Here is a 57,671-nt window from a genome sequence, read left to right as displayed (position 1 = left end):
CGCCAGGGGCGTCCTCGTTCGGCGCGGTGCTCGTCTCCATGGTGCCCACCAACCCCATCAAGGCCGCGGCGGATGGAGACTTCATTGGCCTCATCGTCTTCTCGCTCATCTTCGGCATGGGCGTGGCGCTCACGCCGAGCGAGCCTGTCCAGCGCCTGCGCGAGTCCATCCAGGGCCTCTATGACGTGATGATGAAGCTCATCGACGGTGTGCTGAGCCTGGCGCCCTTCGGTGTGGCCGCGCTGCTGTTCGCCATGACGGCGCGGCTGGGCTTCGGCATCTTCGTGCAGCTCGCCTCCTACATGGGCACGGTGTTGCTGGCGCTGGGCCTGCACATGTTCGTCGTCTACTCGCTGTCGGTGCGCTTCCTGGGCGGGCGCAGCCCCATCGAGTTCTTCCGCAGCAGCCGGCTGGCCATCGTCACCGCCTTCTCCACGTCGTCGTCCAGCGCTACGCTGCCCACCGCGCTCAAGGTGGCGGAGGAGCACCTCAAGCTGCCGCGCAGCGTGTCGCGCTTCGTGCTCACCGCCGGCTCGGCCATGAACCAGAACGGCACCGCGCTCTTCGAAGGCGTCACGGTGCTCTTCCTCGCCCAGGTCTACGGCGTGCCGCTCAGCCTGTCCGACCAGGCGCTCATCATGTTCATCTGCATCCTGGCGGGCATCGGCACCGCGGGCGTGCCGGCGGGCTCCATTCCCGTCATCGCGATGATTCTGGGCATGTTCAAGATTCCGGTGGAGGGCCTGGGGCTCATCCTGGGCGTGGATCGCTTCCTGGACATGTGCCGCACCACGCTCAACGTCACCGGCGACCTGGCCGCCGCCGTCTACGTGGCGCGCGGAGAGTCGGCCGACAGCCCGGCCGAAGAGGGGGCCGTGGACCCCTCTGCTTCCTGACGCCGGGCATTTCCCGCCGCACCTTCCTCACAGCAAACGCAGTCCCACCGCAGTCATCGGCAAGGAGCCCCGCATGAGGGTCGCCAAGGATTCCGTCGTCTCGCTCGAATACCGGCTGCACCTGGGAGACGGCCAGGTCATCGACCAGAGCGCGCCCGAGCAGCCGCTCTCCTACCTGCACGGGCACCGGCAGATCGTTCCGGGGCTCGAAGGGGCCCTGGAGGGCATGAGCTTCGGGGAGAGCAAGCAGGTGGTGGTGGCGCCCGGCCAGGGCTACGGCGAGCACGACCCAGCGGGCGTGCGCACCGTGCCTCGCAGCATGCTGCCGCCCGGCTTCTCGCCGCAGGCCGGCCAGTCGCTGATGGCGCAGACGGACCAGGGCGACATCCCGCTGCGCATCCAGGAAGTGCGCGATGACGGCGTCGTGGTGGACCTCAACCACCCGCTGGCCGGCAAGACGCTGCACTTCGACGTCACCGTGAAGGGCGTGCGTGCCGCCACGCAGGAAGAACTCTCCCACGGCCACGTCCACGGGCCGGGCGGGCATGCGCACGGCTGACGTAGGCTCCTGACGCGGCGCGGCCAGCCTTCCAGGTTGGCCCGCCCCGTCAAACGCGGTGCTCGCCGGGGGGCGTGGGGGTGAACTATCTTCGCCGCCCCCATGAGCCAGTCCCCCTCCCAGACGCCCAGTCCCAGCGGCCTCCGCATCCAACCGTCCGACTCACCGGGTGACGCGGGCGCCTCCGCGGCGCAGGATCCGGAACGTTACTGGCTGGAGCACGTCTATCAGGGTGGGGTGCGTCAGCTCACGGTGCGCGCCGTCATCGCCGGCATGGTGATTGGCGCGGTGATGTGCCTGTCCAACCTGTACGTCATCCTCAAGACGGGCTGGAGCCTGGGCGTCACCATCACCGCCTGCATCCTGGCCTTCGCGGTGTTCGGCACGCTGCGCTCGATTCGGGTGCTGAAGACGGAGTTCACCGACCTGGAGAACAACGCCATGGGCTCGGTGGCGTCGGCCGCCGGCTACATGACGGGCGGTGGCAACATGGCCGCGGTGCCCGCGCTGCTGATGCTGACGGGCACGCTGCCGTCCTCGGGCTGGCTGATGGTGTGGTTCGCCGTCATCTCCGCGCTGGGCGTCTTCGCGGCCATCCCCATCAAGCGCCAGCTCATCAACGTGGAGGCGCTGCCGTTCCCCACGGGCACGGCGACCGCGGAGACCATCCGCGCGCTGCACGGCCATGGCGAGGTGGCCCGCCGCAAGTCGCGGCTCCTGGGCATCGCGGGCGGCATCGGCGCGCTCGTGGTGGCGCTGCGGGACGCGCGCTTCACGTGGCTGGCCAACATCCCGGAGAAGGTGAGCCTGCCCTTCACGATGTTGGGCAAAAAGGCGTCGGCGTGGTCGCTGTCCTTCGAGTTCAGCCTGCTGCTGGTGGGCGCGGGCGCGCTGGTGAGCTTCCGCACGGGCTGGTCCATGCTGCTGGGCGCCGTGCTCACCTACGGCTTCCTCGCGCCGGCCATGGTGAGCCAGGGCGCCATCGGCGAGGTGACCTACCGCGCCATCAACAGCTGGATGGTGTGGACGGGCTCGGCGGTGCTGGTGTCCTCGGGCCTGCTCTCCTTCGCCTTCCAGTGGCGCAGCGTGGCGCGCTCCTTCAAGTCGCTGTCCGGCCTGTTCAAGGGGAAGAACGCGAAGGAGGAGGATGCCGACCCGCTGGCCGGCATCGAGTGCCCGCCCGCGTGGTTCCCCCTGGGCTTCGCGATTCTCGGCCCGGTGGCCGTGTTCCTCATGGCCTACCTGTTCCAGATTCCGTGGTGGGCGGGCGTGCTGGCCATGCCGCTGGCCGTCGTCATGGGCGTCATCGCCAGCCGGGTGACGGGTGAGACGGACACCACGCCCACCAAGGCGCTGGGCCCCGTCACGCAGCTCATCTTCGGCGGCCTGGCGCCGGGCAACATCCCCGCCAACGTCATGAGCGCCAACGCGACGGGCGGCGTGGGGCTCCACTCGGCGGACCTGCTGACGGACCTCAAGTCCGGGTGGCTGCTGGGCGCCAATCCGCGCCAGCAGTTCGTCGCGCAGCTCTTCGGCGTGGTGGCCGGCGCGGCCGTGGTGGTGCCCGTGTTCAAGATTCTGGTGCCAGACGCCAGCATGCTGGGCACGGAGGAGTTCCCCGCGCCCGCCTCCATGGTGTGGGCCGGCGTGTCGAAGCTGCTCGCCACGGGCGTGGCCGCGCTGCCGGGCTCGGCGCGCATGGGCGCGCTGTGCGGCGCGGCGCTGGGCATCTTCCTGGTGCTGCTGGAGCGCTGGGCCCCGGCGAAGGCCAAGGCCTACGTGCCGTCCCCCGCGGGCTTCGGGCTGGCCATCGTGATTCCGGGCTCCAGCTCCATCGCCTTCTTCCTGGGCTCGGCCATCGCCGAGCTGCTGCGCCGCACGAAGCCGAAGCTGGCGGAGGACATGGTGCTGCCGGTGTCCTCCGGCTTCATCGCCGGGGAGAGCCTGCTGGGCATCGGCATCGCGATGGCGAAGGCCTTCGGCGTGATGCCCAAGTAGGCCGCCGCGGGGCGGGGCGTCTCAGTCCACCCGGAAGGTGGAGAACGAGGCGCCCGCCACGAAGCGGAAGGTGGGCGTGTCCATGCCGGCGCCCACGCCCGGCCCGCCCAGGACGTAGAGGTCCAGCCAGGACAGCGCGTGCTTGCGGATGGCCAGCAGCAACTCGCCGCCCGGACGGCCACCTTGCAGCGGCAGCCCCGCCACCAAGCTCACCTCGCCGCGCGTGCTCTCCCCGGCCCGCGACGTCACCGTGGCGCCCAGCCGCAGCTCGCTGCCGATGACGTCCTGGGAGAAGCCGGACACGCTGGAGAGCTCGTGTTTCTTGCGCACCAGCACGCCGGCCTCGCCGCCCACCTGCCACGTCTCCGCCAGGAAGCCGACCTGCAGGCGGGGGTGCACCGCGTAGTCGTCCCGGGCCAGCAGCGCCGTGCTGCCCACCGGGAGCGCGGCCGACACGTCCGCCGCCATCTGGAAGCCAAAGTCCTGACGCTTCAGCGCCGCGCGCAGGCCCAGCCACGGCGTTCCCATTCCCGAGCCTTCCGGAGCGTTGAAGTCCCGGAAGCGCGTGCCCCCCTGGGTGACGATGAAGGGCACCTCCGCGGCGACCTGGAGCCACGGCAGCACGCCGTAGGCGGCCGTCAGGTCCATGGTGAAGCGGTCCTCCACCAGGCCACGGCCGCTGCCCGGCTCCCATCGACGTTGGAAGGTGAAGGGGAGCTGCTCGTAGTGCCCCTGGACGGACATCCGCAGCGCGCCCTGGGGCAGCGTGCGGCCCGTGCCCACCATCAGCGAGCCCAGCGCCGCCGGGTCCAATTCCAGGCGCTGGAGGTTGAAGGAGGGGAGCGACCGGCCCTGGGCCCGCGCTTCAGCGGGGCCAACGAACAGGGCCAATGAAGACAACACAGAGACAAGCGCAAGCGCAGGCCGGGACGGCAAGACGGCGCCTCCAATGAAACACGACGTGAATGCGACGGCCCGAAGTCCCGCACGAGTCGCACGACACGCCAGTCCCATGCAAGGGCGGCACGCCTACCCTTGCGGCCTGCAAGTATTGGGGTTCCGAACAACTTGCCGACTTGACGGGCCAGCAGTCCGGATTCTCCCCGTGTTTCCGTGAAGTCTCATTCCCAGACATGGCTGGGAATGGACAGATGCGCGCGGCGCCTACGCGCTGGCGGCGGCCAGGTCCTGCAGCTCCTGCCAGCGCGTGTACAGCCGGTCCACCTCGGCGACGGCGGCGTCCAGCTCCTTCTGCACCTCCGCCACCTTGGGGCCGTTGCTGTACACGGCGGGGTCGGCGAGCTGGGCCTCCAGGCCGGCCTTGCGCGACTCGGCGGCCTCGATGGTGGCTTCCATGCCGTCCAGCTCGCGCTGGTCCTTGTAGGAGAGCTTCCCGGGCTTGCGCGCGGCCTTGGCGGGCGCGGGCGCGGGCTCATCCTGCTTGGGGCCCGGCTTCGGGGCGGCGGGGGCCGCGGCCTTCGCGTCCGCCTGCTCCTTCAGCCGCCGGTACATGGCGTAGTTGCCTTCGTAGCGGGTGACGCGGCCTTCGCCTTCGAAGGTGAGGATGCTGGTGGCCACCTTGTCCAGGAAGTACCGGTCGTGCGTGACGAGCAGGGTGCTGCCCCCGAAGTCCAGGAGCAGCCGCTCCAGGATGTTGAGGGTGACGATGTCCAGGTCGTTGGTGGGCTCGTCCAGCACCAGCACGTTGGCGCCCTCCAGGAACAGGCGCGCCAGCAGCAGCCGGTTGCGCTCGCCGCCCGACAGCGCCTTCACCTTCATGCGCTGCATGGGCACGGGGAAGAGCAGGTCGTCCAGGTAGTCGCGTAGGGCAATCTTCTGGTCGCCCAGCTCCACCCAGTCCTCGCCCTGCGAGGCCGCTTCGTACACGGTGGCCTCCAGGTCGAGCTGCGCCCGGCTCTGGTCGTAGTACGCCACCTTCGTGTTCTTCCCGATGACGAGCTTGCCGCCGTCGGGCTCCACCTCGCCCAACAGCACGCGCAGGAAGGTCGTCTTGCCCACGCCGTTGGGGCCCACCAGGCCCACGCGCTCGCCGCGCTGGAGGCGGAAGTCCACACCGTCCAGCACCTTGCGGTCGCCAAAGGCCTTGTTCACGCCCTCGGCCTCGATGACGGTGTGGCCCAGCCGGGGCGCCGCCGCCACGCGCAGGTCCGCCACCTTGGGGCGCTCGAAGCCCTTCTCCGCCATCAGCTTCTGCGCGCGCTCGATGCGGGCCTTGCTCTTGGTGCGGCGGGCTTCCGGGCCCTTGCGCAGCCAGGCCACTTCCTGGGCAATCCAGCGCTCGCGCTTGTGCTGCGCCAGCGCGGCGTTCTCCTGCGCCACCAGCTTCTGCTCCACGTAGGCCTGGTAGTTGCCGGGGTAGGACGTGACGCCCGCGCCGGGCTGGATTTCGACGATGCGGTCCACCAGCCCGTCCAGGAAGTACCGGTCGTGCGTGACGAGCAGCAGCGCCCCAGGCAGCTTGTCCAGCTCCTCCTCCAGCCAGTCCACCGTGTCCGCGTCCAGGTGGTTGGTGGGCTCGTCCAGCAACAGCAGGTCCGGCCGCGTCAGCAGGGCCCGGGCGATGGCCACGCGCTTGCGCAGGCCGCCGGACAGCTGCGCCACGGGACGGTCCCAGTCCTTCACGCCCAGCCTGTCCAGCAGCGTCTTCGCGTGGTGCTCGGTGTCCCAGCCGCCCATCTGCTCGATGCGGTCGCTGAGCGCGGAGAACTGCGCCATCAGCTTCTCCTGCTCTTCCGCCGGGGCCGACTCCATCCGCTTCGCCAGCTCCGCGTGGGCGGCCAGTGCCTCCTTCAGCGGCCCCTGGGACACGGACAGCTCGGAGGCCACCGTGGCGCCTTCGGGGAACTCCGGCTCCTGGGGCAGGTAGGTGACGCGGGCGCCACGGCGCAGTTGGAGCTCGCCCGTGTCGGCGCGGGCGGCCCCGGCCAATATCTTCATCAGCGACGACTTGCCGGAGCCGTTGACGCCCACCAGGCCCACCCGTTCCCCCTCCTCGATGGTGAAGGTGAGGTCCTGGAAGACGGTGCGGCTTCCGAAGCTGAGCTGGACGTTGGCGGCGCGGAGCAGCGTCACGGGATTGGACTCCTGAAAAGGCGAAAGGCGCCCCTCATTGAAGAGGGACGCCTTCCTTACCGCCAGAGTGCGGCGGATGCGCGGACTACTTGCGCGCGGCCTGCTCGGCGGCCAGCTTCTCCTTGTACGCCGCCATCAGGGCCTCGGACTCGTTCCGGGGCACCGGCGTGTAGCGGGAGAACTCCATCGTGTACTCGCCCTTGCCCTGGGTGGCGGAGCGCAGGTCCGTGGAGTAGCCGAACATGGTGTTCAGCGGCACCTCGGCCACCGCCGTGACGTAGCCCTCGGCCGTCTCGGTGGAGAGGATGGTGCCACGGCGCTGGTTCAGCTGACCCACGACGGAGCCCTGGAAGTCCTCGGGAGCCTGGACCTCCACCTTCATCATCGGCTCGAGGATGATGGGCTTGGCGGCGGCGTAGCCCTCACGGAAGCCCATGATGGCGGCCGTCTTGAACGCCATTTCGGACGAGTCCACCGCGTGGAAGGCGCCGTCGTTGATGACCACGCGCACACCCACCACGGGGAAGCCGATGAGGCTGCCCTTCTTCACGGCCTCGGTGAAGCCCTTGTCGCAGGCCGGGATGAACTCGCGGGGGATGGAACCGCCCACGATGTCGTCCACGAACTCGTACTGCTGCACCGCGTCCGAGGGCAGCGGTTCGATGTAGCCGCACACGCGGGCGAACTGGCCGGAGCCACCCGTCTGCTTCTTGTGCGTGTACGCGAACTCGCCCTTCTGGCTGATGGTCTCCCGGTACGCCACCTGCGGCTTGCCGGCCTGGACCTCGCAGTTGTACTCGCGCTTCATGCGCTCGATGTAGATCTCCAGGTGGAGCTCACCCATGCCGCGGATGATGGTCTGCCCGGACTCCTCATCGCGGTGCACGCGGAAGGTGGGGTCCTCCTTGGTGAAGCGGTTGAGCGCCTTGGAGAAGTTGGTCAGGTTGGAGCGGTCCTTGGGGGCCACGGCGAGCGAAATCACGGCGTCCGGGACGTGCATGGACGTCATCGTGTAGTTCACCACGCCATCGGTGAACGTGTCGCCGGACGCGCACTCGATGCCGAACAGCGCAACGATGTCACCCGCGGTGGCCTCGTTGATGTCGTTCATCTGGCTGGAGTGCATGCGGACGATGCGCGGAACCTTGACCTTCTTCTGGTTCGACTGGTTGATGATGAAGTCGCCCTTCGTCACCCGGCCCTGGTAGATGCGCATGTACGTCAGCTGCCCGTAGCGGCCGTCCTCGAGCTTGAACGCGAGGCCAACGAAGGGCTTCTCCGGGTCCGAGTCGAGGATGACCTTCGCCTCGTTGTTCTTCTGGTCCAGCGCCTCGTTCGTCGCCTCTTTGGGGTTGGGCAGGAACGCGCAGACGGCGTTCAGGAGCAGCTGCACGCCCTTGTTCTTGTACGCGGAGCCGCACATGACCGGCGTCATCTTCAGGCCGATGGTGGCCCGGCGGACGGCGGCGATCAGCGCCTCGTTGGAGATGGGCTGGTCGGCCAGGAACAGCTCGCCGAGCTGGTCGTCGACCTCGGCCACGCCTTCGATCATCTGCTGGCGGCGCGTCTTGGCCTCCTCGAGCAGCTCCGCCGGGATCTCCTCTTCACGGATGTCCTCGCCGCTCTCGCCATCGAAGTAGTACGCCTTCATTTCGATGAGGTTGATCAGACCCTTGAGGCGGTCCTCGGCGCCGATGGGCATCTGCATCTGCACCGGGTGGTGGTTCAGCTTCTCCTTCAGCTGGGCGGCCACGCGGTCATAGTTCGCGCCGGAGCGGTCCATCTTGTTGACGAACGCGATGCGCGGGACGCGGTAGCGCTTCATCTGGCGGTCCACGGTGATGGACTGAGACTGCACGCCAGCGACCGAGCAGAGGACCAGGATGGCGCCGTCGAGCACGCGGAGCGAGCGCTCCACCTCGATGGTGAAGTCCACGTGTCCCGGGGTGTCGATGAGGTTGATGTTGTACTCGCCCCACATCGCGAACGTGGCGGCGGACTGGATCGTGATGCCCTTCTCACGCTCCAGGTCCATGTTGTCCATGATCGCGCCCACGCCGTCCTTGCCGCGGACCTCGTGGATCTCGTGAATCCGACCCGTGTAGAACAGGATGCGCTCAGAGAGCGTCGTCTTGCCCGAGTCGATGTGAGCGGAGATACCGATATTTCGAATCTTCTCGATGGGTGCGTTGGCGGCCACGATCCGGTCCTTCTTCTCTTGAAAGTGCCTGACGGAACAGAGCAGGCGGGGCCTCTACTTCCCACAGGACGTAGTTTCCAGCCAAATCCGCATGGAAATTGACCCACCCGGGCCTACCTCCACCTACTCAATGCCGTTTTCAGTTGGGGTTTTTTAACGATGAGCGCGACAAAAAACTTCTCCCTCGCCCGAGCCTGGCTGGACGCTTTCAACGCCTATGACGTGGACGCGCTGGTGGCGCTCTATGCCGAGGACGCCACCCACACGTCCCCCAAAATCCGGGTGCTGCACCCGGAGACAGGCGGGCGGCTGGTGGGGCGGCAGGCCCTTTCCGCATGGTGGAAGGCGGCCAACGCCCGGCTGCCGGGGCTGCGGTACGAGCTGGTGGCCCTCACCGCGGACGAGGACCGGGTGTTCATGGAGTACCTGCGCCATGCGCCGGGGGAGGCCCCCATGCCGGTGGCGGAGGTCTTTGAGGTGCGCGACGGCCGGATTGTCGCCTCGCGGGTGTACCACGGCTGAAGTCCCCCCACCGTCCGTGAAGTGGGCTAGCGTGGCCGCCAATGGCGAAGAACTCGAACCCCAGCGCATTCGACAGGGACTTCGGTTACCTGATGCCGTTCCTGGACCGCGTGGCGGCGGCCGCCTCTGACCTGGAGGATGCGTCCGCGCGCGCGGAGCTCACCCGGCTGATGGTGGAGGAGAAGGCGCGCTGGCAGCGCATCCAGGAGCTGCTCGGAGGGGCGGGGGGCCGCGGCGCAGCCGCGCCCACGCCGGCCCGGGAAGCGCCCGCCGAGGCACCCCGGCTGGCGCGGGGCTCGGCGGACGAGCTGCACGAAGCGGCCCCTTTCGCCACGGGCCTCACGGTGGGCAGCCTCAGGGGCAGCCGCTGAGCTGATCCAACGCGTCGAAGGTGGCCGCCTTGTAGGCCTCCGACAGCGTCGGGTAGTTGAAGCACGTCTCCACGAAGAGCCGGGCCGTGGAGCCGGTGAGCAGGGCGGTGAGGCCCACGTGCACCAGCTCGGAGGCCTGGGGCCCCATGACGTGCACGCCCAGCAGCTTGAGGCTCTCCCGGTGGAAGAGCAGCTTCAGCAGGCCGTGCGTGTCTCCCAGAATCTGACCGCGCGGGTTGGTGGCGAAGGCGGCGCGGCCGGCCACGTAGGGCACGTTCAGCGTGCGCAGGGCCTCCTCTGTCTCGCCGGCCATCGACACTTCGGGGATGGTGTAGATGCCGTAGGGCAGCACCGGCGCCATGGTGCGCACGCCGCCCAGGTCGAACGCGTGCTCCACGGCGATGCGCGCCTGGTCCATGGACGTGGAGGCCAGCGCCGGGAAGCCGATGACGTCCCCCACGGCATAGATGTGGGGCAGGGCCGTCTGGTAGGTGGGGCCCACCTCCACCTGGCCGCGCGGGCCCACCTGCACGCCCAGGGCCTCCAGCCCCAGGCCCGCCGTGTTGGCGGTGCGGCCGGAGGCGACCAGGACCTGGTCCGTCTCAAGCACGGCGCCGGAGGAGAGCATCATCCGGATGGGAGTGTCCGCGTCCCGCGGCACGTCTACCTGCTCCACCACCTGCCCGAAGCGCAGTTGGATGCCGAGCGCCTCCATGCGCTGGCCCAGCAGCGCGGAGAACTCGTCGTCCAGGAAGGGCAGCAGCTCCGCGCGCGCCTCCACCAGCGTCACCGGGATGTCCATGGCGGCGAACATGCAGGCGTACTCACAGCCGATGACGCCGGCGCCCACCACCACCAGCGAGCGCGGCAGCCTTTCGAGCTCCAGCACCTCGTCCGAGTCGTGGATGCGCGGGTCCTCGAAGGGGTACAGCGGCGGCCGGTACGGCGACGAGCCGGTGGCCACCAGGATGGTGCCGCCGGTGAGGCGCCGCTCCGGGGCGTCCTGGCGCCGCACGACGACGGTGTTCGCGTCCACGAGCGCGCCGGTGCCCTGGATGATTTCCACCTTGTGGCGCTGGAGGTTGCGGGCGATTCGCTCGCGCTCGATGTCCTTCACCCGCCGTTCGCGGAAGAGGAAGTCGGACACCGTGGCCTCGTGCCGCAGCGTCGTCTCCACGCTGTACAGCCCGCGCGCCCGGAAGCCGGACAGGTGCAGCGCCGTCTCGCGCAGCGTCTTGGAGGGAAGGGTGCCTGTGTTCGCCGCGGTACCACCCAGCACGGGCTCCCGCTCCACCACCGCTACGCGCTTGCCCGCCAGCGCCGCTTGTACCGCGCCCCACTCACCCGCCGGGCCGGAGCCAATCACCACCAGGTCGAAGTCCGCCATGGGCGCGAAGGTACGCGACCCCGCCGGTCGTTTGAAGGCAATCCCCCGTGCCGCCGGGGCGGATGCCGCGCCGCCGTTCCGTGCCGTGTTGCGTCCGGCGCGACGCAGCCCACGTTCCTGGAGGACGCAGCCTGAAACATGTCACGCGTGTGTCCGCATGGGATTCCTGCGGGATGTGCTTCGGTACGTCCCTGGCCCTGATGTTGCTAGGCCCCCCCGTGATTCGCCAGGCCGCTTCGGCGGACCTGGCCCCGGTCGTCGTCGGTCTCACGGCTCGGAGTCACGTTTTGAATCATGGCGACTGAGACGCCACGTCGGACGTGGGCGCGACGATGCGGGCTTTGCCAGGCGGCAGTCTCCTGACTGCTGCCTCATTCTTGGAAGGAACGATGGGAGACGCGCTCTTTGGTTACGACATGGTCCTGCAGGTCACCCAGAATGAAATCAACTCGCAGTTCTCCAGGTTGATGCAACAGGGGTACATCCGCTCCCTGCTGAAGACGAACGGGCTGGCCACCGCTGGCGGTGCCTTTGGCGGCGGCGAGATGACCTTGACCTCCTACATGAGGGGCTACATCGCGGCGCCCAGCGTGGCGCAGCCGATGGTCATCCTGGCCTCTGGTGACAACCCCCAGCAGTGCCTGTTTCAGTTCGCCCTGCAAAGCCAGCCGCTCACGCAGACGGTCATGGAGCAACTCGGTTTCACCCAGGCCCAGGTGGACGCCGCGTTCGCTTCCCCTCAGCCAGGCCCTGATAACTCGCAGTACGGGCTGCTGGTGAATCATGAGGACATCGCATTCGGGAGCAACGGCGAGGCCCAGACGCTGCCGAATCAGACGGTCTACTACTGGCTGAAGCGGACGTCGGTCACGGTGGGCACCACCACGACCTATTCGAACTACCTGGTGCCGGCGTTGTTCTACATGTCGGGAGGCCTCTACCCCACCCTGGTGGACCTGTCTGGCCTGCCGCTGCGCTTCACGGTGAACCTGGATTCCATCCCCACCACGCCGCAAGGCATCGCCGAACTGGTCGACAAAGGAATCATGCCGCCGCAGGTGTTGGACACCATCAACGGCAGCGGCTTCAACAGCGCGTATTTCTCCTTGAAGCAGTTGTTCCTGAACTTCGACACCACCGACTTCACGCAGTGGAGCACGACCGCGCCGCCTACCAGCACCGCGGTGACGGGGGCGTCGATCAACACCGCCAGCAACACGTTCTCCGTCTCCACCACCACCCTGGCGCAACTGGTAGCGGACCCGGGCTTCCTCACCGAGGTGAGTGTCGCGCTGCAATACGCCTTCGGCGTGGGGGCGACCTACGACGGCAACCCCGCGTCCACGCCGTACATCATCGGCGTCTCGGTGACCTCCTCCAACCCGGCGCAGACCGACCCCGACAGCACCCCCCTCCTGGTGCCCACCTCGGTCGGCTTCTCCAGCCTCCGCAACAACGCCGACAGCGGACTGTCCGTCCTGAACTACCAGGTGATGGGCGGCGGCAACGTCAATCCCATCCAGCCGGCGCCCAGCGTGGGCACGAACTTCGTCGCCTCTAACGACTATTCGGGCGAGTTGCTGTTTTCCGAGGACGTGTTCTTCAGGCCGGAGCTCTTCAACCCCCTGGTGCAGGCGCTCACCTCGGTACACGCCCCTCCTGCCTCGTGGCGGCAGAACGGGATGACCTTCACCTATCAGACCTCCTATGAGTGGCTGGTCCGCAGCACGCCGCCACCGGACAACCGGCTGAAGACGGGCACCTATATGAAGGTGACGCAGAAGGAGAGCCCGAACTACACCATCGCGGTCAGCGGCAATACGGTCAACGTCTCGGGCTCGCTGTCCATCACCCAGAAGCTCGCGGCCACGCTAGAGGTACTCAGCATCGAAATCCCCCTTGTCTGGAGCGTGACCTGCCAGACCTCGTTCTCGCAGGCGCTGACTCTGGCGGTGGGCGGAAATGGCTATGACCTGGTGGTGAATCACTCTCAGGCCACTTTCAGCAAGCCGGTGAACGGCCCGCTCGAATCGAATAACTGGGAGGCGGGCCTGAGCTCCTTCGTGGTCCAGACCGCGTGGGCCATCATCGACCAGTTGTTTCCCACGTCCAAGTTGATTCAAGAGCTGAACCCGGCTCGGTACACGGTGGATGTGGTGCATGCGCAGATCAACAACACCTTCAACAAGCTCAACTCCCAGTTGAACAAGGGGCTGACGGGCGGCGCCACCGGCAACTTCATCTCGCCCACGGGGGCCGTGTTTCTGCTGAACGCACCGCGCTTCAACGACGCATTGGCACTGCAAATGGACGTCACGTACGGCGTTTGACGGAGGAATCTTCCCATGACTACGACACCTCGCTCGTCCACCACCAGCGTCGTCATCCCCAGCACGCTGCCGAAGAACCCGTCGCTGACTGTCAGCGCCAGCGGCTCGTTGATGAAGAATTACCTGCCAGCGCTGCCGATTGCCCCCGGCGGCCAGGTCACCGCCGCCTGCGACTCCAACGGCTACCCCATCGTTTTCTCCTTTGGAGCCGACAGCGGGGATTTCTATGCCATCGTCAACACGCGCAATGACTCCACGGGCTGGAGTCAGATTGACTTGCTGCCAGGGGTGTCCGCGCTGGGCAAGCCGGTCTATTTCGCCAGCGGGCAATTGAGCAACGGCAACCTCTGCCTGTTCCTGGCTTGCCAGGATGCTGCCTCCGGCGCGGTGAATACCTATGTGGCCGGACCGCTGTCCAACAACCTGGAGGTGACCGACCTGTCGCAGTTGGCCGCGCTGTGGACCCCCACCGGCAACCCGCTGTCTGGCGCGAGCGTGAGCCGCGCCAGCATCAGCCCGCTGGACGATGGCAAGGGCTTTGGCATCCCGATGATCGCCGTGGGGCTGGTCGCCCCCGGCGCCACGGACGTGCTCACCTACTTGATGCAGGCCACGGTCAACACCACGACCGGCGCCATCACCTGGAACTGGACCTCCTTTCCCTCGCCCACCGACGCCCGGACGGTGCTGGACTCCGCGCCCGGAGCGGTCTCCGACCTGGGGCAGGGCCTGTACATGCTGTACGCCGGCCAGGACGGCAGCACGCACCTCGTCTTCAAGACGCTGCTCAACGAGTTCGGGCGGGACTACGTGCGGGCGCTGCCCGTGCCCGCGGGCCAGAACAGTCTACAGACCACCGCGGGCAGCGGCGGCACCAGCTATCTCTATGCCGGCGGCGCGGCGGGAATCGTGTTCTGGAGCGCCAGTGCCCAGCTCGAATCGAACGCGCCGGGCTGGACGGCCGCGCAGACCGTCGCCACGGGCGAACAGCTGCCGGGCATGGCCGCTGGTGGGCTCGTGGTCCGGCAGAGCTTCAGCAAGTCCAACGCGCTCTCCGCCTGGGCGCTCTCCGGCAGCAACCTCTACCTGCTCAGCCAGTTCGAGTATCAGGGGGCCCTGCACTGGACGACGCCGCTGGTGCTGAAGACCGGCATCTCGCGTATCGCGCCGCTCATCAATCCCGCTACCCGCGCCAACGAATTGGTGTTCCTGACCACCGACTGGGAGCGTCAGAAGGCCATTCATTATCTCTGGCAGGACCCGGCCACCACGCTCTGGCAGGAGGAGACCATCCCCCTGTACAGCAGCGACAAGGTGCAGGAGGTCAACAGCTACAGCACCAGGCTCAGTTTCCGCGTCAACGGCCAACCCCCGGCGGCGCGCCTCCCGTTGACCCTGACCAGCGCCAGCTACCAGAGCCTGTTGATCAACGGCCTGAAATACACCGTGGACGCCGGCGCGAGCGTGGAGGTCTCGACCAACGTCACCGGTGAGCTGGACATCATCCAGCAAATCCAGGACCTGGCGGTCTCCACCTTCACGCTGACCAGCAGCGCCTTTACGGACACGCTGCGGATCAACCCCGCGAGCAACGTCTACAAGAAGCTGGCCGCCGTGCGGACCGGCGCGGACATCCCCGTGCTGCCGCCCACGCTGCCAGAAGGCGTGACGGCCGACCAGATCGCCAGTGCCATCGCCCAGATGATGGCCTTCCAGCCAGAGCAGTCCTACCCCACCGAGGTCATCAGCGTCGTGGGGCCCACGCCTCAGGCCAAGAGCGGGGCGCACATGGCGCGGCCGCCCCATGCGTTCGCGCTGTCCTTCGGTCCGCAGGGGCTCCTCCGATACCACTCGGGCGCCGAGGCGTCCCAGCTCAAGCGGGTCGGGGACGTGGGCGAGTGGATCGTCGACACCGTGGGCGACGTGGTGCAGTTCATCGGCAATGTGGTGGACCAGATTGGCCACATGTTGTTCGAGGTCGCGGAGACGGTGATCAAGATCACCCTCAACGTCGCTGGCCGCGTCATCAAGTTCGTCATCCAGAGCTTCGAGCAGCTCTTCGCTTTCCTGACGGCGCTGTTCAAGGCGCTGAAGGTTGGCATGGAGAAGCTGATTGGCTGGCTCGGCGAACTGTTCGGCTGGGATGACATCTGGGCCACGCACCTCGTCATCGCGAAGACGCTCACCGGCGCCCTGGATGCGCTGTCCAAGGAGGTGCAGGAGGACTCGGCCCGGCTCAAGAAGAAGATGGCGCGCATCATCGCCGAGCAGTTGGGCTTCGCCCGCGAGAACTTCGCGAGCATGAAGGTGCCAGCGAGCGTCGCGTCCATGGTCCCCAGTGAAATGGCCGCGGCCACGCAGCAGAGTCACCCCGGCATCAACTTCGACACGCCCATCGCGAGCTGGTCCAGCTACCAGACGCAGTACAGCGGCATGCTCCTGGGCGGCGGTCCCGTGGGAGACCTGCCCGCGCCGGTGCAGAAGTTCATCGACGACGTGCTGATTCCCACCTCCTTCGTCCTCGTGAAGGCCATTGAAGAGGACTGGGAGAACCTGAAGGCCGTGTTCACCGGGGAGGGGAAGACCGTCGAGCACATCGTCACCTTCCTCCAGGGGCTGGCGAAGACCATCATCGACACGCTGGAGATACTGCTGCTGGGCTGCGTCGACTACCTGCTCGACCTCGTGCCGTGGGTGGTGAGTCTGTTGACCGAGCCGGTCAACATCCCGTTCCTCTCCGGCTTCTACACGTGGCTGACCAGCGCGCTCGGGAAGGGCGAAGCCCCGCCGGAGGAGCTGTCGGCGGTGAACCTCATGTCGCTGCTGGTGGCGGTTCCCTATACCTACCTCTACAAGCTCGCCAACGACGGCCAGGCGCCATTCTCTGGGGATCCGCTGGACCTCTGGACGAGCATGACGCAGGTGGACACGGCAGAGGGCGCGAGCAAGAAGGAGGCCAGCATCGCGGCACGGCGCTATTCGGTGATTGGCGCGGGAATCGCTTCGATTGCTGGCTGGCTCGCATCGCTGATGGGCTTCGTGCGAGTCAGCGTGGATGCGGCACGGCTGAAAGGAGCGCTTGGCAAGTGCCTGCTGGTCTCCAGCCTGACCATGGGGGGGATTGCCGCCGCATTCAGCTTCCCCATCCAAAGCTCCGCGATGCAGGGCACTGCGTACCAGATGCGGCTCCTCGTGTGGGTCGCGAGCCTCCTGCGTCTGGGCTCCACGGCGCTTCCCATCAGCTCCGCCGCGGTGCGTGGCACGATCAAGGCATGCTTCGACGCTGGCATCGGCGTCACCGCCATCAGCAGCGACATCCTCGGCTCTCCGCGCAACTCGACCTGGTGCAGCGACGTCTGCTCCAACCTGGGCGGCGTCATCACCGGCGTCAGCACGGCGATTGTGGCGGTCCAGCCCGAGGCCGCGGTCACCATCATTGCCGGCATGGGCCTGTCCTATCTGGGCGGCAATCTGGTGGCTCTCATCACCGCGCTCTCGACGAACATCGTCAAGGCGGAAGCCCTCTACTTCCAGAACTTGGGCGGCTGAGTCGCCTTCAGCCTCGCGTCGAGGAGCGCCACCAGGGGGTGCCCATGGCGCTCCTCGCACGCGGGGGCGTGGGCCCGCATGTCGCGCGGCACCCAGCCATGCTTCGTGGGGAGGGAACGAAGGCCCTAGGGGCCGAAGGGCGTGCGTCCTTCGTAGCGAAGCCCCTCGCGGACCTCGTCGTCCGTCAGCAGCCGGAAGGTGCCTTCGGGGATGCCTTCCAGGTCCACGCTGCCCACGGCCTCGCGGTGCAGCGCGCGCACGGGAAGGCCCACCGCGCCGAGCATCCGCTTCACCTGGTGGTGCCGGCCTTCCGTGAGCGTCACCTCCACCGTGTGCTCGTCCCGCACGTTCACCTTCGCGGGGCGGGCGGGGCCATCATCCAACGTCATGCCCCGGCGCAGAGGCTCCACCCGCTCGTCGCTCGCGGTGCTGAAGACGGTGGCCACGTACCGCTTGGGCAGGTGCGCGTCCGGGGACGTGGCGTGGGCCACCAGCTTGTCGTCGTTGGTGAAGAGCAGCAGGCCCGTGGAATCCACGTCCAGGCGGCCCACGGCGTGCCACGTGTATCCAGCCAGCTCCGGCGGGAGCTGGGGCAGCAGCGCCTCGAAGACGGTGCCGGTGCGGTGCTGCCGCTCCGTGGAGGACAGCAGGCCCGCGGGCTTGTGGAAGGCCAGCACCCGCGTGGGCGGGGCCTCCAGGGACACGACGAGTCCGTCCACCTTCACGGTGGCGCCCGGCGGCACGGGCGTCAGCGCCATCTTCGCCACGCGGCCGTTGATGCTGACGCGGCCGGCGCGGATGGCGTCCTCGGCTTCCTTCTGGGGAAAGACGCCCGCGCGGGCCAGCGCGCGCGACAGCCAGTCCGGCTTCTCCTTGCCCTCCCAGCGTTTGTGTTGCGGCGGCGGCTTCGGCTTGTCGGGCTTGCGAGACATGGGCGCGGCACTGTACCCGGCCGGGCCTCGGGCGGGGGCGGGAGTTGTATGGGCCATGGCGGCGCTGTCGCGATGAGGCCATCTGGCCGGGGGGCGCCCGGCCGGCAGGTCCGTGTCCACGCGGCCGGCGTGGCCCTTCGGGATTGCGGGCAGGAACGTGCGTCGGTGGACACGTTCCGAACATGCGCACCCGGATTCCATACCTGACGCTTCTGGTCCCCGTTCTCGCGTTCGCCCAGTCACGGGCGCGGGCGCCCATCGCCGGGGAGCCCGCGCCTGCCTCATCCACGTGGCTGTGGGTCCTGCTGCTGGTCGTGGCCGCCGCTGTCCTCGCCTGGGGCGCGGTGCGCATGGCGGGGCGCAAGGGGCCGCCGACGTCCGGCTCCGGGGGGATTGGCGTGGGGAAGGGGACGGGGCTGCCGCAGAAGCCGCGCTCCCTCTAGGGCGCGGGCTGACGCTTGCGGAGGCTGTGCAGCGCGGCCAGCCACAAGCGGGCTTCCTTCCGCGTCAGCCGTGAGCGCCGCAGCGGTGCGAACAAGTCCCGCACCGCCGTGCGGCCCGGCTGGGCGTCCACGAGGAAGCCTCCCGTCGTGAGGACGGATTCCAGCGTGGACTCCACCTGCGCGAGCTCCGCGTCCGTGGCCGCCGCGGGCAGCGGGCCGGGCGGCGTGGCGGCGGCCTCCAGCATCGCCACGCGGACCTCGTAGGCGTACAGCAGCACGGCCTGCGCCAGGTTGATGGAGGGCTGTTCGGGCGCGGTCGGCACGGCGGACAGGTCGTGCACGCGCTCCACCTCCGCGTTGGTGAGTCCACTGCGCTCGTCACCGAAGACGAGCGCCACGGGCCCTTGGGGCGCCCGGGCCACCAGCTCCTCACCCACCGCGCGAGGGGGAAGCCGGCGCTTGCCTTCGACCTTGCGCGAGCTGGTCCCCACCACCCAGACACAGTCCGCCACGGCCTCTTCCAGCGTGTCCGCGCGCCGCGCCGCGTCCAGCACGTCCCCGGCGTGGACGGCGAGCCTTCGCGCCGGCTCCAAATCCTCCACCTCCGGGCGGACCCAGACCCAGTCGGACAGGCCGCAGTTCTTCAAGGCCCGGGCGGCGGCGCCCAGGTTTTCCGCGTTGCGGGGGCGCATGAGGACGAATCGGACAGGCAGCACCATGCGCGGGGCACCTTAGCGGTTTCTCGCAGCCTGAGGACCGCGGATGGAGGTCCCGCCGCGTCGCGGACTCCGCTAGCCTGGGGGCCTCGAAAGCCTTCGCAGGCGCCCAGGAGCCACGGACGGTGTGGCTCCCTGGACACCCTGCGGGTCCGCTGACGCGCGGGGGACGCGTCAGAGCCGCGGGCGCCTGACCACAGCCCTCTCTTCCTCGGCGTGTCCTCGTCCGGCACGCCGTGTGAAGAACACGCGTCATCTTCTGGAGGAATCATGGGTTCGCAGTCCGTCGTCACGCAGCGGCCATCGTGGGCGAAACGCTCGCGCTGGCTCCTCGCGGCCATGTTGGTGAGCGCCACGCTCGCAGGCTGCAAGAAGGAACAGGAGTCCACCGAGCCACCCGCGCCGCAGCCCCAGGCGCCCGTCGCCGCGCAGCCGGCGGACTCGGGGACGGCCGTGGCGCAGGCGCCGACGCCCCCCGCGCCCGAGCTGCTGACGCCCGTCGTCCGCGCGGTCTCCACCAGCGACGTGCTGCCGCAGGACATCGTCATCGAGTTCCCGCGGGAGGTGCGCCCCAACGATGGCTCGGTGTTGAAGGACACCGTCGTGACCATCACTCCGGAGGTGCCGGGCAGCCTCTCCTGGTCCTCCCCGTCCACGCTGACCTTCAAGCCGTCGGGCGCGGGCTTCGCCTTCGACACGAAGTACGCCGTCTCGCTGGCGTCGGTCGGGCTGGATTCGGGCGTGGTGAAGCCGGCCGCGGTAGGGGACTGGTCGCACACGTTCACCACGCCGCCCTTCCAGTTCGTCCGGATGGTGCCGCGTCAGCTCGACACGGTGAAGGGCCGCGTGGAGGTGGAGGTCGTCTTCTCCGGTCCCGTGGACATCGCCGCGGTGCGCTCGCGGGCGGGCTTCCGGGTGGGTGGGCAGGCTGTGGGTGACGTGAAGTGGCGCACCCTGCCCACCACGCGCAACGTCGTCAGCGCACAGCTGACCAGCGGGCTGCTCAAGCAGGGCCGCACGGTCGACTTCAGCCTCCAGGCGGGACTGCCCGCCGCGTCGCAGGCGAAGGCGACGGCCCCCGCCGCGCGCAGCGCGTTCGAGCTCCGCGCCGGCAAGCGCATGGACATCACCCGCGCCTCGGTGGAGCAGGGCACCACGGGCTTCTACATCGAGGTGAGCTGCCGGGACGTGGACGGCGCCGAGCCGCCCTCCCCGCGCGAGACGGAAGGGTATGACCCGTACTACTGGGACCACCGCAACAAGGGCTGCACGCTGGATGACGGCGTCGCCGCGGAGGCCATCCACCTGACGCCCGCCGTCAAGGTCTCCGTCGCGCCGTCCCGCCGCGGCTTCCGCATCTTCGGTGACTTCAAGCGCGGCTCCTACGCGCTGCGCATCGACGCGGGCACGTCCTCGGTGGGCGGCGGCATGCTGCTGGCCACCTACGAGGAGGCCTTCGCCGTCCCCGCGCGCTCGCCGCAGCTGTCCTTCGCCACCTCCGGCCGCTACCTGCCGCGCAGCGCGTGGCGCAACCTGCCGTTGCAGCACCTCAACCTGGACTCGGTGGAGCTCACCGTCCGCAACGTGCCGCCGGAGAACCTCGTCTTCTGGATGAGCGACGACTACCGCGAGCGCGCGGACGAGCGCACCTCCAACGTGGTGGCGAAGCGGACGCTGGCGCTCAAGTCGCAGCCGGATACGCTGGCGACCACCTACGTGGACGTGGCCAGCCTGGTGCCGGCGAACACGAAGGGCCTGGTGGAAATCACCGCGAGGCAGAGTCACCACGCGGCGGCCAGCCGCATCCTCCTCACCAACCTGAGCCTGGTGGCCAAGCGCGGTGAGGCCGCGCCGGGCTCCAGCGGCGCCGGTGAAGTCTGGGTGTGGGCGCTGGGCATCGAGAGCACCGATCCGCTGTCGGGCGTGGAGGTCTCCCTGGTGAAGAAGAGCGGCGAGTCGGTGGCCCGCTGCACCACGGTGGCGGCGGATGGCTGCCGGCTCCAGGTGCCCGCGCCCGGCGTCGACGACAGCGCGCCCTTCGCGCTCATCGCCCGTGACGGCGAGGAGCTGACGTACCTCAAGTACAGCGAGCTGAAGACGGAGATTGCCAACGCGGACGTGCATGGCGAGCCCTACCGTTCGGAGAAGGCCTACCGCGCGTCGGTGTGGTCGGACCGGGGCGTGTACCGCCCGGGCGACACGGCCCACATCGCCGCGGTGCTGCGGGGCCAGGATGACAAGGCGCCGCCGGCGGGCATGCCCGTGGAGTTGGTGGTGGTGGACCCGCGTGAGCGCGAGCTGAAGAAGGTGTCGCTGAAGACGAACGAGGCGGGCCTGGTGCCGCTGGACCTGCCCTTCGACTCATTCCAGGACACGGGCAGCTACCGCGTGGTGCTGAACGTGGCGGACCGCGAAGTGGCAATCTACTCCGTTAGCGTGGAGGAGTTCGTCCCGGAGCGCATGAAGGTGGAGGCGCGCACGGAGCAGGCCGGCTACCTCCAGGGTGACGAAGTCCCGGTGGGCGTGGAGGCCGCGTACCTCTTCGGCGGCTCGGCGGAGGGCAGCCCGGTGGAGCTGACGTGCCGGCTGATTCCGTCCGCCTTCAAGCCGAAGGAGAACGCGCAGTACGCCTACGGGCTGTGGCGCCAGGACGGCCGCGAGCCCCGCCCCGTCACGCTGGGCCAGGTGCAGGGCACGCTGGACGCGAAGGGACAGGCCGTCCTTCGTTGCCCGGCCCAGGGCGCCATGGGGGCCCTGCGGGGCGCCGGGGCGCTGAGCGCGCTGGCCAGCGTCTTCGAGTCGGGCAGCGGCCGTTCCACCCTGGGCAGCGTGACGGTGCCGGTGCACCCGGAGGCGTACTACGTGGGCCTCCAGGGCAGCACGGGCAAGGTGAAGGCCGGCAAGCCCTTCACGGTGAAGGGCGTGGTGGTGGATTGGGACGGCAAGCTGCTGGCCGCCTCGGACAAGACGCCCAAGACGGTGGACGTGGAGTTCCTGCGCCTGGAGGAGGAGTACGGCTCCTTCTATGACGAGAACGAGGGCTACGAGCGTTACCAGCGCTACCTGCGCCCGGTGCGTGAGGGCCGCTCCACGGTGGCGGTGAAGGATGGCCGCTTCTCGCTGGACGTGACGCCGGGCGCGGACTCCGCGGGCTACATCGTGCGCGTGCGCTCGGGTGGGGCCCAGACGGACCTGGAGCTGGAAGGGGAGGGCCGCTACTACTGGTGGGGGGAAGGCTCGCGCGTGGACCAGACGCCGCGCCCGCTCAAGCCCACCTCGCTGGAACTGGCGCTGCCGGCGAAGGGGCGCGTGGGACAGGCCATCACCGTGAAGGTGAAGTCGCCCTACAAGGGGCGCATGCTCTTCACCGCGGAGACGGACCGCGTGCTCGCCTCCCACTGGGTGGCGGTGGAGCCCGGCGAGGTGACGTGGAGCTTCACGCCGTCCGCCTTCGCGCCCAACGTGTACGTGAGCGCCTTCCTGGTGAAGGACCCGCACCTGGAGTCCGCCGAGGCCTTCATGCCGGACCGCGCCTTCGGCGTGGGCAGCGTCACGCTGGAGCCGGTGGAGTACACGCAGTCGGTGACGATGAACGTGCCCAAGGAGGTTCGCTCCAACGACACCCTCACGGTGGACCTGGAGCTGGGCCCGCAGGAAGGCCCCACCTTCGCCACCATCGCGGTGGTGGACGAGGGCATCCTCTCCCTCACGCGCTTCCAGAGCCCGGACCCGCAGAAGCAGCTCTTCACCCGGCGGGCGCTGGGGGTGGAGACCTACGAGACGCTGGGCTGGACGCTGCTGGTGCCGCCGGGCGGCGCGTCCCGCTCCACGGGTGGTGACGGCGAGGGCGGCGCGGATGGCCGTGTGCAGCCCGTCAAGCCGGTGGCGCTGTGGAGCGGCCTGCTGCCGGTGCCGGCCAACGGCAAGCTGCGCGTGCCCTTCAAGCTGCCCCAGTACCGCGGCGCGGTGCGGGTGATGGCGGTGACGGCGGGCCCGCAGCGCATTGGCCGCGCCAGCGCGCAGGTGTTGGTGCGCGATCCGCTGGTGCTCCAGACGACGTTGCCTCGCTTCCTCGCGCAGCACGACGAAATCCAGGTGCCCGTCTTCGTCACCAACCTGTCCGGCAAGGCGCAGGACGTGAAGGTGACGCTCAACGCGGAGTCACTGCCGGTGCCAGGGCTGGTGATGCCCGCGGCGGCCACTTCGCCGCTTCAGCTGCTGGGCAAGAGCGAGGGCACGGCGCGGGTGGCGGACGGCAAGTCCCACACCTTCGTCTTCCAGGCCCGCGCGGTGCAGGCGGTGGGCGCGGCGCGGCTGTCGGTGACGGTGGAGGGCGGCGGCTACACCTCGAGTGAGTCGCTGGACGTGCCGCTGTCTCCGGCGGGCCCGCGCGAGCGCCTGGTGCAGCAGATTGAACTGGCGCAGGGGACGACGGACGTCTCGCAGTACCTCCAGGGCTGGGTGCCCACGACGGAGCGCTCCACGCTGTGGGTGACGGCCAATCCGTACGCGCGCTCGCTGCAGCACCTCGCGTACCTGGCGCGCTATCCCTACGGCTGCGTGGAGCAGACGACGTCCGCCACCCGTCCGTTGCTGTACGTGTCCGAGCTGGTGAACGACGTGGACCCCACGCTGACCCAGGGCGGGACCGTGGGCGACATGGTGCTGTCGGGCATCAACCGCATCCTGGCCATGCAGACGCCGTCGGGCGGCTTCGGCTACTGGCCGGGCGCCACGGAGCCGGTGGGCTGGGGCTCGGCGTACGCCGCGCACATGCTGCTGGACGCGCAGAAGCTGAAGTACCCCGTGCCGCAGGACCGGCTGAACGACGCGCTCACGTGGATGTCCACCGAGCTGAACAAGCTCGAGAGCCGCCAGGGCCGCGACGACATGTACACGGACAGCGCGGAGGCCTACATGCACTACGTCCTCTCCGTGGCCGGCAAGGGCCGCAAGGCGCGTGTGCAGAAGATGGTGGACGCGCTGTCGGAGCGGGCGAAGCAGAAGGCGCTCACGGGCGAGGAGCAGGAGCGTGACTACATGCTCAAGGCCTCGTTGTGGCTGGCGGGCGACCGGCGCTACGAGAAGGAGCTGCGCAACCCCGACCTGTCGCCCGTCACCGAGGAGCGGAAGAACGACTGGTCCTTCTACTCCGACCGGCGCCGCCGTGGCTTCATGCTGAGCACCTACCAGGACTTGTTCGGCAAGGACGCGGCGGGTGAGCCGCTGGCGCGCATGGTGGCCGAATCGCTCCAGGCGCACTCCAGCGGCTGGTACACGACGCAGGAGTTGGTGTGGGGCATCACCGGCCTGGGCAAGCGGCTGCAAGGGACGTCCACCCAGTTCTCCGCGCCGGTGCTCAAGGCGGACGGAAAGGTCATGACGCCGGTGCAGGACAAGACGGTGCGTTCGTCGGACCGGACGTGGTCCCTGGCCCGCGCCAGCGAGCGGCAGGGCCTTCAGTTGGAGGTGACGTCCAAGGACGAGGGCCGGCTGTACCTCGTGCTCAGCAGCGAGGGCGTGCGCTCGGACAGCAAGCCCCGCACGGGCGGCGAGGGCCTGGCGCTCACGCGCACCTGGCGCAAGCTGGACGGCACGGTGCTGGCCATGGGGCAGGCGCCGGTGGCGTTGGCGGACCTCGTCTACGTGGAGCTGGAGATTCGCAACACGACGGGCGAGCGCGTGCAGAACATCGCCCTGGTGGACCGGCTGCCGGCGGGCTGGGAAATCGAGAACGCGCGCCTGGGCCGGGGTGGCTCCACCGACTGGGTGGACCCTGCGTCGCTGTGGTCCGCGGACTACGTGAACATCCGCGATGACCGGATGGAGGTCTTCGGCAGCCTGGGGCCTCGCGAGTCGAAGAAGGTCGTCTACGCGGTGCGCGCGGTGACGGCGGGTTCCTTCACCCTGCCGTCGGCGGAGGCGGAGGCCATGTATGACCCGCGCCTGTGGGCTCGTGAGCCGGGCCGGACGATTCAGGTGTCCGGGCCGTGGAAGGACAACCTGCTGTAGCGCGCGGCGCGGGGAGACGCTCCTAGTCGAGCGTCTCCCACAGCGCGTCGAACGCGCGGTTGAAGGGCTGCACCAGCCGCGCGTCGTCGGATACCAGGACGTTCTCGTGGTTGTACTCGGCGGCCGAGCGCGTCCAGTTGTAGCTGCCCGTCACCAGCCTCAGCCGGTCGAACACGGCGAACTTGTGGTGCATGTGCGCGGACGTCCTGTCCAGGCGGATGGGGATGCCGGCGTCCCCCAGCCGCTCCATGTCGGAGCCCGGGTCCATGGCCTTGTCATCGTCACTCACGATTCGCACCCGCCCCCCGCGCCGGTGGGCGTCCAGCAGCGCGCGGGTGATGCGGTCATCCGTCACGGTGAAGACGCAGACGTCGATGGAGCCGCGTGCCGACTGGATTTGCTGGACGATGGCGTTGAGCGGCCCCTCGCCCGGAGAGAAGTGCGCCTCCATGCGCGACGTCAGCTCGGGCTGGGGCGCGTGCAGCGCCTGCACCGTCTCCTCCAGCCAGGAGATGATCTCCCGGGAGCGTGCGTCCTTCATCGACGCTCGCGCCAGGGCGAAGGCCCGGGAGCGGAAGAGGGTGAGCAGGGCCTCGCCAGCCCGCCGCTCCGCCAGGACGGCCTGCAACGCCTGCCGCTCGGTGGGGGTCAGCCGCCGGTCGTCGAGAATGGACGTCAGGATGGCGTCGACTTCAAAGGCATTCATTGCGCGTAGTATATGCCTGGGATTCACCGTCTCATGAGCCGTGCCCGTCGAATCACCCGGAAGCTCTTGCCCGTCGGCCTGGGGTTGCTAGGCCTCACCGTGGCCGCGTATGTGGCCGCCTGGCGCGTACCCCTGCCGGCCCGTCTCTTCGCGCCCGCATCGGTGGTGATGGAGTACCGGGACGGCACGCCGGCCCACGTCTTCCTGGCCCCGGACGAGCGCTGGCGCATCCCCACGCAACTGGAGCGCGTGGACCCGGACTATGTCCAGGCCCTGCTGGCCCTGGAGGACAAGCGCTTCTTCCACCACCCGGGCGTGGACCCGCTGGCGGTGCTGCGCGCGGCGACACGCAACCTGGCCACGGGGCGGCGAGTGTCCGGTGCCTCGACTTTGACGATGCAGTTGGTCCGCGTGTTGGAGCCGCGGCCTCGCACCTTCACGTCGAAAGTCATCGAGTCCTTCCGGGCGATGCAGTTGGAGGTGCGGCTGTCCAAGCAGGAGGTGCTCGCGGCCTATCTCCAGTTCGTCCCGTACGGGCGCAACGTCGAAGGCGTGGAGGCGGCCGCGCTGGCGTACTTCGGCCACACGGCGGCGAACCTGAGCCCCGCGGAGATTGCCACGCTGCTGGCGGTGCCGCAGAACCCGAACCGGCGCTTCCCCACGGCGCAGAACACGGCCCGGTTGAAGTCGGCGCGGGACGGCGTGGCGCGAAGGCTGCTGGACGTGGAGGCGCTTCCCCGAGGGCCCGAGGCGGCCCGCGTGTCGGCGGAGACGGTGCTGCGTGAGGTGCGCGACACGCCTGTGCCCACCGACCTGAAGCCCTTTCCCCGTGAGGCGCCACACGTGGCGGTGTGGCTGCGCACGCAGCGGCCGGCGAATGCCCGGCTGCACACCACGCTGGATGCAGGCACGCAGCGGATGGTGGAGCGGTTGATGCGGGACGCGGCGGTGGGGCTGGCGCCGCGAGGCATCTACAACGGGACGGCGGTGGTGGTGGACCGGCAGCAGGCGGAGGTGCTCGCGCTGGTGGGCAACTTCGACTTCTTCGACCAGAAGCACGGCGGGCAGATTATCGGCTTCGCCACGCCGCGCTCGCCGGGCTCGGCGCTCAAGCCCCTGCTGTATGCCATGGGCATCGACCTGGGAATGGTGGGACCGGAGCAGTTGGTGGCGGACGTGCCCACGGCCTACGGCGGCTATGCGCCGCGCAACTTCGACGGCCGCTTCCAAGGTCTGGTGCGCCTGGAGTACGCGCTGTCCCAGTCGCTCAACATGCCCTTCGTGCGGCTCTTGGAGCGCGTGGGGGTGGAGCGCTTCCTGGGCGCCCTGCAAGCGGCGGGAGTCACGAGCCTGGTGCAGGAGCCCGGGTACTACGGCCTGTCCGCGGCGGTGGGCGGCATCGAGCTGACGCCGCTGGAGCTCGCGGGCGTCTACGTCGCGCTGGCGGGGGATGGACGCGCGCCGCCGCTGCGGCTCCTGTTGGACGAGAAGGCGGCCGCGCCGGTGGAGGTGCTGTCCCCGGGCGCGGCCTGGCTGACGCGCCAGGCGCTGTCGCTGAGAGACCGGCCCGATTTCCCGGCACGCCGTCGGCTGACGGGCATGCCGGCGCGCGTGCACTGGAAGACAGGGACCAGCTTCGGCCACCGCGACGCGTGGGCGGCGGGCTCGGGGCCCCGGCACACGGCGGTCGTCTGGCTGGGGAATTTCAATCACAGGCCCAGCGTGCACCTGGTGGGCGCTGACGCGGCGGGGCCGGTGCTGTTCGACATCCTGGAGGGCGTGGGCCCGCGCGGCCTCAACCTGCCGGATGAGAGCGTGAATCCGCCCGATGACCTGGCCGTGGTGGAGGTCTGCGCCTATTCGGGCCACCTGCCGACGGACGCCTGCGTGCAGCGCAAGCACGTCTACGCGCGGCGCTCGGCGGTGCCCACCGCGCGCTGCCCGTACCACCAGCACGTGGAGGTGGACGTGGCCACGGGGCTGTCGGTGGGGCCCATGTGCCGGACGGGGCGGAAGACGGAGCCGCGGGTGTATGTGACCTGGCCGGCCACCATCCGCCGCTGGCTGGAGGAGCAGCACCGGCGCCTGCCGGAGCCGCCCGCCGCCGCGCCTGGCTGCGAGCCCGGAGGGGCGCGCGCGGCCCCGTCCATTGTCTCCCCCGCGCCGGGACATGTGGCCGTGCTGATTCCCGGTGTCCCGGCCTCGCAACAGGAGGTGCCGCTGGAGGCGGAGGCCTCACACGAGCGGGCACTGACGTGGTTCGTGGACGGGGCCCTGCTGGGGACGGCGCGCGCCGATGAGCGCGTGTGGTGGACGCCGTCCGTGGGCTCCCACGAGATTCTCGTCACCGATGACCGGGGACTGAGCGCGAAGCGGACGCTGGAGGTCCGCATGCGACCCTGAAACGCAGCGCGGCGCCCCCGGAGGACAGGAGCGCCGCGCTCAGGTGCGGCTCGCCGCCGCGCTCAGCGCACTTCCCAGCCCCGCGAGCCGCGCTCGTAGCGCTTGCCCGCGCCCAGGTCGCCGTAGAAGAGCAGGTCCTTCACGCCCACCACGGAGCGCCCGTCGAAGAGGCCAATCTCGCCGTTGGCGGGCATCTGGATGCCCAACTGCGCGGCGTTGAGGCGGACGCGCTGCCTGGGGGCCACCGTCAGCTCCGGCAGCACCGCGCCGAAGGGGGCACGCACCTGCGTGTGCAGGTGGCTGGGGCTCTGCGCCAGGCTGATGCGCAGTTGCGTCGTCAGCACCATGCCCGCCAGGGAAAGGGGCGCCGAGGTGCGGTTGCCCACCTCCACCCAGCCTTCACGCGGGTGGACGGCCTCCAGCACCAACGTGGGTTGCTGCTGCGCGAGCCGCTCCAGCTCCTTGAAGATGAAGTCGCGGCGCTCGCGCACGTAGCGCTTCAGATAGGCGCGGCCCGCGGTGAAGCGGCCGTAGTCCATGAAGGGGTCGTCACGCATGTGCGGGTCGATGAGCGCGTGCAGCTTGTCGATGTGCGCGCCCATCACCTCGCTGGTGAAGAGCTCGTCCATCGCCTTGTCCAGCCGCGCCTCCAGCCGCTCGCGCAGCACGGGGTTCATCACCACGCGGGTGGCCAGGTTGGAGAACACCGGCAGGTAGCCGGGGTACGAGGCCGTCTCCAGCTTGCGCTGCTCGTACATCTTCGCCACCCAGGCGTCGGTGAGGGTGAAGCTGAACAGCGGATGGCGCATGTTGCGCGTGCTCTGGCTCATCTCCTCCACGCTGATGGGGTACCACCAGCGCGAGTCCACGTTGTTGAGGTCCCACGGGACGTAGGACCACCTGGCCACCGCGCGGTCGTAGATGAAGTAGCTCTCCGAGTCCTCCACGTAGTTGTTGGACATCAGCGCGTCCATCACCATGGCGCGCAGGTAGTGCTCCAGCTCGAAGCGCTTCTCCATTTCACTGACGAACTGGGGCTCGGGCGTGTGGTTGATGGCGCCCACCATCTCCCAGAGCTTGTCGTCCGGCTGGGACTCGTTCGTCTTCTTCGCCCAGTCACCCTGGTACGGCACCTTCGCCATCTTGAATTCGCAGTCCTTCCAGCCACACCGGTAGATGGTTCCATCCGTGTCGGCGTAGGAGTGCGCCCGCAGGAACGCCTTGTTCACCTGCTCGATTTCCAGGAACACGCCCTGGTACGCGCCGTTGACGTTGAGCCGCACCAGCGTGCCCTTCGACGCGGGGACGCGCATGGCCTCCAGCAGGTCGAAGGCAATCTTCTCCGCCAGCAGCGTCGCGTCCGCATACTCGGCCACGAGGTTGAGTGACGTCCTCCCCTCGAAGCGCACGCCGTCCTCGAAGCTCACGTTCCAGCTCTTCTTCGGGAAGAAGCGCGCGGAGGCGCCCCGCAGGCGCACCTGCACGCGGTACGTCGTCCCGTTCGCCTTGAAGAGGCCGTCCTGCTCCGGCGTCCAAGGGTCCGCCTCGAACATCCGCATCGTCTCTTCGGGGATGATGAGCTCGTACTGCGGCACCGACGTCTGCACGGGCGGCATCACAAAGGGCCGCTCCGTCTCCGGCACGGGCGGTGGCGGCTCCGGAGGTGGATCCACCGGCGGCGGGTCGATGGGAGGCGGGTCCACCGGTGGCGGCTGCGTCGGCGGCGGCTCCTCCTCGCCAGGGGGCGTTTGCGGATTCTCCACGCCCGGAGGGTCCTGGATGAGCGGTGGCCGCTCCGCCTGGAGTCCATCACAGGCCCACAGGCTCAGCAGCGGCAGACACAGCAGCAATCGAGAAGGAGTCATCAATCCCGGCGCAAAGCAACGGTTGTGCCCGCCTCCAGGGCCCCTTTTTGGTGGAGAGCGAACGCTTGAGTCGGCATTCAGGCCCCCACCGTCGCGTGCAAGGGAAACGGATTACCCAACCTGGCTGCTTGTCCCACCCTGGAGGGAATGGGACGCGAAGGGGCCCCTGGCGGGGCAGGCAGCCGGGCGGAACGGGGCCCCTTTCCCCGCGTGGGCTGTGCACGGGGGGCGGCGGCGGTCCTAGCTTCAAGAGAAGAGGGGGCGCGCCGCGTCAGGGAGAGAGGGCCTCATATGGAATCGTGGAACCAGACGTCGTCAGACACCGTCCGTGTCCACACGCCGCTGGTGGTGAACCGGCGCATCGACGAGCACGTGGAGCGCTGCGTCCGGTACATGGCGGAGAAGGGGGACCGCGCGGAGATGACGCGCTACCTCGCCCGGCTGGAGCGCGAGTGGGACATCAACCGCGCCCTCGCCGTGAGCACATCGGCCCTGGGCCTGCTGGGCCTGCTGCTGGGCCGGCGGGCCGGCGGCCGCTGGCGGGGGCTCACCGCGGTAGCGGGGGGCATGCTGCTCCAGCACAGCGTGTCCGGCTTCAGCCCCCTGTCTGAGCTGCTGCGCGTGCTTGGCGTGCGCACCCGCCGGGAAATCGACCTGGAGAAGTTCGCCATCAAGGCGCTGCGCGGCGACTTCGAGCGCATCCCCATGGAGGGCGGGCCCATGGCCCGAGCCAACGCCGCCCTCGTCGCCGCGCAGTCCTGACGCCGCCTCAGCGGCGCGGCGCGGTGTAGCCGCCTCCCATGGAGGGCATCAGGGCCGGGGACATGGGCGTCGGCGATGGGCCGACACTCTTCCCGGTGTTCGCCTGGTCGAAGAAGCCATTGAGGCCGGCGATGCCCAGCGAGAAGTTCGTCACCCAGCCCGGGTCCGGCCGGCCGGCAGCGGCGCCGACGTCGAACGGGCGGGCGAAGTGCAGGCGCAGCAGCAGGGGGCCCAGCGCGAGGTTGAAACCGACGACGCCGTTCACCACGCGGTGGTTCCACAAGTCATCCCGGCCCTCGCCGACGCCGCCCGCGTCGATGGCGGCAATCGCTTCCAGGTCGCTGAGGAAGGCCACCCGGATGATGTCGTTGAGCGGCAGCTGCGCCTCCAGGGTGGAGTAGACGTAGTGCCGGCCGAGCAGCCACTGGATGTCGCCGAAGTTCACGCCGCGCAGCGTGTCGAACGAAGACAGGAAGTAGGAGCGCGCGTACCGGCCTCCCAACGTGGTGCCCAGGCCGCCGCGGATGAAGATGTTGGCGCGGCCGTAGATGGGGAAGTAGCGCTCCGCGTCCACGCGCACATTGCCGTAGGCCTGGTTGTCGAAGGGCTGCACGCCCACCGTCGTCTCCAGCATGGCCGCGCTGCCTGACAGCGGGCCGGTGGCGTAGTGGTACTTCAGGCTGTCGTAGCCAATCTGCCCGCTCAGCTCCGTCTGGAAGCGGATGGCGCGGTTTCGCGCGTTCCAGGCCGTCAGCAGCTCCCGGTTGGCCGCGTTGCGCTCGGGGAAGAACAGCTCGAACTCCGTGTAGTCGTCCAGGAAGTACCGGGTACCACCAATGGCCAGGTCGCCCTGCACGAACAGGAAGGTGCTCAGCGGGTAGCGCACGCTGCCGAGCGCGCCGAAGAAGCGCTCACCCGACGTGAAGAAGGCATTCTGCGCGCCCTCTTCACCTTCGAAGGTGCGGTCCACGCGGAAGCGCAGGGACTGGAAGATGCCGCCACCCCACGTCGTGCGTGACTTGTCGTTGACGTAGAGCAGGTATCCGTCCGTCAGGTCGAAGCTGCCGTACACCGCCAGGGTGAGCAGGAACTGATGGTCCTTCATGCGGTCACTGGCCGCCGCGAAGAGCTGGCCCACGAAGCCGCCGCCGCCCGCGCCCGCGAAGCCGAAGAAGGGACCGAACTCCAGGTTCTGCCGGGTGAAGGGCTCGTAGTTCTGCGCGTCCGTGAGGGGCCGCACCGCCAGCGGGTTGGGCGGCTCCGGCGGCGGTTCGGCGGGGACGTCCAGCGCCAGCATGCGCGGCGGGCGCAGCACCGCGGGCCGGCGCTCACCGGAGACGTGGAACAGCATCCACAGGCTGCCGTCCGGGCCGGGGCCGGGCTCGAAGACGCCCGTCGTCAGGTCCGTGCGCCGCACGATGCGGCCGTCCTTCGTCAGCTCGTGCAAATCGGAGCTGCTGTTGTTGAAGGCGGTGAAGAAGAGGCGTCCGTCTGCCAGGGCCACCGGGGCCGTGTGGTCCCGCTCCTCGCTGGTGAGGCGCTCCACCTGCCGGGGCGCGTCCGGCCGCACGCGGAAGAGGTTGAACTGGCGGTGGGACGTCGCGTCCGACGTGAAGACGATGCCCGAGGGCCCCCACGTCACCTCGCGCTCGGAGAACACGTCGTCGGTGAGCTGCAGCGGCGGGGCGTCCGGGCCCGCCTGCAGGTCGATGGCGTAGATGTCCCGCAGACCCGCGTCGTTGATGCCGATGAAGGCCACCCACCGGCCGTCGGGCGAGAAGGCCGGCGAGTACGCCGCGAGCAGCCCGTGCCGGTCGATGCGGTACGCGGTGCGTCCGCCCAGGCTCAGGTCGACCACCAGGCCCACCTCCCGGTCGATGCCGGTCCGGATGGCGTTGCGGCGCACCAGTACGTCCGCGCCGCGCCGCTCCGACTTGTGCGTGTAGTCCTGCACGTAGATGACGTCGCGCCCGGTGATTTCGGCGATGAAGGCCAGCTTGTCGTTCGTCAGCGCGAAGCTGCGTCCGGAGATGGGGTGCAACGACTCCACGCCTGGCACGCCGTCACCCGCGACCTTCACCGTCTTGTCCGGCACGCGCGGATCCATGATGTACAGCCGGCTCTCACCCGTCTCCGGGACGATGGTGCGCAGCCCCAGCACGTTGCCCGACGGGGAAGACGCCATGGCGGTGGTGTAGCCGGGCGCCTTGTCGAGCAGGTCCAGCGCCGGCGCGGACTGCTCGGACGCCAGGTACGTCTTGAAGGCCCGGCGCTTCAGCCAGTTCTCGAACCGCGCGGAGATGCGCTTGGGGTTGTCGCCGGTGAGCCGCTCCAGCAACTCCTCGAACTTGAGCGACGGTGAATCGCGCGAGCCACCCGCCAGCCGCGGCGACTCCTCCAGGACGCGCTGGATGAAGCCGGCGCCGTACTCCTCTTCGAGGAAGGACACGCGGACCTGGCCCACCTTGTAGATCCACAGGTAGCCGTAGGGCCCGGGGGAGAAGAAGTCGAGGAAGGCGTAGCCCTTGAAGAGGTCCGGGTTCACCAACAGGTCCCGCACCAGCATCTCCGCTTCCGGGTCCATGCCACGCTTGGCGTAGAACTCGGCGAGGCCTTCGATGAACCACAGCGGAATGGCTTGCAGCGGATCGCCGAACATCTTGGCCTGCTCGGCCACGGTGCGGACCTTCTGGATGGTGAACTGGTGCGCCAGCTCGTGGGTGCTGACCTCCTCGAAGAGGCGGTGGTCGCCCAGGTACGGCAGCGTCAGCTTCAGGTCCTCGCCGGTGCTGGTGAGGCCGAGCGTGCCCTCGGACACGGCGAAGAGGTTGGTCTGCAGGAACTCCTGGTAGCTGCTGTAGAGGATGTACGGGAACGTCTTGGTGGGGACGTACTTGAACTGGTCCACCAAGTACCGGTAGGCCTCCTCGATGAGCGGCGCGGCGCGCTCGGCCACCATTCGCTCACGCTCATAGAAGTAGAAGCGCACCCCGCCCGACTTGTCCCCCAGCGACTTCGCGTAGGTGTAGTTGAAGCCGCCGTCCGCGCCCGCGAACACCGACTGACCGCCGCCCAGCACCGTCCCGCCGTCGTCATCGGCGTCGCTGGCCATCAGGTAGGTGGCGCCCGCGTCCTGCTCTCCGCCGTCGGTACCACCGGCCGCGAGCGTGCCCCCATCCTCCGTCCCCGCATCGGCCGCGGCCAGGGCACCGCCGTCCTCCGCGCCCCCGTCGGCGGCCGCCAGGCCACTCTCCGGGACGCCCCCGTCTTCACCCATCGTCAAGGGCGGCACGCCCGCGTCGGTCGCACCCTCGAGCACCACCGGCGTGCTGCCGGGCAGCCCCGTCTGGGACTGGGGCTCGGACGTGCCTCCCGTCGTCTCCGAGGGCGGACCGCTGGGAGGCGCCTTCGTGTCGCCCTGGTCCGGCGAGGTGGTGGGCGCGCCCGGGTTGGCGCCGCCTGGACTCTCCGGTGGTTGTTCGTGCGCCGTCCGCTCGGGAGGTTCCGCCAGACCGGTGGCCCCCGGGCCGACGAGGATGTCCGTGTGTCGCCACTCGAATTCGTAGCTGTTCACCGCCGTTTTCCCGGGTCTTCGGGGCACGACGTAGAACTGGGCAAGCGCGAGCCCCGGGAAGAGCAGGACGAGCAGGGCTGCGGCGAGGGGACGGGGGTTCACTGAAGGCACCTCTGTGGGTGGGGTACCGGCGAGACTACACCTGCTGGGGAGGCTGCCTCCCAGCGGTCCCGGTATACAAGCGCCCCGACGATTTCTTTCCGTTTACTTGACGGGCAGTGGGCATCGCCCCCTCGGAGGCCGGGGGAGCGCGCTGTTTCGTCGGGTGCTGGCGCCGGATGATATGCATGGGGGCATGAAACGCCTCCTCGCACTCACCAGCACCCTGGCGCTCGCCACCGCTTGCGGCAATGACAATCCGTCCGTTCCCAAGGCGGAGTGTCAGGTCGAGGCCATCGATGTGTCGGCCTGCCAGCTTTCAAGCCTCTCCGGCGTACAACCCGAGGGCATCTGGAACCTCAACATCAACCTCAACGACGGTTCCGGAGCCGCGGCCGCCATGCGGTTGTCGGGAGGGGGCAGCAACACCCAGATGCTGATGGGCCTCGCCGCCACGGAGCGGCAGAGCACCCCGGAGTCGTTCTTCCTGGCCAGCGAGTTCCAGGGCTCCAACAACGTGACGATGCGCTTCGCCGTCGCCGGGTGTTCCTCGTCCGGGCCCGGGCAGATGTCGGGCATCTTCCGGCGTTGCGCCAATGGCACCGCGGACATGAAGGGCACCTTCGAGGCCATCCGGCTGGGCCGCCGCGCGGGTGAAGCAGAGGCGTCCGGCGTGGAGCTGGTCAGCGAGGTGAAGCTGACCGAGGCCACGGCCACGAATGTCGCGGTGGCCCATGGCCACGCCTACGTGACGGCGGGGGCCAAGGGCCTCATCACCTTCGACCTGAGCGACCCCTCGCAGCCGCGCCAGGTCCGCCAGTACGAGCTGTCCAACGACTACTACACGGACGCGCTGGTGAACGGGAACACGCTCTATGTGGCCAGCCGCCGCAGCGGCATCGCCGTGTTCGACATCACCAACCCGGCGGTACCTGTCCGCCTGCGCTCCGTGCCCGAGTCCGTGGTGGAGGTGAACTCCCTCGCGCTGGACGGAAACGTCCTGTACGCGGCGTCGCCCGCGCCCAACGCGGAGGTGTACGTCTACGACGTCGCCACGCCCGCGGAGCCGAAGCAGCTCAGGCGGTACTTCGTCGAGGGCGCGGAGCCCCGGGCGGGGGAGGTGCCCCTGCACGTCGCGGCGATGGGCGGCCGGCTCTACGTGAGCAACTGGTCCTTCGGAATGACCGTCTCGGACGTCACCAACCCGGCGAGCCCGAAGCTGTTGGGCCGCTTCGCCAACGGCATGTCGGCCGCCACGGCGGTCGGCATGGTGGGAGACCGCGTCTACGCATTCGACGCGGGCGAGGACTGGGGCGCGCACCTGAGCGTGCTGGACGTGAGCGCGCCGGCCACGGTGGCCCGGACGGGTGAGTTCCGGACGCGCCCGGAGGTGTCCATCCGCTCGGTGGCGTTCTCCGGGACGAAGGTCTACCTGGCCTATGGTCAGGATGGCCTGCGCATCGTGGACGTGTCCGTCCCCGGCTCGCCCCAGCAGGTGGGTTACTACAACACCTGGCGGGAGACGGATGCGGGCCACGGCGTCGTGTTCCTCGAAGGCCTGAGCAAGGTGCACGTGCCGGGCGACGGATTCGTGTACGCGACGGATTCCTCGCGAGGCCTGCTCATCTTCCGCGAGACGACGGAGTAGGCTGTCTGGATGAGCGACACCCCGACGCGGTCCTGCGGCAGGTGCCAGACGCTTCCTCCCCTCGCGGAGGGCGCCGGGCGTCTGTTCCTGTGGAGCCCGGTGGGGCACAGCCAGGGCCGGCTGCTGTCCTTCCTCCGGGAGGCGCGGCACGAGGTCCAGGTGCGTGCCGAAGCCCATTGCGTCGAGGTGTGGGTGCCGGAGGCGGGGCTGTCGCCTCTGGCATCGAACCTGTTGGCCGCGCTCACGCAGGAGGAGGCGCGGGCCACCCGGGCGCTGTTCATGCCGGGGGCGGCGGAGCCCGGGCTGGGTGACTATCCCCGGGTGGGCTCACTCCAGCGGCTCGTCACGCGGACGCGCGCGGGGTGGCTGGTGGATTTGCTCTCCGAGGAGCGGCTCACCACGCACTTCCAGCCCATCGTCCATGCGCAGGACACCCGCTGCATCTTCGCGCACGAGGCGTTGATGCGAGGCCTGGAGCCGGACGGCACGCTGGTGCTGCCCGGACGGATGATGCAGACGGCGCGCGAGGCGGACCTGCTGTTCCAACTGGACCTGGCGGCGCGTACCACGGCCATCCGGCAGGCGGTGAAGCACGGGCTGGACACGCACCTCTTCATCAACTTCACGCCCACGGCCATCTACGACGCCACGGTCTGTCTTCGCTCCACGGTGGAGGCCATCCACGCGGCGGGCATTGCGCCGGAGCGGGTGGTGTTCGAAATCATCGAGACGGACCAGACGGCGGACGCGGAGCATCTGCGCGGCATCGTGGACTTCTACCGCAAGTCGGGTTTCCGGGTGGCGCTGGACGACCTGGGCGCGGGCTTCTCGTCACTGAACCTCATCCACCGGCTGCGTCCCGACATCATCAAGCTGGACATGGAGCTGGTGCGTGACGTCCACCTGGACCCGTACAAAGGCTCCATCGTGGAGAAGCTCCTGGAGATTGCGCGGACGCTGGGCATCCGCACGGTGGCGGAGGGCATCGAGACGCACGAGGAGCTGCGCTGGGTCCGCTCGCACGGGGTGGACTTCGTGCAGGGCTACCTCATCGCCCGTCCGCAGAGTCCCCCCGTGGGGGCGACGCCGTCGTTCACGGATTGAGCAGGACGTTGCCGGTGGCCTGTCGCTCGAGGTTGGCGGCGCGGAGGATGCTCAGCTGGACGCCTGCCTCCTGGAGGGCGAGCCGGGCATTGTATCCGTCGCGGTTGTTGACGAAGTTACGGGCGAGATTGAGCAGCGCACGCACGCGCTCCGCGTGGACGACGACCGTGCCCTGGCCGTCCTCCTCCGCGCTGTCACGCAAGTCGACGAAGGCGTTGTCGGCGATGTCGAGCGCATTGACGACGTCCAGCTCACCCTGTTCCAGCGCCGTGTCCGCCGCGAGCATCCACTGACTGGCGGTCTGAATCTGGGTCAGCCGGTCCTGTCGTGCCTGCTCCACGTCGACCGCGCGGTCGCCGTAGGTGTCCACCTGGAGCTGGACGGCCTGGTTTCTCACGGTGAGGTCGGCGTCGCGCTCGTTGAGCTGGGTTTCGAGCTGCTTCACCCGCTCATTCAGTTGTTCCATCTGCTGCGCGGGCGTCGGCTGATTCGTGTTCGGCGTTCCTGCGCCGCCAGTGCCCATCGGGTTGTTCGCGGGCGCTACGGTGGGCGGCGTGCCAATGGGCTCGGAGCGGCCGATGGGTTCCGAGCGGCCAATGGGCTCGGAGCGGCCGATGGGTTCCGAGCGGCCAATGAAAGCCGGCGTCGCGGGGGCAGGGGAGGGGACTGCGCTGGTCGTGCCTGTGCCGCTCTGGCCCGTGGGGGTTCCCTGCTGGGGTGCCGTCTGGGCGGCGGTCGCGCCCGTGTTGCCGAGGTTCTGCTGTTCCGCGGGGACGGTGTTTTCAGGGGGCGTTCCGCTGCCGTCTTGCTGCGGGCCCGTCGTGCCGGCGCCACCCGTGCCTGTGTTGCCGGTGCTCGTGCCGGATCCACTCACGTCCTGCCCCGTCACACCCGAACCACCCGCACCGCTCGTCGTCCCACCCGTGGTGGCCTGGCCCGTCGAGGTGCCGTCAGCCCCCGTCTGCTGTCCGCTCCCACCCATCGCGGCCTGTTCCTGTTGCAGCGCCTCCAGGGGCGAGGGAACTGGCTCGTAGCGCTGCGCGGCCTCCTCGGTGGCGACCTGTCCCGGCATCGGCGGTGGCGCGCCGTCGGGCAGGACGGGCGTCAGCACGAAGTCGCGCGGTGACGCATCCTCCGGCGCCTCATAGACGTAGCCCGCCGGGGGCCTCAGCCCTTCAATCTCTTCCGCCGCCTGCTGGTTCGCGTCCTGGAGCGCCGCTGCGGCCGGGTCCCGGATGGAAGGGTCCTCGGGAGGAATCATGACCGGCGCGTTCGGCAACTGGCCGAGGCCCCACCCTGCAGCGATGGCAATCCAGAGGCGCATGGCGGAAATCTGTCCATCCGTCCGCCCTCGGACACCCCAACTGCCTGTACGGCGCCCGGCTGGCTGCTCGCAGGGCGGGCATCCCCGAAACTGCCTGCTCGCGCCCTGAAAACACCCAGGGCCGCGCTCCCGGAAGCAGGGGAGCACGGCCCTCGGGCACCTCAGGACGCGTCGCCGGACTCAGAGGCTGATGCGGAGCCCCGCTCCCAGTTGGAACGTTGGCGCGGGTATGGAGAAGGCCGGAATCGGCTGCCCATCCACGACGAGCCCCTCCGGCACATCAACGGCGAGCCGGAACTCACCGCCGCGCCGTCCGTAGTTCACCGAGCCGTACGCCTCCACCGTGAGATACGTGAGCGCCCGGTGCATCACGTTGAGCCGCGTGGTGAACGAGCGGTCCGACAGGTTGCCCAGCGTGAACAGGTTGAAGGACGTCCGCTCCAATGGACCAGGCCGGTCCAGGAAGAGGTACGCGGCGCCGTAATGCCGTCCCAGGTAGAGCGGGTTGAAGGCGCCCTTCAGCAGCAGGTACGGATACCCGAACGAGCCGGTGTAGCCCGTGGAGTTGAAGAAGTACTCCACGCCCAGCACGGCCAGGTCGTTCTCCCCATACGGGAAGCTGTAGGTCGCGCCCGCCGTCATCTGCGGCGTGAGCCGCGAGGGAATGTAGGCTTCCACCTGGACGCCGTTCTGCGCGATGTCCTCGAGCGTCGTCCCTTCCGGAATGCGGTACAGCGGCCGGTCCGTGCCTTCCTTCAGCGCAACCTCGGCGTAGACGTCCAGCGGCCCCAGCGGCGAGGACACGTCGAGCCCGAAGCGGGGCTTGCGTCCATTCTGCGCCACCGCGCTGGCGCCCAGCTCCGCGGGCCCCAGCAGGACTTCCGCGCGCAGCGCGCCGCCCAGGCGGCCCAGCCGGTTGACCGGGTCACTGCCGCCGGCCTGGGACGTGGGACTTCCGCTCGGGTCGGTGATGGCGCCCACGTCCGTGCCCAGGTCATCCATGACGAGGATGCCGTACACGTTCCAGCCCTTGGACTCCCAGGGCACGTGCACCTTCAACATGGACACGCCCGTGCGCAGGTCCACGAAGGCCAGCGGGTCTCTACGCTGGGGCGACAGGAAGTCCGTGGGGTTCCAGATCTGCCCGGTGCCCCACTTCACGTGCTGCTTGCCCACGGTGAAGAACACCGTGCGCTCCAGGTCGAAGCGCAGCCACGCCTGGTCCAGCAGCACGCGCGGGTTCGCCGGGGCGTCCGCCGTGGTCCGGGGCGGAATGGCGGGGTCGTAGTTCAAGCGTCCCACGACGAAGCCACGGATCCGGTCGGACGGGCGCGCGTCGAGGTAGCCGTCCACCAGCGTGGGGGCGGAGAAGGACGTCTGGCGGAGCGAGGTGTTCTCGCTACCCGCCATGAAGCCGCGCAGGTAGAACTGACCGCCAATCTTCAGCGGATCGTCCACCACGTCCTCGGTGTCGAAGGCGCTCCGGGTCGCAGGGCCGTTCAACACGTCCGCGTCCCGGTTTTCGTCAGGCGCGGTCAGCGGCGGCTGCCGCTCCGTGGCGCCCCCGGTGGTGCCAGGGGCCACGTCCACCGTCGGCTCCGAGCCGTCACCGCCGAAGAGCGCATCCTCGTCAGGCCGGCCCGATTCCTCGCCCGCGGGTGCCTCCGCGGGCGTCTTCTCCTGCCCGCCTCCGAAGAGCGCGTCCTCGTCGGGCCGCTCCTCGGACTGGGCCCACGTGGGCGTACCGGTGAGGGCCGCGGACAGCGCCGCGGCCAGGGTGAGCGTGCGCGGGGTCATCGGCTCTTGCTCTCGAGCCACGCCTTGGTGAAGAGGTTGGCTTCCAGCGGACGCAGGTCCACTGTCTTGACGAGGATGGTGGTGGAGTTCCCCTTCTCGATTTCGTCGTAGATGCGCATCTCCTCCGGAATCCAGACGTCGTCCTTCTTGGACTCGCTGAACATCTTCTTCCAGCGGGGGTAGAGCGCCGTGCGCATCTTCCGGCCGGACAGGGCGTATTCCTCCTGCTTGAGGATGTTGCCGGAGGCCTTGTCCACCCAGACCTTGAGGACGGGGTAGGCCACGTCCACGCCGGGCTTGACCTTCAGCGTCATCAAGTGGGCCGTGTACTTGCCCAGCTTCGCCTCGCCCTCGTAGGACGGGTCATACTCCTCGGCCAGCCGCGACTCGTCGAAGTCCGCGCGGCGGCTGTCGGTACCCGCGATGCGCTCGCGCTCGGTGCGGCGCTCCCAGCGGCCCACGTTGGGGTCGTAGTTCCAGAGGTTCTTGTCCAGGCGCAGATAGCCCTTGCCCGCCTCCGTCTTGGGCTTGGTGAACAGCATCATCAGCTTGTCGTCCTCGTCGCGGCGGTAGACGACCAGCTCGTAGACGAGGTCCGCCTTCCCCTTCTCCTTCTGCTCCAGGTACACCATCGCCTTGTAGTCGCCGCCGTTTCGCTGGCGGTCGTCGATGGTGGCCAGGAGCTTCACCTGCTCGGCCTGCTCCAGGGCCAGGGCGGCCGGGGCGGACAGCAGCGCCACGGCCAGCGCCGCGGCGGACAGCATGTTCTTGAGGCTCATAGGGTCACCCGATGTGGTGCATCGCCGTCACCGGCTTGAGCCGCGCGGCGAGGAAGGAGGGAATGAGCGAGATGGCGGTGGTGCACGCGGTGATGAAGGCCATGGCACCCAGGATGGACGAGGGGTGCACGGCCAGATTCAAGGTGTCCGACATGATGAAGACCGCCACCACCTCCGGGACATGCACGGCCATGGCATTGACGGCCAGGCACAGCACCAACCCGGTGCTGGCGCCCGCCAGCGTGCCCAGCATGCCCAGCAGGAGCGCCTCGAACACGAACATCAGCAGCACGCGGGTGCGCTGCATGCCAATGGCGCGCAGGGTGCCAATCTCCCGGGTGCGCTCCCGGATGGCGATCCACAGCGTGTTCATGATGCCCACGCCGATGATGACCATCAGCACGAAGATGAGCACACCGGTGAGGCTGTTGAGCGCGGTGAGCGTCCAGGTGATGAAGGAGATTTCGTCCTCCCAGTTCGTGATGTCCAGCCGCTGACCCGTCCAGGCCTCACGGTTGACGGTCTCGAACTTCATGAAGAACGCGCGCGGGTCGTGGTCCATCACCGTGTGGCCCGCGTCCGTCAGCGTCTGGCGCAGCCGCGCCTGCACCGCTGGCACATGCTGGATGTCCTTCAGGTAGAGCAGCAGCGCGCCCGCGGTGTCGCTCTTGAACTGGTACAGCGAGCGCAGCGTGTCCGACGGCACGAAGATGCCGAAGTCGCTCAGCATGCCCATGTCGGCCGCGATGGCCACCACGCGCGCGTCCACCGTGTTGCTGGCGCCTCGCAGCGTCTGGGCGGCCAGCGTTACGGACTCGCCCACCTGGACGTTGAGCTTCTTCGCCTGCTTCTCGAAGAGCAGCACCGTGCCGGACTCGGCCAGGCCGTCCAGCGAGCCCGCGCGAATCTGCAGCACCTGACGGAGGCCGGGCTCGGACTGGATGTCGATGCCGCCCACGCCCACCTGAATGGAGGACGTCTCACTGACGACCTTGAGCCAGCCCCGGCCGCGCTGGACGGCGAAGTCCAGCTCCGGCACGTCCTTGCGGATCTGCTCCAGGATGGCCGGATAGCCGGTGACGACCGGCGCCGCCTGGCCCGCCGTCACCTTGTAGAACCCGGCCACGTTGACGTGGCCGGTGGACAGCGTGGTGGCGGAGCGGAGCATCGACTCCTTCATGCCCGTGGACAGGCCCATGAGGATGACGAGCAGCGCGGTGACGCTGGCGATGGCGCCGCCCAGCAGCAGGGTGCGCCTGCGGTGGGTGCCGAGGTTGCGGAATGCGATGAGGAAGAGCTGGAGCATGTTCTCACTCGTCCGTCTGCATCGCCTGGAGGGGCGAGACCCGGGTCGCGAGGAACGCGGGATAGAGGGTGGAGATGGCGGAGACGCCCAGGACGATCACGAACGCCGCCACCAGGTTGCTGGCGCTCAGCGTGGGGAACAGCCGGGGGCCGGAGAAGAAGAAGTAGAGCGCTTCGTTGCCCGCGGGGATGCCAGCGCTGTTGAGCAGGGCCATGATGCCGCTGCCCACCAGTGAGCCGGCCGAGCCGAACACGAGCCCCAGCACCAGCGTCTCCACCAGCACCATGCCCAGGATGAAGGAGCGCTGCGCGCCAATGGCCCGCATCGTTCCCACCTCGCGCACGCGCTGCATGGTGGCCATCATCATGGCGTTGTTGATGATGACCAGTGCCACCACGAAGATGATGAAGACGGCGAAGTAGAGCACCAGCTTCCCGAGCAGCACGAACTGCCCGATGATGCCCGCCGCCTCCTGCCAGGACACCACGCGCAGCTTCAGGCCCGCATCCTTCGCCGCCTGCCGCAGCTCCACCATCGTCTGTTCCAGCAGCTCCGGGTCCTTGAGCATCACCGCCGCGCTCAGGGCCACGCCTTGCTCGATTTCCTGCTGGGTGTAGACGCGCTGGAGCAGGTTCTCACGCGTGAGCGCCCCCTGGTCTCCGGTGAAGGCGGCCTGGTCGTCCACGTCGCTGGACGTGGCCTCGGCCACCAACTCGTTGTCGCTGGCCTCACCGAAGAGGGCCTCCTCGGCCTCGTCCCGGCTGAGGGCTTCCAGGCCGCTCTGCTTCTGGATTTCCGCCAGCTCCGCCTTCTTGTCCGCGGTGAGGTACCCGTACAGGTCCCGGAACGACATCAGGTCCATCAGGCTCAGCGCGCCGGCCATGGCGGACTTCTCCAGGCCCTTGAACTGGTAGGTGCCGTAGACCTTCACGTTGACGCTCTGCATGTAGCCGGTGCGCGTGAAGGCGGTGATGGTGAGCACGTCCCCCATGCGCAGCCGGTAGAGCTCCAGCAGCGGTGCCAGCTCCGAGTAGAACTGGGCGTAGCGGGTGTCGAAGTTGGCGTCGTCGGTGGTGAAGAACTGCGTCAGCAGCTTGTCCAGCGCGGGCTCCTGGCTGCCCAGCAGCTTCTGCAGCCGCTCCACCATCTTCCGCGTCTTGACGGGGTCCAACTGGAAGATGATTTCCCGCGTCTGCGTCTGGTTCTCCTTCACCCAGCGCTGCAGGTCCGGGTCGGTGGCGATGGCCTTCTGGTTGAGGTCCCGCTCCTGCTTGATGTGGTCCAGCCGGAGCGCCGACTTCATCTTGAGGAACTCTTCGTAGAAGAACTTGGACAGCAGCATGCCTCGCTGCCCGGTGGGCACCGGCTGTCCGTCCACGATCTCCATGCGGTCGAAGGTGCGCTGGAACGCGTCCAGGTCCGTGCCGGCGTAGCGCAGCTCCAGCATGTCCCCGTCCGGAATCTGTGGGGCGATGCGGTTCTCCAACAGCTCCAGCGCGGTGTACGGGGCCTCCTCGAAGGCGTCCCAGAACGCGTCCGTGCGCGCCCGGGCGAGTGCTTCCACCTCCGCGGGGTCCTTCTGGGCGCCGCCCAGCTCCTGCTCGCTCTTGGCCGTCTGGTCGGCCATCAGGTCGACCATCTGCCGCACGTGCCCCTTGACGCTGTCGATGCTCTCCCGCAGCTCGGGCGTCTCACCGGCCTCGTCGCGCTTCTTGTAGAGCGCGCGCAGGTTCGACAGCGTCAGGTCCACCGTGTTGCCGGAGGTGACGATGGCGCCGCTGGTGCCCAGGGGCACCACCGTCTTCACGTTGGGGTGCTTCTCCAGGAAGGGCCGGAGTTGGCTGAAGTCGTCCAGCGCGGCCAGGTCCGGCTCGCCGCTCATGCTGCCGTAGAGGGCCAGCGGGTCCTTGGAGTCATCCGAGTAGACCTGGATGTGGCCCGCGACGCTGCCGATGATGCTGCGGCTCATCGCGCTGTCCATGCTGTCCATCAGCGCTCCGCCCACCACCACGAGCAGGGTGCCGAAGAAGATGATGCCGCCGATGAGCAGGTTGATCTTGCTGGAGAACAGGTTGCGGAAGGCTACCTGCAGCAGCAAACGGAGTTGTCCCATGGTCAGTGGCCTCCAGAGGCCATGGCGCGGCTGGCCTCGGCGGCGCTGATGCGGTCCAGGAACTTGCCGTCCGCCAGCCGCACCACCGCGTTGGCGTGGCTCATCACCTTCGCGTCGTGAGTGGAGAAGATGAAGGTGGTGCCCTCCTTCTGGTTGAGTTCCTTCATCAGGTCGATGATGTTCTGGCCCGTCACCGAGTCCAGGTTGGCCGTGGGCTCGTCCGCGAGCACCAACTGGGGCCGCGTAACGAGCGCGCGCGCCACGGCCACGCGCTGGCGCTGGCCTCCGGACAGCTCGTTGGGCCGGTGCTTGGCGTGGCTTGCCAGGCCCACCTGCTCCAAGAGTTGCATCACCCGCTCACGGCGCTGGGCCTTGTCCAGCTTTCGCTGGAGGAGCAGCGGAAACTCCACGTTCTGGAAGACGCTGAGCACCTGCACCAGGTTGAAGCTCTGGAAGATGAAGCCAATGGTGTTGAGGCGCAGGTTCGTGAGCTGGCGCTCCGTGAGCTGCTTGGTGTCCTGCCCGGCCACCCGGACCACACCTCCGGTGGCGGTGTCCACGCACCCGATGAGGTTGAGCAGCGTCGTCTTGCCGCTGCCGGAGGGTCCGGCGATGGAGATGAACTCACCGGCATGGACCTCCAGGTCCACGCCCCGGAGCGCCGGGACCACCACCTTCCCCAGGGTGTAGTCCTTGGTCACGTTCGTGATGGAGACGATGGAGGACTGCGAAGCGGTGGGATTCATGCGGTACGTCCTTTCGAAGTCTTGACGGGGCGTGGCGGACGGGGGGCATTCGCTGCGCGCCACCGCTCGGCGATGCCTGTGAGCTCAGCCTTGTAGAAATCACAGAAAGCAGAAGCCTCTCGCAAGCTGCGATTTCCTGCGAGACGCGGAACCGCGAGGGCCTCGGAGCAGAGGCGGCCGAAGGCGCTCAGGGACTCCTCGGCGACGCGCAGCTTGCCTTCCCAGCCCTGTGAATGGATGACGTAGTAGTGCTGCCGGTCCCCCGGAACGCTGGCGGGTTCCACCAGGCCCATGTCCGTGCAGGCTCGCAGGTTGGTGGACACCGACGCCGCGCTCACGTTGAGCAGCATGGCGATGCGCTTGTTCGACAGGGGTTTGCCCGCAAGCATCAACAGCGCGTAGATGCGCCCGCCGATGCGCGTGCCCCCCCGCCGCTCGAAGTACAGCCCCATCGATTCGATGAAGCGACGTTCGGCGGCTTCCAGTTCCACCATGCCTGTCTCCACGCCTCGCCGGCTGGGCGTCGCGGTGCGGAGCGCACGGCAGCCGGGGTGACGGGCAGGCTTTTAGGCGGCGGGGTTTCGTTCAGTCAATACTGAATGAACTGTACGGAGTGGAGGGTGAGGCGAATCCTCCATGCGCACGTCCCATGGCGCGGGGCCCACAGCCGACTCGCGGCTGCGGGCCCCGAAATCCCCTTCATGGGGTGCAGGTCTGACATGCCCAAGGGTGTGTCATCAGTACGTGTCGGGCGAGGTATTGGAGCCCGTGTCCGGGTTCATGGTGCTGCTGTCGCCCGCGCCACCGGTGCCCTCGTGCTGCTCCATGCCGGAGCCGCCCTTGTTGTTGTCCTGGTTGATGGACGAGTCCGGCGTCAGCGTCGGGTCACCCGCGCCACCCGTCCCCGAGAGGGAGATGCTCTTGGCGACGTTCTTGGTCTCCTTCACCTCGTAGCTGGCGCGAATCTCCTGGCCGGGGCGCAGGTCCTTGGCCTTCTTCAGGGTCGGGTCGCTGAATCGGGTGCTGCGGTCGACCTCCAGGGGGACCACCGCGCCATGCATGTCGACGAAGATCTTGTCGCTCTCCGCCTTCACCACGCGGCCGTTGAGCTCCTTCTGGCCCATGGGGGCCTTCTGGCCCATGGTGCCGGAGCCGCCCTGGCCCGGCGCAGTGGGCGTGGTGGTCGTCCCGCGTCCGATGGTGGTGTCCTGCTGGATTTCGCTCTGCCCCACCTGGCCCGAGCCACCCTGGGCCGCCGAGGAGTCCTTCGGCTTGTTCCCGTCGTTGTTGGCCAGGGCGGTACCCGTTCCGAGCATGGCGATGGTGGCGAAGACGCCAACGAGCTTCTTCATGGAGGTTCTCCTGTGGTTGTTGTGAGTGGGCGGGGGCGGCGACGCGACGTCCCCCGTTGGAGAGAAGCTAGGTGCGCGCGTGGAACCGGACAGGGCTTGCTCACCCCCCTGCTGGAATGGCCGTTCGCTCTCCGGCCGGTGGTTCGGGGGCCGCGCGCATCCGGGGAAGAGGGGAGCGCCTTGTAGGAAGCGGGGCTTTTCCCTTACCGTCGGGGGCCCAGCGCCCACTGGCCAGCCCGGCCGGTGGCCCGACAGGAGACCGTCTCCGCAATGCCCCCGACCGCCAAGCCGTCCCAGACCGCGCAGGACCTCCCCGCGCCCTCGTTTCCCGCCATCGAGTCACTGCTCGAGGCGGCCTCCGTGGAAGAGGTCCGTGGCTTCTTCGATGGGGTGAAGACGGGCCTCACCGAACTCAAGGGCCCCAAGGTGGAGCAGGGCAAGAAGGCCCAGGCCGCCATTGGCCGCGCGGAGGAGCTGCTGGAGATGCTGGTGGAGACCCGCGAGCGGCTGATCGCCGAATCGAAGGGTGGCAAGGGTCGGAAATGACGGTGGTTTTTCCCCGGGAGACTCTTTTTTTCCGGGGTTAGGCAACCGGCGAGGCCCCCCGCCGATAATGCAAGTGAGAGCATCCTGAGCATCGATGATCTCTGACCTTTCCGCTGAAAGCAGCGCCTGGAGGAAGCAATGGCGAAGATCGACAACATGATGGGCCCGAACGTTCGTCTCTCGACCAACGTCACGACGGCGCGGCAGACGCCGGACACCGGTTTCGGCGCGCGGCTTCACAATGGTCTCAACAGCGCCGCCAGCGCCGTGGGCACGGGTGTGGGCGCGATGGCGGGCATGGTCCCCGGCGGGCAGATCGTCTCCGCCGCCGTCTCCTCGATGCACACGTTCTCCTCGACGGGTGGCTCGGGCATGGGCGCGCCGTACGCGGGCGTGATGAACACCGCGGTGGCGGGCAACCTGGGCGGCGCGGTGGCGCCGGCCGGCGGCGGTGTCGTCGCGGGCGGTCTGGGTGGCGCGGTGGCTGGCTCCGGCTCGCCGCTGGGTCTGGGTGCGCAGGGCAGCGGCAGCACCACGGACACCGTCAACGGCAACTTCTCGCTGAACAAGATGGCCGAGGAGAACTCCAAGCTCCTGAACCTGCAGGCCGCCATTCAGCAGGAATCGCAGACTTTCACCGCGATCTCGAACGTGATGAAGTCGCGGAACGATACGATCAAGAACTCCATCAGCAACGTCCGCTAACTGCGGGCGTTGTCGCCCAAGGGAGCGTCAATGGCGGACACCTCGGAGATTTCGAACAGCCTCGTCCCGCTCGGACGCCAGCAGGCCAGAGTCCTGCTGGAGGCCGGTTACCTGTGGCTCGACATGGGCCACTTCGACAAGGCGAAGGAGATCTTCTCCGGGGCGGCCGCGCTGATGCCCCGGAGCGAGGTACCCCAGCTGGCGCTGGGCGCCGTGGAGTTCTCGCAGGGCCGTCATGACAAGGCCCTGCAGGCCTACCGCGTCGCGCAGCGCCTGGCCCCGCAGTCCGGGCTCCCTCGGGCGCATGCGGGCGAAGCGCTGCTGTTCATGGGGAAGGTTCCCGAGGCGCTCAAGGAGCTGAAGGCCGCCATGGACCTGGATCCGGACGGGGACGGTGCCCGCCTGGCGCAGTCCCTCATCCAGGCCAAGGAGGCGGGAGTCCTGCCTCCGGCGAAGACGTAGGACGGAGGTCACGGCGATGGCTGTCGGAGGTGTCGGACGAGGCGGTGGGAAGGGCCGCGCGGGTGGCGCGAAGGGCCCTGCCGGCGCGGCTCCGGCGGGTGGCGCCAGCTTTGGTGGCCGGGTGGACCGGACGGAGTCTCTTGTCGGGCCCTCGGGTCTGGTAGGCTCCAGCAATGTCCAGGGCCCCCAGGCCGCGGATCCAGTGGCCTCCCAGGCGGTGGCCATTGCCCGGAAGCTGAAGAACGGGGGCTTCAAGAGCAAGGAAGAGGCGACGCAGGCCCTGGTCGCCGAAGTCCTGAAGGAGAAGCTCCGCATGAAGTCTTCCTCCCTCACCACCAAGATTGCAGACGCGCTCCAGGATGATCCGCGGCTGAATCAGGTCCTCGAGCGGCTGTGGTCTAAGGCCGAGTGAGCGGCGCTTGGCTCTGGGCGACGACAGGCAGGTCATCCTCGAGAAGTACGGCCCCTACGTCCGGTCGCTGGCGGCGACCGTGCGCAAGCAGTTCAACGCCCAGCTGGAGCTGGATGAGCTGCTGGCCTACGGCCAGATAGGCCTTCTGGAGGCCGCCGAGCGGTTCGACCCGAAGGTCGGGGCCAACTTCCTCACCTTCGCGCACTACCGCATCAAGGGCGCCATCTTCGACGGGCTTCGGAAGATGGGCGTGCTGCGGGGTTCCGATGCCCGCAACGCCTATGTGGGAGAGCGGGCGGCGGCGTATCTGGGAAATCTTTCGGATCGTGAGGCCGGAGCAGGCAACCGCGGCAGCTCATTCGACGATGATGTGAATGACATCTCGGATGCGGTGACGGGGCTGGCGATGGTTTTCGCCACCAGCATCGAAGGCGCGGACACGGCGGGTTACACCGACGAGTCGCTCCCCGTCGACATCCGGATGGAGCAGGAGCAGCTGAAGACGCGGGTGCGGGCGGCGATCGAGAAGCTCCCGGAGAAGGAGCGAAAGCTCCTGATGGGGTACTACTTCCAGGGCAGGACGCTGGAGGAAGCGGGAGCGGAGATAGGGCAGTCGAAGAGCTGGGCTTCGCGGCTGCATGCGCGGGCAATCGACCGGCTCAAGGAACTCTTGAATGAGGAGGAGGAGCTCCCTCCTTCTCCGATGGATGCAAGGAGGGTCTCACATGGCGGGTCCGATGGCCGGAGTCTCCGCGGCGCAGGTCGCGCAGCAGAAGCTGCAGGATCAGGGCGCTCAGCAGACGAACAAGCAGGGCGCGTCGAAGTTCGACGGAGTTCTCGCTGACAAGGCGCAGGGCGCCGGTCAGGTGGACGCCGCCCAGCAGGTGAACAAGGCCCAGGCGGCGCAGGCCACCCAGCGCACGGATGCCGTGCGTCAGGTGGAGACCGTCAACAAGACGGAGAAGGCCGCCCTCAACAAGGTGCACGGCGCCCAGGAGTCGGTGACGACCAAGGCGGCGGAGCCGGTGACGGCCAAGGCCGAGGCGTCCAAGTCGTCCAAGGCGGGCGACATGATGACGCAGATCGTCGGTGACCTGGAGAAGGGCCAGGTCAACCTGGAGCACATCATCAAGCAGGCCTCCAGCGGCAAGGCGTTCTCCAACGCGGAGCTGCTGTCGCTCCAGGCCTCCATGTACCAGTACACGCAGCAGCTGGACCTGACGAGCAAGGTCGTGGAGAAGGCGACCACCGGCCTGAAGGACGTCGTCAAGACCCAGGTGTAGGCCCAACCCCGGTTTCCCGGCGGCGCGGCCTCAAGAAGGGCGGTCCCTCCCTCTACGAGCGGGAGGGGGCGCCCTTCCGCGTTTTCCGGGGGCCTAGTAAGCTCCGACCCGCCCATGATTCGCCGACCGCACGCGTTTGCCGCCTCGCTTCTCGCCCTTCTCTTCCTGACGGGCTGCCACATTGAACTCCAGCACGCGCTGAGCGAAGCGGACGCCAACGAAATCTACGTCCTGCTCAGCAAGAACGGCATCAACGCCAAGAAGGAAAAGGAAGAAGGCGGCAACGAGGTGCGGTTCATGATCACCGTGCCCAAGGCGGATGCCGCGCAGGCGGCGGAGCTGCTCAAGCTCAATTCGCTGCCGCGGCCGGTGGAGAAGGGCCTGGCCCATTTCGCCAAGGGCAGCATGGTGCCCACCGCGACGGAGGAGCGCGCCATGCTCCTCAAGGCGATGGGCGGCGAGGTCTCCAATGCGCTGAATCAGATCGACGGCGTGCTGGAAGCGCGCGCCATCGTGATGATTCCGGAGAACAATGACCTCACGCAGCCGGAGAACAAGCCGATGCCGTCCGCGTCGGTGTTCATCAAGTACCGCCCGGGCGAGGGGGGCAAGCCGCCCATCGACACCGCCGTGGTGCAGCAGTTCGCGGCCACCGCGGTGCCGGAGCTGAAGGCCAGCGCGGTGACGGTGCTGATGACGCAGGCCCTGCCGCCGTCGGCGGAGACGGACGCGGAGAGCCGCCTGCAGGACGTGCTGGGGCTGCGCATGACGGCGGCCAGCGCCAGCCAGTTCAAGGTGATGTTCGCGGGCGCCTTCGTGCTGGTGCTGGCGATGCTGGGCCTGACGATGTGGACCTTCATGCGCGGCGGCTCCAGCAGCGCCCCTGCCACGCGCGCTGGAGCGCGTACCCGCGGTCGTCCTCCCGAGGCTTGACGTCACCGCCCCTCACGGTGGGGCTTCCCTCCTTCTCCCAGCGGGCGTCCGTGGGGCCCGCGAGGTGACGTTTGGACTCGTTCTTCACCTCGCTCAACAAGCGCCAGAGCATGCTGCTCCTGACGGCCGTGACGTTCTGCGGCCAGGAGAGCCTCGGCGCCTTGGAGCACCTTCCCGAAGAGGAGGGGGCGCTTCTGCGTCATCGCGCGCAGGAGCTGCTTCAGGTTCCGCGCGAGAAGCGCATCCCCGCGCTGGTGCAGGAAATCAAGCGGCTGGTGAAGGACCGCCGTGGTCAGCTCTGGAGCGCCGAACCGGAGCGGTTGGCTGCGCTGCTGCAACGTGAGCGGGGCGCGTTGGTGGAAGTGGTGCTGCGCGCGCTGCCGGGCACGCTGGCGGAGGCGGTGCGCGCGCATCTGCCGCCCTCGCGCGTGAAGCTGACCCGCGAAGTGCGCCCGCAGGTCCTGGACATCGTCCGGTGGAAGCTGGAGGAACTGCTCGCGCGCGAGGTCGCTGGGCAGCAGGCCGCGGGCTTCAAGTTCGCGGACGTGCTTCAGCTTCAGCAACGGGAGCTGCTCACCATGTGCGACCGGTTGGGCGCGCGGGTGCTGGGGCCGGCGCTGGCGGGCCTTCCGGACGCGGAGCGCGAGGCCATGCTGGAGCAACTGCCGCCGGACTTGAAGCTGCTGGCCACCAAGGCCGTGGCCGCCAACGCTCCGCGCAAGCTGCCGGAGGAGGATGCCCGGGCGCAGTTGGAGCCGCACGAGGGCCTGACGCGGCCCTCGGTGGCGCTGCGCAGCGCGGGGGCTCAGCGGCTGGCGCGCGCATGCGTGGCGCAGTCTCCGGAGTTCGCCGCGCGCATGCTGGAGAAGTACCGCGGTGAGTTCGGAAGCCTGCTGGCGAAGTGGGTGCGCGAGGAGCGCGTGCGTCCCACCGCGCGAGGCGATGGCGGCCGGACCGACATCGTGATGGACCTGGAGCGGCTGGCCACGCGTGGCCTCATTGAGCGGCCGGTTCGCCTGGCGACACCGCCGCCTCCGCGTCAGTCCGCCGTTCTTCCTCCGCCTCCGGGAGCCCGGAAGGCGGCTGCCGCGGCGGCGCCACCCGCGGCCAAGGCGGCGGCGCCCGGTGGGGCTGCGCCTGCTGGGGCGGCACCTGCCAAGGCTGCACCTGCTGCTGGGGCGGCACCTGCCAAGGCGGCAGCTGCTGGCCGGGATGTACCGACACGACCGCCGGCGCGGGGGCAGGCCCCGGGTGCGGCTCGCCAGGGCGCGGGAGCACCGGCCCGGCGGGACTTCATGGCGGAGCGAGCGGCGCGAAACGCGGGTGTGTTGTCCTCGCGTGAGCCGTCCCGCGTGGCCACGCCCGCGAAGCGACAGGATGGCTCCGCGGTGCAGCGGATGCCGGCCCGGCGTGAGCCCGCGAACGAGGGCGGCGCGGGGGCTCGCCGTGAGGGTGAGGGGCCCGATACGCGTCCGCCTCGCGCGGATCCAGAGGGCGCGCGCATCGGTCCGCCGCCTTCTCGGCTGGGGCAGCGCGGCGCACGGCCTCGCCCCCAGGACCCCGACACGCTGTCAGAGCGGGACCGCGCGCGGGTCGCCGAGGGTTCCCGGGTGCATTCGCGTCCGCCCGACGAGCGTTCCCGTGTGGCAGAGGGCTCGCGGGTTCAGGCTGGAGGCCAGGGCGAGCGCTCGCGGGTTCAGGCTGGCGCGCAGGACGAGCGCTCACGCGTGGCCGAGGGCTCGCGGGTCCACGCCCGACCTGCGGATGAGCGTTCCCGTGTGGCGGAGGGCTCGCGCGTCCATGCCAACGTTCCAGACGAGCGCTCACGCGTGGCCGAAGGCTCCCGCGTCCAATCCGGAGCCCCAGATGAGCGTTCCCGGGTGGCCGAAGGCTCCCGCGTCCAGGCGCGCCCAGCGGATGAGCGCTCCCGCGTCGCGTCCCGGGGGCAGCAGCGTCCGGCGGAGGAGCCTCCCCGGGCCGCTCGGATGAAGTTCGGGGCCGCGGAACCGGAGCGGGAGGTCTCAGAGGTCTCCCGGGTGTTCCGCTCGCGCGCATCCGGTACCCAGGGAGGCCAGGGAGGCGGCCGGGCCAAGCCCCCCGAGGCGGAGCCGGAGCCGGAGCGTCCCCCCCGGGTGCTGGTGGGGCGGGCCATCACCTCGCCGGCCCTGGCGCCCATGCCCAAGCCCCGGGGGGAGGGCACGTCCGTCCAGCGTCGTCCCCGCTCTCCGTCGGGTACCGACCGTCCTGTGCCTCCGGGTGCAGGGGGACGTGGAACCAAGGGCGGAACGCGCTAGCATCCGGCTCGCAAGGAGCGGCCCATGGCGATCGGAAAGGTGATTCGAGGTGATGGGACGGCGGAGCCGGCGCACGCGCCCGAGCGTCCCGTGCTGCGGCCTCCCCGCGCGGGAGTGATGAACGCCGAGGTCTTCGAGGCCCGACAGGGCGCGTCGGCCATCCTGGAGGAGGCGCAGCGCGAGAAGGAGCGCATCCTCGCGGAGGCGCAGCGCGAGCGCGAGGACCTCCTCGCCAAGACGCGTGAGCAGGGCCGCCAAGAAGGCCTGGCGCAGGCCACCGAAATCATCCTTCGCGCGAAGATGCAGGCGGGGGAGGTGCTGACCGGCCACGAGCAGGACGTCATCGCGCTGTCGCTCAAGGTGGCGGAGAAGATCATCGGCCGGAGCCTGGAGAAGGACCCGGAGCTGATGGTGGAGCTGTGCGCCGCTGCCATCGAGAACCTGCGCAGCGCCCGCTCCATGATTCTGCGGGTCCACCCGAAGACGGCCGCCGTGCTCCGCGCGAAGAAGCCGGTCCTGATGGAACTCATCGGCCGCGCGGTGGATCTGGCCATCAAGGAGGACCCCGAGGTGGCCCCCGTGGGCTGCATCGTCCAGACGGAGTTCGGCACGGTGGACGCACAGCTTCCCACGCAGTTGGAGATGCTCCAGAACATCCTGTTGCCGGACACCGCGCGTAAGGAAGGGCCGGCTTGAGCCGGAGCGTCAAGGGACTCGCCCATGGCCATTGACCTCTCGCGGTACTTCGACCTCATCAAGGAAGCGCAGGTCGTGCGCGTGCGCGGCCGCGTCACGGAGCTGACGGGCCTCATCATCAAGGCCAGCGTGCCCAACGTCCGCGTGGGCGAGCTGGTGCTCATCAAGAGCCGCAACCGCGGCGCGGTGAAGGCGGAGGTGGTGGGCTTCCAGGGGGATGAGGTGATGCTCATGCCCCTGGGCGAGCTGCACGGCATCGGTCCGGACAGCGAGGTCATCCCCACCGGCAAGCCGCTGAGCATCAAGTGCGGAGAGGCGCTGCTGGGCCGTGTGCTCAACGGAATCGGCGAGCCCATGGACGGCCACCCGTTGCCGGAGGAGGGCCTCATCGACTGGTCCGTGGACCGCGACTGCCCGGACCCCTTCACCCGCCAGCGCATCGAGCGGCCACTTCCCCTGGGCGTGCGCTGCATCGATGGGCTGCTCACGGTGGGAGAGGGTCAGCGCGTGGGCCTCTTCGCCGGCTCCGGCGTCGGCAAGTCCACGCTGATGGGGCAGATTGCCCGGAACACCAAAGCGGACCTCTGTGTGGTGGCGCTCATCGGCGAGCGTGGCCGCGAAGTCCGTGAGTTCATCGAAGACGCCATGGGCGAGGAGGGCATGAAGCGCTCCGTGCTGGTGTGCGCCACCTCCGACCAGCCCAGCCTCGTGCGTCTGCGCGCGGCCTATGTCGCCACCGCCATCGCCGAGTACTTCCGCGAGCGCGGCGGCAACGTGCTCTTCATGCTGGATACGGTGACGCGTCTGGCACGTGCCCAGCGTGAGATTGGCCTCGCCGTGGGTGAGCCCCCGGCCCGTCAAGGCTACCCGCCGAGCGTGTTCTCCATGCTGCCGCGCATCCTGGAGCGCACGGGCAACTCGGAGAAGGGCAAGTGCACCGCCATCTACACCTGCCTCGTGGCCGGCGGTGACATGGAAGAGCCCATCGCCGACGAGGTCCGCGGTATTCTCGACGGCCACTTCATCCTCAACCGTGCCCTGGGTGAGCGCAACCAGTGGCCCGCGATGGACGTGCTCGCCAGCCTCAGCCGTGTGATGAGCGGCATCGTCTCCAAGGACCACAAGAAGGCGGCGGGACGGCTCCGAGAGCTGCTCTCCACGTATGAGAAGCAGCGCGACCTCATCCTCCTGGGGGCCTACCAGTACGGGACGGATCCCCGCACGGATCAGGCCATCGACAAGTACGACGCCATCATCGACTTCCTCAAGCAGGACACCCACTCCAACTCCGGGTTCGAGGAGACGGTGGAGCAGCTGATCGCCCTGTTCGACGAGTAAGGCGCTGGCCAGGGGTGCGCGGCAGGGATTCCGGGTTAGGATGGGGCCAACATGCCCCCGTACCGGTTGCAGGCCCTGCAGGACATGCGCGCCCGGGCCAAGGAAGAGGCGGAGCAGGCCTTTTCCTCCGCCATCAAGGCGCTGGAGAAGGAGAAGGCGGAGCTCCAGCGTCTCATCGACGACCTGGAGCAGCGCAAGCGCGAGCGCAAGGCGAAGGTGGCCGCCTACCTGAAGGAGGTCATGTTCAAGGGGGCCGGCATCAACGGCATGAACATGATGAACCGCTTCGAGGAGCGCCTGAAGGACGAAGAGGCGCAGGTGGCGCTGGAGGTGGAGCGCCAGCGGGAGGCCGTCAAGGTGGCCGAACGGCTGGTGGAGCAGCGCCGGCGGGAGATGGCCGAGGCGGCGAAGGAACTGAAGGCCATCGAGAAGCACCGAGAGAACTGGCAGAAGCAGGTGAAGTACGAGCGACAGCAGCGTGAGGAACTGAACCAGGAGGAGATTGGCAACGCCTTGTTCCTGGCGCGCCAGCGCAAGTAGTAACCTGCGCCCTCCCCATCCCCCTGGAATGACGTCATGAGCCGAGTTGACGACGATCGCGAAGCAGCGCGCCTGGCCGAGCGCCTCCTCCAGGAGAAGAAGCTCGCCGAGGGGCAGGCCAAGAAGCGCCAGGAGGGGGCCTCCGCCTTCCAGCGGCTGATGCAGCAGTCCCAGCAGCCGCCTCCGTCGCCGGGCCCGGCGCCCGCGCAGCCCCAGCAGCAACAGGGCGGTCTGGCGCGCGCCGTGCTCGCGCGGGCCACCCAGCAGGGCAAGACGTTTGGTGAGCGGGTGCAGCAGGAGCAGCAGCCCGCCATGAAGGAACTGGCCCAGCCGCAAGCCCAGGCGCAGGGCCAGGCCGCGGAGGCTCGCGGCGGCTCGCGCGCGTCGGACGCCCGGGACGCCCGGCGCACCGACGAGAAGCGGACCTCCGAGAGCCGCGAGAAGGACCTGGGCAAGGCGGAGTCCTCCCTGGGGCAGGTCAGCTCCGAGCGGGGCGCCGCCATCCGGGCGGATGCCGACGCGGGCGGCGGCAAGGGCAGTGGTGGTGGCAAGGACAAGAAGGACGGCGGGTCGGAGTCCATCGCCCCCGGCTTCCGCTTCAACCCCGCGCTGATGGCGCCGGTGCCCGTGGCCAAGCCCAAGGGCACCGCGGGCTCGGAGCGCCTGCGGGCCCTGGCCACCGAGATTGCGCAGAAGATTGTCGACCGCGTCCGCGTGGGCACGAACGCCGCGGGCAACGCGGAGTTCCAGATCGACCTGCGGGGCGACGTGCTCAGCGGTCTGTCCATCAAGGTCAGCGCCCGGAACGGGAAGATTTCGGCCACCTTCAGCGGCAGCAACCGCGAGGTGCTCAAGCAACTCGAGGGGGCCAGCGAGGGACTGCGGTCCGCGCTCAGTGGCCGTGGGCTCCGGCTTGAAGACGTCCGCTTCGAGGCGAAGGCATGAGTCTCGAATCCGAGGACGAAGGATCGGGCGTCCACGAGCGCACGATGCTGGTGGACCTGAGCCAGCTCCGGCCTTCGCGCCAGGCGCCTCCGCAGGAGTCCCCGGCATCCCAGGAGCCACCCGCCAGCCAGGAGCAACGCTGGCGGCCCTTCGCTTTCCGGAACCTGGAGAAGGTCTCCCGGGCCCAGGGACTGCTCGCGGAGCGCTTGCGGTGGCTGACGCCCGCGGACGGCACGGCGGTGGCCGTGGCGGCTCGGCTCACGGAGTTGTTCGACGCGGAGGTGCGCCTGACGGTGGAGTCCGTCCAGGTGCGGCCCATGGCGGAGCTGCGGCGCTTCCTGGGCGACCCGACCTTCCTGGCGGTGCTCGCGCCCGGGGCGCTCCAGGGCCGGGCGGTGCTGGAGGTGGAGCTCGCGCTGGCGCACGTGGCGGTGGACCTGCTGCTGGGCGGCGCCGGTGAGACGGTGGGCCTGCGGCCGCTGACGGACATCGAGGAGGGCGTGATGGCCTACGTCGTCCTCGAGGGGCTCAAGCTGCTGGTGCCGGGGCTGCAGGCGGCGGTGCCGCGCCCCCGGTTGGACGGCGTGGCGCGGGGCGTGGACGAGGTCTCCGCGCGGCTGGGGGATGATGGCCCCATGCTGGCGGTCCACCTGCAAGCGACGCTGGGGCCGCACAGCGGCATGGTGCGGCTGGTGGTGCCCGCGGCGGTGCTGGACGCGGCAGAGCCGGCGGTGGAGAGCACGCAGCGGCGGGCCCGGGGGAAGGCGGACCTGGAGGCCTTCGCGAGCCGCCTGTCGGCGGTGCGCAGTTGGCTTCGCGCGGAGATTGGCTCGGCGGAGATTTCCGGCCAGGACCTGGCGAGCCTGCGGGTGAAGGACGTGCTGCTGGTGGACGCGTTGTCGGCGCGCACGGACAAGGGCGAGGCGGGCAC

Annotated in this window: 43 protein-coding genes (1 of these 43 running past the window's edge); 26 read left to right on the top strand and 17 right to left on the bottom strand. The window is 68.9% G+C overall.

The features are described from left to right. The 3 genes from FMQ63_RS17835 to FMQ63_RS17825 all read left to right on the top strand — a co-directional run. A protein-coding gene (locus FMQ63_RS17835) for a dicarboxylate/amino acid:cation symporter (protein ID WP_011552478.1) crosses the window boundary here: on the top strand, positions 1-896 show its 3' portion. Its footprint begins 382 nt before the window's first position; only the last 896 of its 1,278 coding nucleotides appear in the window; its start codon lies beyond the left edge, outside the window; the stop codon is at positions 894-896. Positions 897-969: 73 nt separating this feature from the next. After that, a complete protein-coding gene (locus FMQ63_RS17830) occupies positions 970-1,455 on the top strand; it encodes a peptidylprolyl isomerase (RefSeq protein WP_011552479.1) in 486 nt (161 codons plus the stop codon). A 102-nt stretch (positions 1,456-1,557) separates the two neighbouring features. Beyond that, a complete protein-coding gene (locus tag FMQ63_RS17825; RefSeq protein ID WP_011552480.1) occupies positions 1,558-3,453 on the top strand; it encodes an OPT family oligopeptide transporter in 1,896 nt (631 codons plus the stop codon). A gap of 21 nt (positions 3,454-3,474) precedes the next feature. Here the strand turns inward: FMQ63_RS17825 and FMQ63_RS17820 are convergent, their stop codons facing one another. From FMQ63_RS17820 to fusA, 3 genes are all read right to left on the bottom strand, one after another. Next, positions 3,475-4,344 carry a flagellar motor protein MotB gene (locus tag FMQ63_RS17820; RefSeq protein ID WP_225909912.1) on the bottom strand — a complete coding sequence of 290 codons (870 nt, stop codon included), beginning with the start codon at positions 4,342-4,344 and terminating at the stop codon, positions 3,475-3,477. 273 nt (positions 4,345-4,617) lie between these two features. Then, complete coding sequence (locus tag FMQ63_RS17815) at positions 4,618-6,546, bottom strand: ABC-F family ATP-binding cassette domain-containing protein (RefSeq protein WP_011552482.1); 1,929 nt, start codon at positions 6,544-6,546, stop codon at positions 4,618-4,620. 85 nt (positions 6,547-6,631) lie between these two features. Continuing rightward, a complete protein-coding gene (fusA, locus tag FMQ63_RS17810) occupies positions 6,632-8,746 on the bottom strand; it encodes an elongation factor G (RefSeq protein ID WP_011552483.1) in 2,115 nt (704 codons plus the stop codon). A 159-nt stretch (positions 8,747-8,905) separates the two neighbouring features. On the opposite strand from fusA, the gene FMQ63_RS17805 reads away from it, so the two are divergent. Both FMQ63_RS17805 and encD read left to right on the top strand, forming a co-directional pair. Then, on the top strand, positions 8,906-9,268 hold the full coding sequence (locus FMQ63_RS17805; protein WP_011552484.1) for a nuclear transport factor 2 family protein: 363 nt from the start codon (positions 8,906-8,908) through the stop codon (positions 9,266-9,268). 41 nt (positions 9,269-9,309) lie between these two features. Continuing rightward, on the top strand, positions 9,310-9,639 hold the full coding sequence (gene encD, locus FMQ63_RS17800) for an encapsulin nanocompartment cargo protein EncD (RefSeq protein WP_011552485.1): 330 nt from the start codon (positions 9,310-9,312) through the stop codon (positions 9,637-9,639). Here encD and sthA read toward each other — a convergent pair. Then, positions 9,623-11,026: a Si-specific NAD(P)(+) transhydrogenase gene (gene sthA, locus FMQ63_RS17795; RefSeq protein WP_011552486.1), complete on the bottom strand. Its 1,404-nt coding sequence runs from the start codon at positions 11,024-11,026 to the stop codon at positions 9,623-9,625. The two genes, encD and sthA, sit on opposite strands and share 17 nt — an antisense overlap. Before the next feature lie 389 nt (positions 11,027-11,415). On the opposite strand from sthA, the gene FMQ63_RS17790 reads away from it, so the two are divergent. Both FMQ63_RS17790 and FMQ63_RS17785 read left to right on the top strand, forming a co-directional pair. Further along, positions 11,416-13,356: a hypothetical protein gene (locus tag FMQ63_RS17790; RefSeq protein ID WP_020477614.1), complete on the top strand. Its 1,941-nt coding sequence runs from the start codon at positions 11,416-11,418 to the stop codon at positions 13,354-13,356. A 15-nt stretch (positions 13,357-13,371) separates the two neighbouring features. Next, complete coding sequence (locus FMQ63_RS17785) at positions 13,372-16,905, top strand: hypothetical protein (RefSeq protein WP_011552488.1); 3,534 nt, start codon at positions 13,372-13,374, stop codon at positions 16,903-16,905. 125 nt (positions 16,906-17,030) lie between these two features. Here the strand turns inward: FMQ63_RS17785 and FMQ63_RS17780 are convergent, their stop codons facing one another. After that, positions 17,031-17,837, bottom strand: a complete 807-nt coding sequence (locus FMQ63_RS17780; protein ID WP_011552490.1) for a pseudouridine synthase — start codon at positions 17,835-17,837, stop codon at positions 17,031-17,033. Positions 17,838-18,019: 182 nt separating this feature from the next. Here FMQ63_RS17780 and FMQ63_RS17775 point away from each other — a divergent pair, with 182 nt between their 5' ends. Further along, a complete protein-coding gene (locus tag FMQ63_RS17775; RefSeq protein WP_020477615.1) occupies positions 18,020-18,280 on the top strand; it encodes a hypothetical protein in 261 nt (86 codons plus the stop codon). Here FMQ63_RS17775 and FMQ63_RS17770 read toward each other — a convergent pair. After that, a complete protein-coding gene (locus FMQ63_RS17770; RefSeq protein ID WP_011552491.1) occupies positions 18,277-18,999 on the bottom strand; it encodes an RNA methyltransferase in 723 nt (240 codons plus the stop codon). The genes FMQ63_RS17775 and FMQ63_RS17770 overlap by 4 nt on opposite strands. Before the next feature lie 267 nt (positions 19,000-19,266). Between FMQ63_RS17770 and FMQ63_RS17765 the strand changes: the two genes are divergently transcribed. Next, on the top strand, positions 19,267-25,008 hold the full coding sequence (locus tag FMQ63_RS17765; protein ID WP_011552492.1) for an alpha-2-macroglobulin: 5,742 nt from the start codon (positions 19,267-19,269) through the stop codon (positions 25,006-25,008). Between the two features lie 22 nt (positions 25,009-25,030). Here FMQ63_RS17765 and FMQ63_RS17760 read toward each other — a convergent pair whose 3' ends face one another. Continuing rightward, complete coding sequence (locus tag FMQ63_RS17760) at positions 25,031-25,714, bottom strand: phospholipase D-like domain-containing protein (RefSeq protein ID WP_020477616.1); 684 nt, start codon at positions 25,712-25,714, stop codon at positions 25,031-25,033. 33 nt (positions 25,715-25,747) lie between these two features. On the opposite strand from FMQ63_RS17760, the gene pbpC reads away from it, so the two are divergent. Beyond that, on the top strand, positions 25,748-28,117 hold the full coding sequence (gene pbpC / locus FMQ63_RS17755) for a penicillin-binding protein 1C (RefSeq protein WP_026113934.1): 2,370 nt from the start codon (positions 25,748-25,750) through the stop codon (positions 28,115-28,117). A 62-nt stretch (positions 28,118-28,179) separates the two neighbouring features. Here pbpC and FMQ63_RS17750 read toward each other — a convergent pair whose 3' ends face one another. After that, positions 28,180-29,982, bottom strand: a complete 1,803-nt coding sequence (locus FMQ63_RS17750) for a CotH kinase family protein (RefSeq protein WP_225909913.1) — start codon at positions 29,980-29,982, stop codon at positions 28,180-28,182. A gap of 291 nt (positions 29,983-30,273) precedes the next feature. On the opposite strand from FMQ63_RS17750, the gene FMQ63_RS17745 reads away from it, so the two are divergent. Continuing rightward, complete coding sequence (locus tag FMQ63_RS17745) at positions 30,274-30,744, top strand: hypothetical protein (protein WP_026113933.1); 471 nt, start codon at positions 30,274-30,276, stop codon at positions 30,742-30,744. Positions 30,745-30,751: 7 nt separating this feature from the next. On the opposite strand, the gene FMQ63_RS17740 is transcribed toward FMQ63_RS17745, so the two are convergent. Further along, the gene (locus tag FMQ63_RS17740) at positions 30,752-34,420 is read right to left on the bottom strand and encodes a tolB protein precursor protein (RefSeq protein ID WP_225909914.1); all 3,669 of its coding nucleotides are present in this window, start codon (positions 34,418-34,420) and stop codon (positions 30,752-30,754) included. 193 nt (positions 34,421-34,613) lie between these two features. Between FMQ63_RS17740 and FMQ63_RS17735 the strand changes: the two genes are divergently transcribed. Both FMQ63_RS17735 and FMQ63_RS17730 read left to right on the top strand, forming a co-directional pair. Further along, positions 34,614-36,065: an LVIVD repeat-containing protein gene (locus tag FMQ63_RS17735; protein ID WP_225909915.1), complete on the top strand. Its 1,452-nt coding sequence runs from the start codon at positions 34,614-34,616 to the stop codon at positions 36,063-36,065. A gap of 9 nt (positions 36,066-36,074) precedes the next feature. Next, positions 36,075-37,169, top strand: a complete 1,095-nt coding sequence (locus tag FMQ63_RS17730; RefSeq protein WP_020477617.1) for an EAL domain-containing protein — start codon at positions 36,075-36,077, stop codon at positions 37,167-37,169. On the opposite strand, the gene FMQ63_RS17725 is transcribed toward FMQ63_RS17730, so the two are convergent. The 8 genes from FMQ63_RS17725 to FMQ63_RS17690 all read right to left on the bottom strand — a co-directional run bounded on the left by FMQ63_RS17725 (position 37,159) and on the right by FMQ63_RS17690 (position 46,586). Then, on the bottom strand, positions 37,159-38,493 hold the full coding sequence (locus tag FMQ63_RS17725; RefSeq protein ID WP_225909916.1) for a hypothetical protein: 1,335 nt from the start codon (positions 38,491-38,493) through the stop codon (positions 37,159-37,161). The genes FMQ63_RS17730 and FMQ63_RS17725 overlap by 11 nt on opposite strands. A gap of 180 nt (positions 38,494-38,673) precedes the next feature. Beyond that, positions 38,674-40,290 (bottom strand): hypothetical protein, encoded by a 1,617-nt coding sequence (locus FMQ63_RS17720; protein ID WP_026113932.1) that lies wholly within the window; start codon positions 40,288-40,290, stop codon positions 38,674-38,676. After that, positions 40,287-41,069 carry an outer membrane lipoprotein-sorting protein gene (locus tag FMQ63_RS17715; protein ID WP_011552502.1) on the bottom strand — a complete coding sequence of 261 codons (783 nt, stop codon included), beginning with the start codon at positions 41,067-41,069 and terminating at the stop codon, positions 40,287-40,289. Before FMQ63_RS17715 ends, FMQ63_RS17720 begins: the two co-directional genes overlap by 4 nt. 4 nt (positions 41,070-41,073) lie before the next feature. Next, positions 41,074-42,375: an ABC transporter permease gene (locus FMQ63_RS17710; RefSeq protein WP_011552503.1), complete on the bottom strand. Its 1,302-nt coding sequence runs from the start codon at positions 42,373-42,375 to the stop codon at positions 41,074-41,076. A 4-nt stretch (positions 42,376-42,379) separates the two neighbouring features. Continuing rightward, positions 42,380-44,488, bottom strand: coding sequence for an ABC transporter permease (locus FMQ63_RS17705; protein WP_011552504.1), 2,109 nt, complete (start codon positions 44,486-44,488; stop codon positions 42,380-42,382). Positions 44,489-44,490: 2 nt separating this feature from the next. Further along, a complete protein-coding gene (locus FMQ63_RS17700; RefSeq protein WP_011552505.1) occupies positions 44,491-45,234 on the bottom strand; it encodes an ABC transporter ATP-binding protein in 744 nt (247 codons plus the stop codon). Further along, complete coding sequence (locus FMQ63_RS17695; RefSeq protein WP_011552506.1) at positions 45,231-45,728, bottom strand: GbsR/MarR family transcriptional regulator; 498 nt, start codon at positions 45,726-45,728, stop codon at positions 45,231-45,233. Before FMQ63_RS17695 ends, FMQ63_RS17700 begins: the two co-directional genes overlap by 4 nt. 243 nt (positions 45,729-45,971) lie before the next feature. After that, positions 45,972-46,586, bottom strand: a complete 615-nt coding sequence (locus FMQ63_RS17690) for an RNA-binding protein (RefSeq protein ID WP_216608802.1) — start codon at positions 46,584-46,586, stop codon at positions 45,972-45,974. A gap of 270 nt (positions 46,587-46,856) precedes the next feature. Between FMQ63_RS17690 and FMQ63_RS17685 the strand changes: the two genes are divergently transcribed. From FMQ63_RS17685 to FMQ63_RS17625, 13 genes are all read left to right on the top strand, one after another. Further along, positions 46,857-47,132: a hypothetical protein gene (locus tag FMQ63_RS17685; protein ID WP_026113931.1), complete on the top strand. Its 276-nt coding sequence runs from the start codon at positions 46,857-46,859 to the stop codon at positions 47,130-47,132. Between the two features lie 138 nt (positions 47,133-47,270). Continuing rightward, entirely contained in the window at positions 47,271-47,837 is a 567-nt protein-coding gene (locus tag FMQ63_RS17680; protein ID WP_011552509.1) for a hypothetical protein, read from the top strand. A 30-nt stretch (positions 47,838-47,867) separates the two neighbouring features. Further along, positions 47,868-48,299: a lipopolysaccharide assembly protein LapB gene (locus FMQ63_RS17675; RefSeq protein WP_026113930.1), complete on the top strand. Its 432-nt coding sequence runs from the start codon at positions 47,868-47,870 to the stop codon at positions 48,297-48,299. Between the two features lie 16 nt (positions 48,300-48,315). Next, entirely contained in the window at positions 48,316-48,711 is a 396-nt protein-coding gene (locus FMQ63_RS17670) for a hypothetical protein (protein ID WP_011552511.1), read from the top strand. 7 nt (positions 48,712-48,718) lie between these two features. After that, positions 48,719-49,555, top strand: coding sequence for a sigma-70 family RNA polymerase sigma factor (locus FMQ63_RS17665; RefSeq protein ID WP_011552512.1), 837 nt, complete (start codon positions 48,719-48,721; stop codon positions 49,553-49,555). Beyond that, a complete protein-coding gene (locus tag FMQ63_RS17660; RefSeq protein ID WP_228556445.1) occupies positions 49,437-49,994 on the top strand; it encodes an ATP-dependent helicase HrpB in 558 nt (185 codons plus the stop codon). The genes FMQ63_RS17665 and FMQ63_RS17660 overlap by 119 nt, the downstream gene beginning before the upstream one ends. Positions 49,995-50,108: 114 nt before the next feature. Then, entirely contained in the window at positions 50,109-50,927 is an 819-nt protein-coding gene (locus FMQ63_RS17655; RefSeq protein WP_011552514.1) for a type III secretion system protein, read from the top strand. Between the two features lie 71 nt (positions 50,928-50,998). Continuing rightward, positions 50,999-53,221 (top strand): hypothetical protein, encoded by a 2,223-nt coding sequence (locus FMQ63_RS17650; RefSeq protein WP_011552515.1) that lies wholly within the window; start codon positions 50,999-51,001, stop codon positions 53,219-53,221. Between the two features lie 24 nt (positions 53,222-53,245). Beyond that, positions 53,246-53,917, top strand: a complete 672-nt coding sequence (locus tag FMQ63_RS17645) for a FliH/SctL family protein (protein WP_011552516.1) — start codon at positions 53,246-53,248, stop codon at positions 53,915-53,917. Positions 53,918-53,941: 24 nt separating this feature from the next. Then, positions 53,942-55,255, top strand: coding sequence for a type III secretion system ATPase SctN (gene sctN / locus FMQ63_RS17640; protein WP_011552517.1), 1,314 nt, complete (start codon positions 53,942-53,944; stop codon positions 55,253-55,255). Positions 55,256-55,306: 51 nt separating this feature from the next. Then, entirely contained in the window at positions 55,307-55,795 is a 489-nt protein-coding gene (locus FMQ63_RS17635; protein WP_011552518.1) for a flagellar assembly protein FliH, read from the top strand. Positions 55,796-55,831: 36 nt separating this feature from the next. Next, positions 55,832-56,740: a flagellar hook-length control protein FliK gene (locus FMQ63_RS17630; protein ID WP_011552519.1), complete on the top strand. Its 909-nt coding sequence runs from the start codon at positions 55,832-55,834 to the stop codon at positions 56,738-56,740. Next, the coding region (locus tag FMQ63_RS17625) for a YscQ/HrcQ family type III secretion apparatus protein (RefSeq protein WP_141276673.1) at positions 56,737-57,671 on the top strand (935 nt) is incomplete at its 3' end. The genes FMQ63_RS17630 and FMQ63_RS17625, both read left to right, overlap by 4 nt.

Source organism: Myxococcus sp. CA005 (genome assembly GCF_006518205.1).
Lineage (GTDB): Bacteria > Myxococcota > Myxococcia > Myxococcales > Myxococcaceae > Myxococcus > Myxococcus xanthus.
The sequence above is the reverse complement of the archived record's forward strand: the minus strand, read 5'-3'. Positions and strand labels throughout refer to the sequence as shown.

What these genes read in the sequence shown, in the direction of transcription:
- FMQ63_RS17830 (WP_011552479.1), top strand. Translation starts at nt 970, where the DNA reads ATGAGGGTCGCCAAGGATTCCGTCGTCTCGCTCGAATACCGGCTGCAC.
- FMQ63_RS17825 (WP_011552480.1), top strand. Translation starts at nt 1,558, where the DNA reads ATGAGCCAGTCCCCCTCCCAGACGCCCAGTCCCAGCGGCCTCCGCATC.
- FMQ63_RS17805 (WP_011552484.1), top strand. Translation starts at nt 8,906, where the DNA reads ATGAGCGCGACAAAAAACTTCTCCCTCGCCCGAGCCTGGCTGGACGCT.
- encD (WP_011552485.1), top strand. Translation starts at nt 9,310, where the DNA reads ATGGCGAAGAACTCGAACCCCAGCGCATTCGACAGGGACTTCGGTTAC.
- sthA (WP_011552486.1), bottom strand. Translation starts at nt 11,026, where the DNA reads ATGGCGGACTTCGACCTGGTGGTGATTGGCTCCGGCCCGGCGGGTGAG.
- FMQ63_RS17790 (WP_020477614.1), top strand. Translation starts at nt 11,416, where the DNA reads ATGGGAGACGCGCTCTTTGGTTACGACATGGTCCTGCAGGTCACCCAG.
- FMQ63_RS17785 (WP_011552488.1), top strand. Translation starts at nt 13,372, where the DNA reads ATGACTACGACACCTCGCTCGTCCACCACCAGCGTCGTCATCCCCAGC.
- FMQ63_RS17780 (WP_011552490.1), bottom strand. Translation starts at nt 17,837, where the DNA reads ATGTCTCGCAAGCCCGACAAGCCGAAGCCGCCGCCGCAACACAAACGC.
- FMQ63_RS17775 (WP_020477615.1), top strand. Translation starts at nt 18,020, where the DNA reads ATGCGCACCCGGATTCCATACCTGACGCTTCTGGTCCCCGTTCTCGCG.
- FMQ63_RS17770 (WP_011552491.1), bottom strand. Translation starts at nt 18,999, where the DNA reads ATGGTGCTGCCTGTCCGATTCGTCCTCATGCGCCCCCGCAACGCGGAA.
- FMQ63_RS17765 (WP_011552492.1), top strand. Translation starts at nt 19,267, where the DNA reads ATGGGTTCGCAGTCCGTCGTCACGCAGCGGCCATCGTGGGCGAAACGC.
- FMQ63_RS17760 (WP_020477616.1), bottom strand. Translation starts at nt 25,714, where the DNA reads ATGAATGCCTTTGAAGTCGACGCCATCCTGACGTCCATTCTCGACGAC.
- pbpC (WP_026113934.1), top strand. Translation starts at nt 25,748, where the DNA reads ATGAGCCGTGCCCGTCGAATCACCCGGAAGCTCTTGCCCGTCGGCCTG.
- FMQ63_RS17750 (WP_225909913.1), bottom strand. Translation starts at nt 29,982, where the DNA reads ATGACTCCTTCTCGATTGCTGCTGTGTCTGCCGCTGCTGAGCCTGTGG.
- FMQ63_RS17745 (WP_026113933.1), top strand. Translation starts at nt 30,274, where the DNA reads ATGGAATCGTGGAACCAGACGTCGTCAGACACCGTCCGTGTCCACACG.
- FMQ63_RS17735 (WP_225909915.1), top strand. Translation starts at nt 34,614, where the DNA reads ATGAAACGCCTCCTCGCACTCACCAGCACCCTGGCGCTCGCCACCGCT.
- FMQ63_RS17730 (WP_020477617.1), top strand. Translation starts at nt 36,075, where the DNA reads ATGAGCGACACCCCGACGCGGTCCTGCGGCAGGTGCCAGACGCTTCCT.
- FMQ63_RS17725 (WP_225909916.1), bottom strand. Translation starts at nt 38,493, where the DNA reads ATGCGCCTCTGGATTGCCATCGCTGCAGGGTGGGGCCTCGGCCAGTTG.
- FMQ63_RS17720 (WP_026113932.1), bottom strand. Translation starts at nt 40,290, where the DNA reads ATGACCCCGCGCACGCTCACCCTGGCCGCGGCGCTGTCCGCGGCCCTC.
- FMQ63_RS17715 (WP_011552502.1), bottom strand. Translation starts at nt 41,069, where the DNA reads ATGAGCCTCAAGAACATGCTGTCCGCCGCGGCGCTGGCCGTGGCGCTG.
- FMQ63_RS17710 (WP_011552503.1), bottom strand. Translation starts at nt 42,375, where the DNA reads ATGCTCCAGCTCTTCCTCATCGCATTCCGCAACCTCGGCACCCACCGC.
- FMQ63_RS17705 (WP_011552504.1), bottom strand. Translation starts at nt 44,488, where the DNA reads ATGGGACAACTCCGTTTGCTGCTGCAGGTAGCCTTCCGCAACCTGTTC.
- FMQ63_RS17700 (WP_011552505.1), bottom strand. Translation starts at nt 45,234, where the DNA reads ATGAATCCCACCGCTTCGCAGTCCTCCATCGTCTCCATCACGAACGTG.
- FMQ63_RS17695 (WP_011552506.1), bottom strand. Translation starts at nt 45,728, where the DNA reads ATGGTGGAACTGGAAGCCGCCGAACGTCGCTTCATCGAATCGATGGGG.
- FMQ63_RS17690 (WP_216608802.1), bottom strand. Translation starts at nt 46,586, where the DNA reads ATGAAGAAGCTCGTTGGCGTCTTCGCCACCATCGCCATGCTCGGAACG.
- FMQ63_RS17685 (WP_026113931.1), top strand. Translation starts at nt 46,857, where the DNA reads ATGCCCCCGACCGCCAAGCCGTCCCAGACCGCGCAGGACCTCCCCGCG.
- FMQ63_RS17680 (WP_011552509.1), top strand. Translation starts at nt 47,271, where the DNA reads ATGGCGAAGATCGACAACATGATGGGCCCGAACGTTCGTCTCTCGACC.
- FMQ63_RS17675 (WP_026113930.1), top strand. Translation starts at nt 47,868, where the DNA reads ATGGCGGACACCTCGGAGATTTCGAACAGCCTCGTCCCGCTCGGACGC.
- FMQ63_RS17670 (WP_011552511.1), top strand. Translation starts at nt 48,316, where the DNA reads ATGGCTGTCGGAGGTGTCGGACGAGGCGGTGGGAAGGGCCGCGCGGGT.
- FMQ63_RS17660 (WP_228556445.1), top strand. Translation starts at nt 49,437, where the DNA reads ATGGCGGGTCCGATGGCCGGAGTCTCCGCGGCGCAGGTCGCGCAGCAG.
- FMQ63_RS17655 (WP_011552514.1), top strand. Translation starts at nt 50,109, where the DNA reads ATGATTCGCCGACCGCACGCGTTTGCCGCCTCGCTTCTCGCCCTTCTC.
- FMQ63_RS17645 (WP_011552516.1), top strand. Translation starts at nt 53,246, where the DNA reads ATGGCGATCGGAAAGGTGATTCGAGGTGATGGGACGGCGGAGCCGGCG.
- sctN (WP_011552517.1), top strand. Translation starts at nt 53,942, where the DNA reads ATGGCCATTGACCTCTCGCGGTACTTCGACCTCATCAAGGAAGCGCAG.
- FMQ63_RS17635 (WP_011552518.1), top strand. Translation starts at nt 55,307, where the DNA reads ATGCCCCCGTACCGGTTGCAGGCCCTGCAGGACATGCGCGCCCGGGCC.
- FMQ63_RS17630 (WP_011552519.1), top strand. Translation starts at nt 55,832, where the DNA reads ATGAGCCGAGTTGACGACGATCGCGAAGCAGCGCGCCTGGCCGAGCGC.